This window comes from Pseudomonas sp. GW821-FHT07G06, assembly GCF_058986625.1.
In genome coordinates this window covers 134667-192337 of the sequence record NZ_JBYSVW010000001.1, presented here as the reverse complement: position 1 = coordinate 192337, position 57671 = coordinate 134667, and the positions used below count along the sequence as shown (strand labels likewise).

Here is a 57671-nt window from a genome sequence, read left to right as displayed (position 1 = left end):
AGCGCCTGGCGCCGCGGTTTGTCGCCAAGCCGGGTGCTTCGAGCGCGCAATTGCTGGAAGTGCAAGGCATGAATCTTGAACACTACGCGTCCCTTGGGCGCTTGCTGGAGCCCTTTGGCGGGCGCGTGCAAAGCGTCGACGGCGACCGGATCGTCTACCGGGTCAATGGCAGCGCCGAGCAGTTGCGTGCGCAACTGTCGCTGGCACGGTTGCAGGAAGCGCCGGCGGCTCCGGCACCGACTCCGGCAGTGCCGGTTCAGCCGACCGCCGGTGGTGCGGTGCCAGCCCCGGCGCCTGCCCCGACACCCCAACTGCGGTTTCGCTGGTAGTTTTTCTCTCTTTATATAGAAGCAATGGAGTGGTTCATGGCCGATACGCGGCGTTGGTTCTGGCTCGGCGGGGTGGTCCTGCTTTGTGTTTTTGTCTGGTTGTTGCATCCGATCCTGACGCCGTTCCTGGTGGCCCTGCTGTTGGCCTATCTGTTCGACCCGCTGGTGGATCGACTGGAGAAGGCGGGGCTGTCTCGTACCTGGGGTGTAGTGGCGGTGTTTGCCCTGTTTACATTGATCCTCACCGCGCTGCTGTTGGTCCTGGTGCCGTTGCTCGCCCGGCAGCTGTTTCGTTTGTATGAACTGGCCCCGCAGATGCTCGACTGGCTGCAGCACACGGCGTTGCCCTGGGCGCAATCGAAGTTCGGCCTGTCGGAGGGCTTCTGGAAGTTCGACCGGCTCAAGGCAGCCATCGGCGAGCACATGAGCCAGACCTCCGATGTTGTCGGCGTGGTACTGAGTCATGCGACGGCCTCGGGGCTGGCGTTGATTGGCTGGTTGGCGAATCTGGTGTTGATCCCGGTGGTGAGCTTCTATCTGTTGCGCGATTGGGACCTGATGATGGCCAAGGTCCGCAGCCTGCTGCCCCGTGATCGTGAGGAGCGCGCGGTGTCGCTGGCGGGTGAATGCCATGAAGTGCTCGGAGCGTTCGTTCGCGGTCAGTTGCTGGTCATGGTAGCCCTGGGGGTGATCTACGCAGCAGGCCTGATGCTGGTCGGGCTGGAGCTGGGCTTGCTGATTGGCCTGATTGCCGGTCTGGCAGCGATCGTGCCGTACATGGGATTTATCATCGGCATCGGTGCGGCGCTGATTGCAGGGCTGTTCCAGTTCGGTGGCGATCTTTACCCGATGCTCGGCATTGTCGCGGTGTTCATGGTCGGCCAGGCCTTGGAGGGTATGGTGCTGACGCCGTTGCTGGTCGGTGACCGGATTGGTCTGCACCCGGTGGCGGTGATTTTCTCGATTCTGGCCGGGGGTGAGCTGTTCGGCTTTACCGGTGTGCTGCTGGCATTGCCGGTCGCCGCGGTGATCATGGTGCTGGTGCGCCATGTGCAAGATTTGTATAAGGATTCCGATATCTACGGGGGCGTCGACGAACCGCAGGGGTAAAAGGTGTCGATGGGCGATGGCGGGCTGTCCGGGTTCGTGCCGGGTCAGCCTGATTACACAGCGCGACTGTCACATGCACCGCCAAAGAAACTGTCATAAAACCGGTGCGTTAACGCAAACCTTTGATTTTGCTTGTGGTCTATCGCATTGTGCGGCCCGCTTCACGGGTATAAACTTCGCAAACTTTACACAGAGGCCACTAACGGTTCCTTTGGAACTGTTCAGTCAGCATGAAACCGATTCAGCTGCCCCTAGGTGTGCGTCTGCGTGACGACGCCACCTTTATCAACTACTACCCAGGCGCCAATGCCGCTGCACTCGGCTATGTCGAGCGGCTTTGCGAAGCCGACGCCGGCTGGACCGAAAGCCTGATCTACCTTTGGGGCAAGGATGGGGTAGGGCGTACGCACCTGTTGCAGGCTGCCTGCCTGCGCTTCGAGCAATTGGGAGAGCCTGCGGTGTACCTGCCGCTGGCCGAGCTGCTCGATCGCGGTATCGAGATTCTCGATAACCTTGAGCAGTACGAACTGGTCTGTCTCGATGACCTGCAGGCGGTTGCCGGCAAGGCGGACTGGGAAGAGGCACTGTTCCATCTGTTCAATCGCCTGCGCGACAGCGGCCGGCGCCTGCTGATTGCCGCATCGACATCCCCGCGCGAGTTGCCGGTGAAGCTGGCGGATCTCAAGTCGCGCCTGACCCTGGCCTTGATCTTCCAGATGCGCCCACTGTCCGACGAGGACAAATTGCGTGCCCTGCAATTGCGCGCATCCCGTCGCGGACTGCATCTGACCGATGAGGTCGGGCATTTCATCCTGACTCGCGGTACCCGCAGCATGAGCGCGTTGTTCGAGCTGCTTGAGCGCCTCGATCAGGCCTCCCTCCAGGCTCAGCGCAAGCTGACAATCCCGTTTTTGAAAGAAACCCTCGGCTGGTAGACCCGCTGAAACCGGGGCTTACAGCCGTTTCGGCATATTTCAGGCGCCAGAAATTCCGCTTTCCTGCAAGGCTGCAGGCCGCGTGCATGTTTAAAATGGGCTTAAGCGCTTAGATGTAAACGAGAAACCAATAAGTCACAAAAAGATTGATTGAATTTGCAAATGAGGTCGATAGCGGGCATAGTCTCGACTTCTTTACAACTTCAGCCACGGTCGTGCCCATGCTAAATCGCTTCGCACCCCTCGTGCCTCTCGCACTCGTCACCCTGCTGTTCGGTTGCGCTGCCCACACTCCAGTGGCCCAGCAAGCGCCGCAACAGCAGGTTCAAAACTCGGCCACTGCCCAGTCTTCCGCTCTCTTTCAGGAAGAGCTGGCTACCGAAAAAGAACTCGCAGACTTCGCTGGCGGCAAGTCCTACCAGCTTCCGGTCCTGGCCGACAGCATCCTCGAACGCGGCATGTCCCTGATCGGTACCCGTTACCGTTTCGGTGGCACTTCTGAAGCCGGCTTCGATTGCAGTGGTTTCATCGGTTACCTGTTCCGCGAAGAAGCGGGCATGAACCTGCCACGCTCCACCCGCGAAATGATCAACGTGGACGCTCCGCTGGTCTCGCGCAGCAAGCTTGAGCCGGGCGATCTGCTGTTCTTCGCAACCAACGGTCGTCGTGGTCGCGTCAGTCACGCCGGGATCTACCTGGGTGACAACCAGTTCATCCACTCCAGCAGCCGCCGCAGCGGTGGTGTGCGCATCGATAGCCTGGGCGACAGCTACTGGAGCAAGACCTTCATCGAGGCCAAGCGCGCCCTGGCGATGGCACCTAACGCGTCGCCAATCGTCACTGCCCGCAAATAAGTGCACAGTTTGTAGGGTGAACTTAAAGTCTTACTTGAAGTTTGCCGCATAACAGCTAAAATCCTGATGTATGAATGATGGCAAACCGCCTGCGTCCCGCGCAGGCGGTTTTCTTTTCTGCACTCCCGGCAGAAAAAAGCCGCAGCCAGATCAGGATGCTCTGCTTATGACGACGTCGGCCCGCCTCGCAATCATGTTCTTCGCCGCGCTGCTCAGTGCCTGCGCCAGCCGCACACCGCCTCCTGCGCCGGTGGTTCGCGCGCCCATCGTATTTGGTTCCCCACAAGCTTTTTCGCCCGAAGCGGAAGACGTGCTGTTTCGCGCGCTCGGCCTGGTGGGTACGCCTTATCGCTGGGGTGGCAACACGCCGGATTCCGGATTTGATTGCAGCGGCCTGATCGCGTACGTGTACCGCGATGTCGCCGGTATTGCCTTGCCGCGCACCACGCGCGAGATGATCTCCATGCAAGCGGCGAATGTCGGCAAGGAAGGCCTGCAAACCGGCGATCTGCTTTTCTTCGCTACCAATGGTGGTTCCCAGGTCAGTCATGCCGGCATCTACGTGGGAGAAGGGCGTTTCGTCCATGCACCGGCCACCGGCGGCACGGTAAAGCTCGACAGCCTGTCCAAGGCCTATTGGCAAAAGGCCTACCTGAGCGCCAAGCGTGTTCTGCAGCCTGAACATCTGGCGCGCAACCCGTAACGTCCGGAGCTGCTGCTCATGACTGCTCGCACGCTGAATCTCGACGACGCCCTGTACCAATACCTGCTCGATGTTTCCCTGCGCGAAACGCCACTGCTCAAGCGCTTGCGCGATGAGACCCAGGCGCTGCCGATGGCGCGCTGGCAGGTGGCGCCGGAGCAGGGACAGTTTCTCGCCTTGCTGGTGAAGTTGACAGGCGCCAGACGCTTGCTCGAAGTCGGTACGTTCACCGGATACAGCGCGCTGTGCATGGCGGCGGCATTGCCGGCTGACGGTTCGCTGATTTGCTGTGATATCCCCGGCGACTACAACGCCATCGCACGGCGCTACTGGCAGGAAGCGGGGCTCGCCGGGCGGATCGACCTGCGCCTGGCACCCGCACTGGAGACCCTCGCCGAGCTTGAACGACAAGGTCAGGGCGAGCAGTTCGACCTGGTGTTCATCGATGCCGACAAGGCCAACTACCCCAGTTATCTGGAGCATGCCCTGCATTTGCTGCGGGTCGGTGGGCTGGCGGTGTTCGACAACACCCTGTGGAGCGGGCGCGTGCTTGAGGACAGTCCCGAGAGCGCGGACACCCGGGCGATCCAGGCGCTCAACCTGGCGTTGAAGGATGATGTGCGGGTGGATCTGTCGTTGTTGCCGTTGGGTGACGGGCTCACACTCTGTCGCAAGCGCTAGAACCCTGTGGGAGCGAGCCTGCTCGCGAAAGCGGTGTATCAGTCACAAAATTTGTCGACTGACCGTGCGCATTCGCGAGCAGGCTCGCTCCCACAGGTGAGGCGAATTACTTGATCGCCGACACCCGCCACACCTTGTTCCCCACATCATCAGCCACCAGCAGATCGCCCTGCCGGTCGATCACCACGCCCACCGGGCGGCCCATGGCTTCTTCCTTCTCGTTGAGAAAACCGCTGAGCACTTCAATCGGTTGTCCCGCAGGTTTGCCTGCGCTGAACGGCACGAAAATCACTTTGTAGCCACTGTGGGGGTTACGGTTCCAGGAGCCGTGCTGTCCGATGAAGGCCCCCTGGGTGAACGGCGCCGGCAGCTTGCTGTTTTCAGCGAAGGCCAGGCCCAGTGATGCCGTGTGCGGGCCGACGGCATAGTCCGGAGCAATGGCCTTGGCCACCAGGTCGGGGTTTTGCGGCTCGACGCGAATATCGACATGCTGTCCGTAGTAGCTGTACGGCCAGCCATAGAATGCGCCGTCCTTCACCGAGGTGATGTAGTCCGGGACCAGGTCGCTGCCGATTTCATCCCGCTCGTTGACCGCGGTCCACAGCGCGCCACTGCGCGGCTCCCAGGCCATGCCGTTGGGGTTGCGCAGGCCGGCGGCAAAGATCCGGTGCTGGCCGGTGGCACGGTCCACTTCCCAGATCGCTGCGCGACCTTCTTCCTTGTCCATGCCGTTTTCCGCGACGTTGCTGTTGGAGCCCACGGTGACGTAAAGCTTGCGGCCGTCCTTGCTGGCGATGACGTTTTTGGTCCAGTGGTGGTTCAGCGGGCCGCCCGGCAAGTCGACCACTTTCACCGGCGGCGACTTGATCTGCGTATCGCCACTTTCATAGTGAAAGCGCAGCAGGCGATCAGTGTCGGCCACATACAGGTCCTTGCCGACCAGGGTCATGCCGAAGGGCGAGTTGAGGTTTTGCAGAAACACCGTGCGGGTTTCCGCGACGCCATCGTGGTCCTTGTCGCGCAGCAAGGTGATGCGGTTCGCGCTGGGCACGCGAGCTCCGGCGCGCCCCATGACTTTCTTCATGACCCAGCCGCGAATGCCTTTGCCGTCTTCGGGTTTGGGTGGCGCATTGGTTTCCGCCACCAGTACGTCGCCGTTGGGCAGCACATAAAGCCAGCGGGGGTGATCCAGACCTTCGGCAAAAGCGGCCACTTGAGTGCCCGCGGCGGCGACGGGTTTCGCGCCCTGTGGCCAGCCGATGGCGGGGGCGATGTTCACAGTCGGGATCAGGGTTCTGTTGGGGGGCGGCAGTTGAGGAGAGGGGCCGGTGCCGTCGGAGACTTGCAGGCCGGCGGTCTCACTACAACCGGCGAGCCCTCCGCAGATCACGATAACGAGAACGAGCGGGGGCGTGCGCATACGGGTGTTCCCTATGAATGCCTTGTTCTAATCATAGAGACGCGTTGTCGTCCAATGGTTCAACCCCTAGCCACGTGCTTCCTTGAACAGCACCGCAATGCCGGGGTGATAGTTGCCGGCTTCATTGCGCAACTTGCGGTAGGCATACGGGAAATACCAGGCAACCGCGCAGGTGTGTTCCTTTTGCAGGTCGTCGACCATGTCCTGGAGTTCTTCCGGTGTCGCGCCTTGCTGGGCTTTTTGCGGAGCGACGAACAGGCAGCCGAGTTTCAGGTCGCTGGCGTGGCTCAGGCGCTTCGCATCGCTGGCGATGTCGAGCAGGGCCTGGCTCAGATTGAGGCTGTTGACCCGTGGCCAGCGCTGGCTGGTCTGGATGTAGGCGCGGGTTTCGGGCGAGGCGAGGAACAGGTCGGCGCGGCTGTTGCGTTCGCCTTCTTCGGTCTGCTTGCGGGTGGGCGTCTGTTGCAGTGTGACCATCTCGGCCATCCAGGCGGCGGCCGACAGCAGTCCGAGATTGGCTTTTTCGTCGTGCCAGTAGGGCGTGTCGCCATCACCGCGGACGGCGTTATAGCGGTCGATGCACTCGAACCAGCGCTCGAGCACAGGGCGCAGGAATTCCAGCTTTGGATTGCTGATGATCATGCCTTGCATGGGCTCACCCTTGTTATTGTGTTGTGAGGTTGTGGCTCTTTGATATCACTGCTGAGAGCGAGGCACAAGATTGACGTCAGTTTTTTGCTTGACGACCGTTATTCGGCGGATGGCCTCCCGGCTTTAATTGACGCTCCACCCCCAACCCTCTAACCTTCGCGGCTTGTTTCAGGTGCTCTGTGACTTGGGTCGACAGAGTGAAACAGGGAAGCCGGTGAGCGAGTTCTTCTGTTGGTCGAAGACCCGCAATTCCGGCGCTGCCCCCGCAACGGTAAATGAGTGAAAACTGTGTCTGATGCCACTGTGTCGATTCGATGCGGGAAGGCGCGCAGTCTGGCTACGCGCCACTCATGAGCCCGGAGACCGGCCTGATACATCCAGCGGCATCACGGTGGGCGATGCCAGGCTTGTTGCCTTCTATTGCTGTGCCTGCCCGCCGTTATTCCTGCCTCAACGGAGAGCTCCCCCATGACTGATACCCCCGATCGTGACGAACGCCACCTGGCGCGCATGCAGCGCAAAAAAGCCGTGATCGACGAGCGCATCGCCAATTCCCCGAACGAGTGTGGTCTGTTGCTGGTGCTGACCGGCAACGGCAAGGGCAAGAGCAGTTCGGCCTTCGGCATGCTCGCCCGCGCCATGGGGCACGGCATGCAATGCGGCGTGGTGCAGTTCATCAAGGGCCGCAACAGTACCGGCGAAGAGCTGTTCTTCCGGCGCTTTCCCGAGCAGGTGCGTTTTCATGTGATGGGCGAAGGGTTTACCTGGGAAACCCAGGACCGTCAGCGCGACATCGCTGCCGCCGAAGCGGCGTGGGCGGTGTCCCGGGAATTGCTGCGCGATCCGTCCATCGGCCTGGTGGTGCTGGATGAGCTGAACATCGCCCTCAAGCACGGCTACCTCGATCTCGATCAGGTGCTCAGCGACTTGCAGGCCCGGCCGCCGATGCAACACGTGGTGGTCACCGGGCGTGCCGCCAAGCCGGAAATGATCGAGATGGCCGACACGGTCACCGAAATGGGCATGATCAAGCACGCTTTCCAGTCCGGGATCAAAGCGCAGAAAGGCGTCGAGCTGTGAACCAGCCTCGTCATTGCCCGGCGGTTCTGATTGCTGCGCCGGCCTCCGGCCAGGGCAAGACCACCGTCACCGCGGCGCTGGCCCGATTGCATCGCAATCAGGGGCGCAAGGTTCGCGTGTTCAAGTGCGGCCCCGACTTTCTCGATCCGATGATCCTCGAACGTGCCAGCGGTGCGCCGGTGTATCAACTGGACATGTGGATGGTCGGCGAGCAGGAGAGTCGCCGGTTGCTGTGGGAGGCCGCCGCTGAAGCCGACCTGATCCTGATCGAAGGCGTCATGGGGCTGTTCGACGGTACGCCGTCGAGCGCGGATCTGGCGCGGCATTTCGGTGTGCCGGTGCTGGGTGTGATCGACGGCACCGCCATGGCCCAGACCTTCGGCGCACTGGCCCTGGGGCTGGCGCGTTATCAGCCGGACCTGCCGTTCGCCGGCGTGCTGGCCAACCGCGTCGGCACGCTGCGCCACGCGCAACTGCTCGAAGGCAGCCTGACTGAAGGGTTGCGCTGGTACGGCGCGCTGTCCCGGGAAACCGGGATTGAACTGCCGAGCCGACACCTGGGGCTGGTTCAAGCCAGTGAACTGAACGATCTCGACCTGCGCCTCGATGCGGCAGCCGACGCCCTGGCCAGCAGTTGCGAGGTCGCGCTGCCACCGGCCGTCGAGTTCGCCGCCCCCGATGTCATCGTCGCCGAACCGCTGCTGGCCGGTGTGCGCATTGCTGTGGCCCGTGATGAAGCCTTTGCGTTCACCTACGGTGCGAGCCTGGATTTGCTGCGGGCGATGGGGGCCGAGCTGTCGTTCTTCTCGCCGATCCGCGACCGCCAATTGCCGGAGGCGGACAGCCTGTATCTGCCGGGCGGTTACCCGGAGCTGCACCATGTCGCGCTGGCGCAAAACACGGCGATGCTCGAGGCGATCCGCGCCCACCACCGGGCGGGCAAACCCTTGCTCGCCGAGTGTGGTGGCATGCTGTATCTGCTCGACTCCCTGACCGATGTCGAGGGCACTCGCGCCGAACTGGCGGGCTTGCTGGCCGGTGATGCGGTCATGCAAAAGCGTCTGGCCGCGCTGGCGTTGCAAGCGGTGGAACTGCCGGAAGGTTCGCTGCGCGGGCACACCTATCACCATTCGCTGACCACTACTGAGCTGGCGCCGATTGCCCGGGGCGTGAGCCCTAACGGCGGGCGCGGCGCGGAGGCGGTTTATCGTGAGGGGCGGATGACCGCTTCTTATGTGCATTTTTATTTTCCGTCCAATCCTTCGGCGATTGCCGCGCTGTTTGCGCCGGACTGTGGGACCGCCTTCGCGAGCAGGCTCGCTCCCACATTTGATGGTGAGTTGCCTGAAGAAACGCAATCCTCTGTGGGAGCGAGCCTGCTCGCGAAGAGGCCATGACCGACAACGCATTCACCGAAGCCGAACGCGCAGCGGTCTACCGCGCCATCGGCGAGCGCCGCGACATGCGCCACTTCAGTGGTGGCAGCGTCGAGCCCGAGTTGCTCCAGCGTCTGCTCGAGGCTGCGCATCAGGCACCCAGTGTCGGCCTGATGCAGCCCTGGCGCTTCATCCGCATCAGTGATCGCGCCTTGCGCGGGCAAATCCAGGGGCTCGTGGAGGAGGAACGCATCCGCACCGCCGAAGCCCTCGGCGAGCGCAGCGACGAGTTCATGAAGCTCAAGGTGGAAGGCATCAACGATTGCGCCGAGGTACTGGTCGCCGCGCTGATGGACGACCGCGAGCAGCATATCTTCGGTCGCCGCACCTTGCCGGAAATGGACATGGCCTCGCTGTCCTGTGCCATCCAGAACCTGTGGCTCGCGTCCCGCGCCGAAGGCCTGGGCATGGGCTGGGTGTCGCTGTTCGAACCCCAGGCACTGGCGGACCTGCTGAGGCTGCCGCCGGGAGCCAAACCGCTGGCGGTACTGTGCCTGGGACCGGTGAAGGCGTTCTACCCGGCGCCGATGCTGGTGCTCGAAGGCTGGGCGCAGGCGCGTCCGCTGCATGAATTGCTGTATGAGAACTATTGGGGAGTGAGTCAATGAGTGTGGCGTTGTTGAGTGTCGCCGCGGTTGCGCTGGATGCGCTGCTGGGCGAACCCAAGCGCTGGCATCCGCTGGTGGCGTTCGGCCGTTTTGCCGATCGCATCGAGCAACGTTTCAACGGCGGCGGTCGGGGCTGGCGCAGCCATGGTGTCACCGCGTGGGTGATCGCCGTGTTGCCGCTGGTGCTGTTGGTCACGGCATTCTCCTGGGCGCCTTACGTTGGCTGGATCGTCGAGATTCTCGCGCTCTATTGCGCCCTCGGCATGCGCAGCCTCGGTGAGCACGTCACGCCGGTGGCCAAGGCCTTGCGCGGCGATGATCTGGATGAAGCACGCAAGCGTGTGAGTTATCTGGTCAGCCGTAAAACCAGTGACCTGGATAAAACCGAAGTCGCCCGTGCCGCCACCGAGTCGGTGCTGGAAAACGGCAGCGACGCGGTGTTCGCCGCGTTGTTCTGGTTTGCCGTGGCCGGTGCACCGGGCGTGGTGCTCTATCGCCTGAGCAATACGCTGGATGCGATGTGGGGCTATCGCAATGAGCGCTTCGAACGGTTCGGCTGGGCGGCGGCGAAGATCGACGACGTGCTCAATTTCATTCCAGCGCGTCTGGTGGCACTGACTTATGCGCTGCTGGGCAAAACCCGGCTGGCGTTGAAATGCTGGCGCTCCCAGGGCCCGACCTGGGACAGTCCGAACGCCGGCCCGGTGATGGCGGCAGGGGCGGGGGCCCTTGGCGTCGAATTGGGCGGTGCGGCGATTTATCACGGCGAATTGCACCAGCGTCCGCAACTGGGTGAGGGCGTGCCGGCGGACGCCGACTCCATCGACCAGGGCTGGCAACTGGTCCAGCGCGGGGTATGGTTATGGCTGCTGATTCTCTGCCTGGGGGCCGAATTTTATGCTTGAGCACGGTGGACGATTGCGCAAGGCGGCGCTCGAATACGGCATAGATGAAGCCGACTGGCTGGACCTGTCGACGGGCCTTGCGCCCTGGCCGTTCCCGGTGCCGGATATTCCGCTTCGGGCCTGGGCCCGTTTGCCGGAGGCGGACGATGGTCTGGAACAGGCCGCCTGTGATTACTACGGCACCTTGCAGGCATTGCCGGTGGCCGGCTCGCAAATGGCGATCCAGCTGCTGCCGCGATTGCGGCGCGCGGGCAAAGTCGGTGTGTTGTCGCCGTGCTATGCCGAGCACGCCGAAGCGTGGCGTCGCAACGGCTATATCGTGCGGGAAGTGCTGGAGCAGGAAGTCGACTTCTTTCTCGACAGTTTCGACGTGCTGGTGGTGGTCAATCCGAATAACCCCACGGGCCTGAGCCTCACCCCCAGTCGTCTGCTCGACTGGCACACGCGACTGGCCCAGCGCGGCGGCTGGCTGGTGGTGGACGAAGCGTTCATGGATAACACGCCGCAACTGAGCCTGGCGCCGTTTGCCCATCAGGTCGGGCTGATCGTCTTGCGCTCCTTCGGCAAGTTTTTCGGCCTGGCCGGTGTGCGCCTTGGGTTTGTGCTGGCCGAGCGCAAGTTGCTCAAGTTGCTGGCAGAACAAGTGGGGCCCTGGGCCGTGAGCGGCGCAACCCGGGTAGTGGGGCAGGCCTGTCTGCGCGATACCGAGGGACAAACGCGGCAACGGCTGCGCACCGAAGAGGCCAGCGAGCGCCTGGCGTCGTTGCTGCAGCAACACGGTTTCGAGCCCCAGGGCGGTTGTGCGCTGTTCCAGTGGCTGATCACCGAGCGCGCCGAAGCACTGCATGAATTCATGGCCCGGCGCGGCATTCTCCTGCGGTTGTTCACACACAACAGCAGCCTGCGATTCGGCCTGCCCGGTGACGAAGCCGCCTGGGTGCGACTGGCGCAGGCATTCGAAGATTTCGCCAAGGAAAAGCAATGACCACGCTGATGGTGCAGGGCACCACGTCGGATGCCGGTAAAAGCACGCTGGTGACTGCGTTGTGCCGTTGGGCCACGCGTCAGGGCGTCAGGGTCGTGCCGTTCAAGCCGCAGAACATGGCACTCAACAGTGCGGTGACCGCCGACGGCGGCGAGATTGGCCGTGCCCAGGCGGTTCAGGCCCAGGCCGCGCACCTTGAGCCGCACACCGACATGAATCCGGTCTTGCTCAAGCCCAACAGTGACACCGGTGCTCAGGTGATCATCCATGGCCGCGCCGTCACGACCATGAACGCCGTCGCCTATCACGACTACAAAAGCATCGCCATGCAGGCGGTGCTGGCCTCCCACGAGCGCTTGAGCGCAGCGTATCCGCTGGTGATGGTCGAAGGTGCAGGCTCGCCGGCGGAAATCAATTTGCGCGCCGGCGACATTGCCAACATGGGCTTCGCCGAAGCGGTGGATTGTCCAGTGTTGCTGATTGCCGATATCAATCGCGGCGGGGTTTTCGCCCATCTGGTGGGTACCCTCGAACTGCTGTCGCCGAGCGAACAGGCGCGGGTCAAAGGCTTCATCATCAATCGTTTTCGCGGTGACATCGCATTGCTGCAACCCGGTCTCGACTGGCTCGAAGAACGCACCGGCAAACCGGTGGTCGGCGTGCTGCCGTACGTGATGGATCTGCACCTGGAGGCCGAGGACGGCATCGATCAACGCCAGACCGACAAAGCCGAACAGGTGCTGAAGGTGGTGGTGCCGGTGCTGCCGCGCATCAGCAATCACACCGATTTCGATCCGCTGCGTCTGCATCCGCAAGTGGACCTGCAATTCATCGGGCCCGGCCAGGCGATTCCTCCCGCCGACCTGATCATTCTTCCTGGTTCGAAAAGTGTCCGCAGCGACCTCGCGTACCTGCGGGCCAACGGCTGGGAAACCGCGATTGCCCGGCATCTGCGTTACGGCGGAAAACTGCTGGGGATCTGTGGTGGCCTGCAGATGCTCGGTGAGCAAGTGCATGACCCGCTGGGCCTCGAGGGCGCGCCGGGTTCCAGTGCCGGTTTGGGTCTGCTGGCGTTCCAGACCCGGCTCGAACAAGAGAAACAACTGCGCAATGTCTGCGGTCGCCTGGCGCTGGAAGATGCGCCGGTATCAGGCTATGAAATTCATGCCGGCGTAACCACCGGACCGGCCCTGGAAAACGCCGCCGTGCAATTGGATGACGGCCGCTGCGACGGTGCGCAAAGTGCGGACGGGCAGATTTTTGGCACCTATCTGCACGGGCTGTTCGAATCGCCGGCGGCGTGCAGCGCGCTGCTCCGCTGGGCCGGGTTGCAGGAGGTGCAGGACGTGGATTATCACGGCTTGCGCGAGCGCGATATCGAGCGGCTGGCGGATCTGGTGGAGAAGCATCTGGATACTTCTCTGCTGCGTCGGCTCTGTGGGTTCTGAGGTGGCTGTTGCGGCCCCATCGCGAGCAAGCTCGCTCCCACAGGTTACGAGGTGTACTCAAAATTTATGTTCAGCCTGGATCAATTGTGGGAGCGAGCTTGCTCGCGATGAGGGCCGTCGCCTCCCCGAAGATTTTAAGGAATAAGCAATGCTCCAACTGATCCTCGGCGGCGCCCGCTCCGGCAAGAGTCGCCTCGCTGAAAAACTCGCCATCGACAGTGCCCTGACCGTGACCTACATCGCCACCAGCCAGCCATTGGATGGCGAAATGAGCGAGCGGGTCGCCCATCACCGTGCCCGTCGTCCTGCCGAATGGGCACTGATTGAAGAACCGCTGGAACTGGCCCGGGTACTGCGTGAAAGCGCCCGTGCCGACCATTGCCTGCTGGTGGATTGCCTGACCTTGTGGCTGACCAATCTGCTGATGCTCGACGATGCCGGGCGCCTGGCTGCCGAGCGTGATGCCCTGTTGGACTGCCTGGCATCGTTGCCGGGTGAAATCATTTTTGTCAGCAACGAGACCGGAATGGGTGTCGTGCCGCTGGGCGAATTGACTCGCCGCTATGTCGATGAAGCCGGTTGGCTGCATCAAGCTCTGGCTGAGCGCTGTCAGCGTGTCGTCCTGACCGTCGCCGGCCTGCCCCTGACTCTGAAAGGAACTGCGTTATGACTCAATCCTGGTGGCTGAACCCGTGCTGGCCGGTCGACACCCGAGCGCTCGAACAGGCCCGGGCGCGGCAACAGCAACTGACCAAACCGGCCGGCTCCCTTGGTCAGCTGGAATCGGTGGCGGTGCAACTGGCGGGATTGCAGGGGCGGGTCAAGCCGAGTCTGGAACAGGTGTGGATCGCGATATTTGCCGGCGACCATGGCGTCGTCGCCGAGGGCGTGTCGGCGTTTCCCCAGGAAGTGACCGGGCAGATGCTGCTCAACTTCGTCAGCGGTGGTGCGGCGATCAGCGTATTGGCGCGGCAACTGGGCGCTTCCCTTGAGGTGGTGGACCTTGGCACGGTGACGCCGTCGCTGAACCTGCCGGGAGTGCGTCATCTGAACGTCGGCCCGGGCACGGCGAATTTCGTACAGGGGCCGGCCATGACCGAAGCCCAGGGACAACTCGCTTTGCAGGCCGGCCGTGACAGCGTGCAGCGGGCGATTGCCAGCGGTGCGCAGTTGTTCATCGGTGGCGAAATGGGCATTGGCAACACCACCGCTGCCAGCGCACTGGCCTGTGCCTTGCTCGATTGCCCGGTGGGCCATTTGACCGGGCCTGGCACCGGGCTCAACGCCGAAGGTGTCAGCCACAAAGCCCAGGTGATTGAGCGCGCCCTGGCATTGCATGGCGCACAGCGTGGCGATGCCTTGCAGACCCTGTTCAACCTTGGTGGCTTCGAGATTGCCGCGCTGGTCGGAGCCTATCTCGCCTGTGCTCAAGAAGGTGTCGCGGTGCTGGTGGACGGCTTCATCTGCAGTGTCGCTGCGCTGGTCGCGGTGCGCTTGAATCCTGAATGCCGTCAGTGGCTGTTGTTCGGTCATCGCGGCGCCGAGCCGGGGCACCGTCATGTGCTGGAAACCCTGGATGCGCAACCCTTGCTCGAGCTTGGTCTGCGGCTCGGTGAAGGCAGTGGCGCGGCATTGGCTGTGCCGCTGTTGCGTCTGGCGTGCGACCTGCACGGGCAAATGGCAACCTTCGCCGAAGCCGCCGTGGCAGATCGTCCGACATGACCCTGCGCGTGGATCTGTTGCGTCACGGTGAAACCGAATTCGGCGGTGGCCTGCGTGGCAGCATCGATGATGCCTTGACCGACACGGGCTGGGCACAGATGCGCGCCGCCGTGGTCGGGCAAGGGCCATGGGATCGGTTGGTCAGTTCGCCGCTGCAGCGTTGTGCGCGGTTTGCCGAGGAGCTCGGTGCGCAATTGGGTGTGCCGGTGCAATTGGATAAAGACCTGCAAGAGTTGCATTTCGGTGCCTGGGAAGGGCAAAGCGCGGCGGCGCTGATGGAAACCGACGCGCAGGCGCTGGGCTTGTTCTGGGCCGATCCTTACTCGTTCACGCCACCTCAGGGCGAGCCGGTTGCAGACTTTTCGACACGAGTGCTGGCGGCACTGGAGCGTTTGCACGCGACCTGTGCCGGTGAGCGCATTCTGCTGATCAGCCACGGCGGGGTGATGCGCCTGTTGCTGGCACACGCTCGCGGGCTGCCGCGAGAGCAACTGCTCAACGTTGAGGTCGGGCATGGTGCATTGTTTTCGCTGACGATGGAGTCCGCTGGTTTGTTGAAGGAAGTGCTCTGACCATGTTGCCATTCTGGATCGCCCTGCAATTTCTCAGCAGCCTGCCGATTCGCCTGCCCGGCATGCCTGAGCCTGGGGAACTGGGGCGGTCACTGCTGTTTTATCCGCTGGTGGGATTGCTCTTTGGCGTGATTTTGTGGGCAGTGAACTGGCTGTTGCAGGGTACGCCGGCGTTGCTGCACGCGGCGTTATTGCTGAGCGTTTGGGTACTGCTCAGCGGCGGGTTGCATCTCGATGGCCTGGCGGACAGCGCCGACGCCTGGCTCGGCGGTTTTGGCGACCGTGAGCGTACGCTGACCATCATGAAAGACCCGCGCAGCGGGCCGATCGCCGTGGTGACGCTGGTGCTGGTGTTGCTGCTCAAGTTCACTGCGCTGCTGGCGTTGATCGGGCAACCGAATTCGCTGGCATTGATCATTGTGCCGTTGATCGGTCGCAGCGCCTTGCTCGGATTGTTCCTGACCACACCCTATGTGCGTGCCGGTGGCCTGGGGCAGGCATTGGCCGATCATCTTCCGCGTGCGGCGGGCAGGTGGGTGTTGGCTGGCAGTGCACTGGCTTGTGTGCTGATTGCCGGTTTGAGTGGTGTGGTGGCGGTGGTGGTGGCGGTTCTCGGGTTTGTCTGGTTGCGGCAGGTGATGCTGCGGCGGCTCGGTGGAACGACGGGCGATACGGCCGGGGCGATGCTGGAGTTGCTGGAAGTTGCAGTGCTGGTAGGCTTGGCGCTGTTCTGATGGGGTTGTATTGAATGTTCCGGCCTCTTCGCGAGCAGGCTCGCTCCCACAGTTGATCGCATTCCAATGTGGGAGCGAGCCTGCTCGCGATAGCGATCGTCGAGACACCGCCTGACCACTGAACAAACCCCATGCCACTTGATTTAACCGACTCGCGGGTATATACACGCACCATGCTCGATTCCCAATGTTTATGCATCAACCTGCGTCGCGCCGCCCGTGGCGTCAGCAGGCATTACGACGGCGCTCTCGACGGCTTCGGGATCAACGTTGCGCAGTATTCTTTGCTGTGCAATCTGCAGCGTCTGGATCAGCCGAGCATTTCAACCCTGGCCGAGGCCATGGGCCTGGATCGCAGCACCTTGGGGCGCAATTTGCGGGTGCTGGAGGGGGACGGCCTGGTGACGCTGGTCGAGGGCGAGGACATGCGTAATCGGATCGTCCTGCTGACCGAGGCCGGGGCGGAGCGTCTCAAGGCGGCCTTGCCGGCCTGGGAAGCCGCACAGCAGCGCTTGATCGATCGCCTGGGGGCCGAGAAGCGCGAAATCTTATTGAAGCTGCTGGACGAACTGGCGTGATGCCGGTTTTTCCGAACATAAGCGGGTATATACCCGCTACCGGAGAACAACAATGACATCGATGTGGCGTACGTGCGGTTGGGTTCTGTTGGGGAGTGCGCTGATCCTTGCGTTGTCTCTGGGGGTTCGACATGGCTTCGGGCTGTTTCTGGCACCGATGAGTGCCGAGTTCGGCTGGGGGCGTGAAGTCTTTGCCTTCGCCATCGCCTTGCAGAACCTGATCTGGGGACTCGCCCAGCCATTCACCGGCGCGCTGGCCGACCGCTTCGGCGCGGCGAAAGTGGTGCTGATCGGTGGCGTCCTGTACGCAGCGGGGCTGATTTGCATGGGGCTCTCGGACTCGGCAGTGACCCTGTCCCTGAGCGCCGGCCTGTTGATCGGCATCGGGCTGTCCGGCACGTCGTTCTCGGTGATTCTGGGGGTGGTCGGTCGCGCCGTACCGCCGGAAAAGCGCAGCATGGGCATGGGGATAGCCAGTGCTGCCGGCTCGTTCGGCCAGTTCGCGATGTTGCCCGGCACGCTCGGTTTGATCGGATGGCTTGGCTGGTCCGCGGCGTTGCTCGCGCTGGGCTTGCTGGTGGCGCTGATCGTACCGCTGGTGAGCATGCTCAAGGACAAGCCATTACCCGTCCTGGGCCACGAACAAACCCTTGGCGAAGCACTGCGCGAAGCCTGCTCGCATTCCGGATTCTGGCTGCTGGCGTTCGGCTTTTTTGTCTGCGGATTCCAGGTGGTGTTCATCGGTGTGCACTTGCCGGCCTATCTGGTGGACCAGCATTTACCGGCCACGGTCGGCACCACGGTGCTGGCGCTGATCGGCTTGTTCAACATTTTCGGCACCTATACCGCCGGGTGGCTCGGCGGGCGCATGTCCAAACCGCGTTTGCTCACCGGTTTGTATTTGCTGCGGGCGGTGGTCATTGCGTTGTTCCTGTGGGCTCCGGTGACGACCACCACGGCCTACCTGTTCGGCATGGCCATGGGCTTCCTGTGGCTGTCGACGGTGCCATTGACCAACGGTACGGTGGCGACCTTGTTCGGCGTACGAAACCTGTCCATGCTCGGTGGGATTGTTTTCCTGTTTCACCAGCTCGGTTCGTTCCTGGGCGGCTGGCTGGGCGGGGTGGTGTATGACCGAACCGGGAGTTATGACTTGATCTGGCAAGTGGCAATTCTCTTGAGCCTGTTGGCCGCCGCCCTCAACTGGCCGGTGCGTGAACGGCCGGTGGCGCGCCTGCAAACACAAATGAGTGCGACATGAACAGCCTTTGGCCACGGATCGCTGTAGCCGCCGTCTGCGCCTTTTTGCTGGCGTTGTCGTGGTGGGGCTGGCATCAGGGCGGGCTGGCGCTGATGCAGTTGGGCATGGGTGCTTGCTAGTGAGCGGCGAGGGCGAGTAACGTCACTTTTGACGAATTATCAAGGATGCATCGAGATGCTCAAGCGCTGGTGTGCTGTTCCCGCGTTGTTGATGACGTTGTCCGGGCTGGCTTGGGCCGCTGACTGTCCGGAGGTGCTGCAGGGCTCGCTGCCGAAGTTGCGGGCCAAGGAGTCCATCGACCTGTGCCAGCGTTACGCCGACAAACCGCTGGTAGTGGTCAACACCGCCAGTTTCTGCGGTTTCGCACCGCAGTTCGAGGGCCTTGAGGCACTCAATCAGCGCTACAAGGGGCAAGGGCTGGAAATACTCGGCGTACCGTCAAACGACTTCAAGCAGGAGTCCAAAGACAGCGCCGAGACTGCGAAAGTCTGCTATGCCAACTACGGCGTGACCTTCACCATGACTGAACCGCAGAAGGTTCGTGGCGACGATGCGACTCACTTGTTCAAGGTCCTCGCCCGTCAAACCGGTGCGCCGAAGTGGAATTTCTACAAGTATGTGGTGGATCGCCAGGGCAAGGTGATCGCCAATTTCTCCAGCCTGACCAAGCCGGATGATCCCGAGTTCATCGCCGCGGTAGAAAAGGCCCTGGCTTCGCCACCGCTTGCTTCTGCCCCCTGACGTTCGGCCTCGTTGTTTGGTGGTGCACGCGTTCCCTTGTAGGAGCTGCCGAAGGCTGCGATCTTTTGATCTTGCTTTTGCGTTGCTGAAGATCAAAAGATCGCAGCCTTCGGCAGCTCCTACAGATATTTCGAAATCTGTGTTCCGCGGGATTCCGTGAAGAACCAAAAAAAGCCCCGCCTCTGTGAAGAGAGCGGGGCTTTTTTGATTCCGATGGCGAGCGGTTCAGGCTCGCCGGGAATCATCAGAAGCGGTAGGTTGCACCGAGACCGAAACCGTTCGCGTAGTTTTCATACTTGGCGTTGTAACTCTGGCCACGGTCGTTGCTGTTGTTGACCTTGACCGATTCTTCGCGCAGGTACGAATACGCCAGGTCGATGGTCAGGTCGTCGGTCGGACTCCAGCCGGCGCCCACGCTGAAAATCTTGCGATCGCCCGTCGGGATGCGCGGAGAGCGGTCGACGTTGTTGGTCGGTGCCTGGTCAACGGACAGACCGGTACGCAGTACCCATTGCTTGTTCAACTGGTAGGACGCGCCAATGGCGTGAGCCCAGGTGTCGTGCCAGTTCTGTTCTTCGGTGATGGTACCGAACTGGCCATTCAGAACGGCTGGAACACCTGTGTTTTCAACAGTGATTTCTTTCAGGCGGCTCCAGCGGGTCCAGGTGCTGCCTGCGTACAGAGTCCACTTGTCGTCAAGCTGGTGGGTGACCGAGAAGTCCACCGATTCAGGTGTGGTCAGGTCCAGCGAAGCGTCGTATTTCTGGTTCGGGTTCTGGCCGATCAAGCCCAGCACGTTGTAGTTGACCTTGGTGTTGCCCTCAAGCTTGTACTTCACTTTCGAGTGGTAGGTCAGGCCGACGCGCGTGCTGTCGGTGGCTTGAACCAGCACGCCGATGTTGTAGCCCAGCGCAGTGTCGTCACCTTCGATCTTGACCTTGCCGTCTGGTGCGGCCTGGGTGATCGACAGGTTCGATTCCAGGGTGCCGTCGATGCGGTTGATGGTCGGGCCGAAACCGATGGAGACCTTGTCGTTGAAGGCGTAGCTGACAGTCGGTTGCAGGGTGACGATTCTAACTTCGCTCTTGCTGCCGAAGTAGCGGCCGGCAAAGTTGTTTTCGTAGTCGGTGACCAGACCGAATGGTGCGTACACGCCGATACCGAATGCCCAGTGGTCGTCGATTGGTTTGACGTAGTAACCCATCGGCACGCCCATGAAAGGGACCATGTCACCTTTGTTGGTACCGCCGTTCGGACGGGAGCTGGCGTCACTGATGTCAGTGTGCGCGTCGATGAATGCAACACCGCCGGTCACTTGTTCGCGCTTGATGCGGGACATGCCGGCAGGGTTGCCAGCAATGGTGGATGCGTCGTCGGCAGAGGAAGATCGCCCGGCAAAACCTGTCCCCATCCCGCTGATGCTTTGTTCGTTGAGGGCAAAGCCACTTGCAAAGAGCTGGGTGGATGCCAGGGTAACGGCGAGACTAAGGGTGGTTTTGAGCATTACTTTTTTCATTATTAGAACTCCTGGTGATCACCGGGGCGAAAATTACCAACATTTTCGTCCCGGCGCCATAGGCTGTATGCCTTGATTTAGAGCGGTTTTGTAGGACAATCAGACCAAAATCACGACTTGTTGCGCGATGTTTGGATCCAGAAGTGTCAGCAGGCTACCTGATTCAGGGGTGAAACACAGGTTTGCCAGGCGCTGGTGAAATCACGCAGACGCCCCTGGGGCTGAAATGTCTGGCGCCAGATCCTGGCCATGCCCAACAGATCATCAGGGGAGGGGAGGGGGGTATTCTGTTCTTCCACCAGCAGCCAGGCGATGGCTGTGGCGTAACGCAGGTTGACGGTCAACTCGAGGTGCGGTCCGCTCAGAAACGCATGCTGGCTGGCCAGGCCGCGGACCAGGCTTGCACGCTCAGGATCAAGGGCCAGGTAATGGTCCCAAAGTGCCTGGTGGCGGGGCTCGGCGATACGGTACAGGCCGTGCCCACGGCGGTCATGCAGGGCGGAACCAAGGGCGGACTGGCTGGCGGCAATGCCCAGCAGCAGGGATTCGGCAGTAGCGCTATGGCGTCCGAGGTAGATCAAGGTCGGACGAATCACATAACGGCACAGTTCGCTGGCAGCGATACCCATAAAACCCTCGAAACCTGAAATGGACGGCGATGCCTGAAGGGGGCTTGGCAGCTGTGAATCGGCTCAGGCTCGCCGCAAGCGGGTCAAACCGCTTGAGTTGAAGTGTAGTGTCATATTCGCGCTGTAAAGGACTGTTTTTAAAATATTTCCAGCGACCAGTTATAACCCTTATATCGGATCGTGCTTAGTCGTGGTCCGAGGGCAGGGAAACATCGGGCAATAAAAAGCCCCGCTTTTCGGGCAGGGCTTTCGGGTTTTTCAGCCTTTCTGGCGTTTCAGGCAACCAGGGCCTGACGGGTACGCTCGATCACGGCCTGCAGCGGTTCGGCGCTGGAGTATTGATCGGGGTACAGGCGTTCGCTGTGACGAGCGATGCCGTGTTCGTTGACCAGGGTGAAGCTGAAGCAGCCTTTGCGAGCGGCCATGATCAGGCAGTTCATTGGTGCAAAAGCGTTGGTTAGGGTGCGAATGGCATCCTGAGTGTGGATTTGAGTAGACATTATTGGTGTTCCTACAAATGACACGGATAAGAACCGTGCAACGTTAAAACGTTCCAGTAACGTCGATCACCATTGATCGAACGAAGAACCCGACTGGAACAAAGCAGCCAGTTTGAAGCGCTGATAAGTTGGCGCGCTTGGGCTGGCAGGTAGGTACTTAGGAGGGCAGGCAACACATCGAGGGCAAAGGTTCTGGGCCCGGGGTGAAGATCCTGATCAATTTGCAGGTTGGTTCGAGCAGAGTAGGCAGGCGGAGCAACACCCTTTGTTTTCGATTCAAAGGTCGTGTCGGCGCAAGATTTACCTGGAAACCATCGAGGTGGTCGATCCCGCTTGTTCGGTGGAGGCTTCCGTCGGGAAGGCTGACCGGGGGGATTTGTTCGACCAGAATTGACTTTCAGCTTGGTACTAACGCCGCGGATACTAACGGATTGAACTGGACAAGGGAAGTGTGTTAGCAAAAAAACTTCCCGGCAGGTGCTCGATCGGGCTGTTTTGCCTTGTAGATAAGCGTATGCAGCGGCGGTGCCTCCGATGGATACGCCCAGTAGCAGAACAAAATCCGACCATCGGTCATCGACGTTGGTAGCAACGCAGCCGTCTAAACACTGGGTTTGCCAGGGCTTATCCCCAGCCATGACCAAAAAACGCGCCGAAAAAGTGCATTGATATAACCGTCGCAAAGGCACTTGTGCACATTAGTTGCAGAGTCTGTCACCTCGCTGTCATCTCACGTTCAAGCGTAATGGCTGCCTGTAACCAAAATTTAAGTCAATGAAAAACATCGCTTTTTTTTACTGGTGAAAAAATCGTCAGTTTGACTGCGAACCCCATTCCACAGGGCTTTGAGCGGGTTCAAGGACGGTTGTCCACTGAGTTATCCACAGCTTCTGTGGATTGTCCCGAGCGCTTGCTCTAGGACGGGCGTGCCGGGACATTTTCAGCTTTACCTGTAAGAAAAAGAGAGTAAAGTTGCGCGCCTTCCGATCTGCCCCACAGTGCTTTATGAAGTTTCGCTCAGCCCCTGTTTCCTCTACCTCCACACCACCCTCTGTTGCCCCTACCAAGCGCTTTTCCATGCGCGTGGCAGAGTGGCTGTTGGACAGTCCGCACCTGGGCGAAAATCCTAACGTCAAACACATCGCCGGACGTCTGCTCAAGCAACCGGCCCGTGAGGGCGTGGTGGCTGCGCAAAGTCGCCTTGGCCAGTTGATGTGCCGCGAATGCGGGAATGCCCGGGACCGCCGAATCGGTCAGGACCTGCTGCGTCAGGCCGCTCGGGCGGGCGATCGCCGCGCTCAACAGGAACTGGGGCTGATCGAAGACTGAGCTGTCCAAGACCGGACGCCTTGGTTAACCTTCAGGCTTTACCCGAATGGCAGGAGTGGCTATGGCAATGGACTTGACCAGCGTATTGCTGGGTCTGGCAGCGGCAGGGTTGCCGTTGCTGGTATTGGCCTGGCAACTTCAGCGCCGGGCCAGCACCACCCAGGCAGACGTTGCACTGCTGCAGGAACGCCTGGCCATGGCGCAACTGGCGCAGGACGGCTTGAATGCACAACTCGAGTCCAGCCGCGATGAAATCGCTGATCTGACCCAGGCCAATTCCGCCAAACAGGCTGATCTGGCTGCACTGCGCCGTGAAGTCGAACTGCTGCAGATCGAGCGCGACGACGCCCGGGACGCCGCCCATGCGTGGAATATCGAGCGCGCCGGCAAAGACGCCGAACTGCGCCGTCTGGATGCCCAGGCCGCGTCGCTCAACGCTGAATTGCGCGAGCAACAGGACAGCCATCAGCAACGCCTTGACGACCTGCAAGGTTCGCGGGACGAATTGCGCGCGCAGTTTGCCGAGCTGGCGGGGAAGATTTTCGATGAGCGCGAGCAGCGTTTTGCCGAAACCAGCCAGCAGCGCCTGGGGCAGTTGCTCGATCCGCTAAAGGAGCGCATCCAGTCCTTCGAAAAGCGTGTCGAGGAAAGCTATCAGAACGAGGCTCGTGAGCGTTTCTCCCTGGCCAAGGAGCTGGAGCGCCTGCAACAGCTGAATTTGCGCTTGAGCGACGAAGCCACCAACCTGACCCGCGCCTTGAAAGGGCAGAAGACTCAAGGCAATTGGGGCGAACTGATCCTTGAGCGCGTGCTTGAGCATGCAGGGCTGGAGAAGGGCCGCGAGTACCAGACTCAGGTCAATCTCAAGGGACCGGACGGCGAACGCTTCCAGCCGGACGTAATCATCTATCTGCCGGGCGACAAGCAGGTGGTGGTCGACTCCAAGGTCAGCCTGACCGCCTATCAGCAATACGTTGCGGCTGAGGACGAGGCCATCGGCCAGATCGCCATCAAGCAGCACGTGCTTTCATTGCGCAATCACGTCAAAGGCCTGGCCGGCAAGGATTACAAGCGCCTCGATGGCTTGCACAGCCTGGACTTCGTGTTGCTCTTCGTGCCGATTGAGGCGGCGTTTTCTGCCGCGTTGCAGGCTGAGCCGACGCTGTTTCAGGAGGCATTCGACCGCAACATCGTAATCGTCAGCCCCACCACGTTGCTGGCGACCCTGCGTGTCATCGACAGCCTGTGGAAACAGGAGCGCCAGAGCCAGAACGCCCGGGAAATCGCCGAGCGGGCCGGGTGGCTGTACGACAAGTTCGTGCTGTTCATTCAGGATCTGGACGAGGTCGGCAATCGCCTGCAGCAACTGGACAAGGCCTACAGTTCGGCACGCAACAAGCTGACAGAGGGGCGGGGCAACCTGGTCAGCCGCAGTGAACAACTCAAGCTGCTGGGCGCACGGGCGAGCAAGAGCCTGCCGGCGGACTTGCTGGAGCGGGCGATGACCGATGTCGATGGGTTGGTCGAGTTGCCGGAGTAGCTGAAAAGCATCGTCGGAACGCCGCCCGGAGCAAGCTCGCTTCCACAGTTGACCGCGTACCCCTGTGGGAGCGAGCTTGCTCGCGATGACGGCAGTCGCGCCACCGCAAAGGTCAATTCTTGAGCGTTACAACGGCAAATACCGACTCAACAACGCCCGCAACGCCGCCGGTTTCACCGGTTTGGCCAGGTAATCCAGCCCTGCTGCATGGACCTTGTCGACCGTCTCCGGCCGGCCATCGGCGCTGATCACCACACCTGGAACCGGCTCGCCCATCTGCGTGCGCAGCCAGGCCATCAGATCGGTTCCGGTTTCGCCATGATCGAGGTGGTAATCCACCAGCGCCAATTGCGGGCGCATGCCTTCGCCCAGCAGCGTTGCGCATTCCTCGCGATTGCGTGCAGTCCAGACCTGGCAACCCCAGCGGCTGAGCAAGCTGTTCATGCCGATCAGGATGCTGTCCTCGTTATCGATGCACAGCACCTGTGCGCCATTGAGCAATTTGCCATTGAGCTCGGCGACTTTGACCGGCGCTGCGGTTTGCGCCCGGGCCAGCGGTACGCTGACGCTGAACACGCTGCCACGTCCCGGCCAGGAGCGCACGCGCAAGGTATGACCGAGCACGCGACATAGCCCGTCGGCAATCGCCAGTCCCAGGCCGAGGCCTTTTTCGGCCCGTGTCTGGTGGCTGTCGAGGCGCTTGAATTCTTCGAAAATCACCTGTCGTTTATCTTCCGGAATACCCGGCCCGCGATCCCATACTTCCAGGCTCAATGCTTCCTTATGTCGGCGAACGCCCAGTAGTACCGGCCCTTTGCCGTAGCGAAACGCATTGGTCAGGAAGTTCTGCAAAATTCGCCGCAGCAGCTTGATGTCGCTGTCGACCCGCAGCGTGCTGCCGCGAACGCGGAACTCCAGGCCTTGTTCCTGCGCCAGCACCTTGAACTCTGTACCGAGGGTGTCGAACAGTTCGTTGAGCGCGAACGGTTGGCGATTCGGGTTGATCTTGCCGTTCTCCAGGCGGGAGATGTCCAGCAGGTCGCTGATCAGGTCTTCGGCCGAGCGCAGCGAGCTGTCCAGGTGCCCGACCAGTTTCTGCGCTTCGCCGGAGAGTCCGTCGTTCTGATGGGAGAGGGCGGCGGAGAACAGGCGTGCCGCATTCAACGGTTGCATCAAGTCATGGCTGACGGCCGCGAGGAAGCGGGTCTTGGACTGGTTGGCCGCCTCGGCGGTGCCCTTGGCTTCGGTCAGGGCGACGTTGAGCTGCGACAATTCGTGGGTCCGTTCGGTGACCCGTTGCTCCAGGCCTTCGTTGGCTTCGGTCAACGCCTGCTCGGCTTCGCGGAACGCGGTGATGTCGGTGAAACTCATGACGAAGCCGCCGCCCGGCATCGGGTTGCCGATCAGCTCGATGACCCGGCCGTTGGGGAACAGGCGCTCGGAGGTATGCGCGCGGCCCTGGCGCATCCAGTGCAGGCGACGTGCGACGTGAACTTCGGCTTCGCCGGGGCCGCACAGGCCACGCTCGGCATTGTGGCGAATGATGTCGGCGATCGGCCGACCGACACTGATCAAGCCGTCCGGGTAGTTGAACAATTCCAGGTAGCGACGGTTCCAGGCCACCAGTTTCAGCGACTGGTCGACCACGCTGATGCCTTGGGTGATGTTCTCGATGGCGCCTTGCAGCAAGGCACGGTTGAATTGCAACACCTCCGAGGCTTCGTCGGCGATGCGCACGACGTCTTCCAGTTGCATCTCCCGGCCTTCAATGGCGGCTTTGACCACCGCGCGGGTCGACGAGGCGCCCAGCACACCGGCCAGCAGGCGTTCGGTGTGGGCGATCCATTCACCGTCGGCGTTCTGGTTCGGGTTGAAGCCTTTGCCCTGGCGATAGGCAAAGCGGATGAAGCTCTGACGGGCGCGTTCTTCGCCGACGAAGCGCGCCGCCAGTTGCAGCAGGTCGTCGATCTGCACCGCCAGCATCGAGCGTGCGCTGGGGCGGGCACTGATTTCCTGGCCGATGAAGCGGCCCGCCTGCCAGTGCTCGGAAACCCGGGTGCGCGACAGCACCGAGACCCAGGCGAACAGCGTGAAGTTGCCAGCCAGCGACAGCACCACGCCCTGGGTCAGCGGGGTGATCGGCAGGTTCAGTGGATTGCTGTGCAACCAGGCCAGCCCCGGGAATGTGCTCAAGGATAGGCCGAGGCTGAGGGCGGCAATCGGCAGGATCAGGGTGTAGAACCACAGGAAGGTGCCGGCGGCGAGGCCGGCGAAAACGCCGCGGCGGTTGGCCTGTTTCCAGTACAGCGCACCGAGCATGGCGGGGGCCAGTTGGGTCACGGCGGCGAAGGCGATCTGGCCGATGGTCGCCAGGCTGGCGGTCGAGCCCAGCAGGCGGTAACTGACGTAGGCCAGCAGCAGAATGACCACGATGCTGACGCGGCGCACCGACAACATCCACTGGCGGAACACTTCGAACGGGCGCTCGGCGTTGTTGCGACGCAGCAGCCAGGGCAACAGCATGTCATTGGACACCATGGTCGACAGCGCCACGCTGGCCACGATCACCATGCCGGTGGCCGCCGATGCGCCACCGATAAACGCCAGCAGGGCCAGCGCCGGATGCGACTGCGCCAGGGGCAGGCTGATGACGAACGAGTCCGGCAACACCGAGCTGGGCAGCAGCATCTGGCCGGCCAGGGCGATCGGCACGACAAACAATGCAGCAAGGGCGAGGTAGGCCGGGAATACCCACTTGGCCAGGCGCAGATCCTGGGGATCGATGTTCTCGACAACGGTCACGTGGAACTGCCGTGGCAAGCAAATGATCGCCATCATTGCCACACCGGTCTGCACCACCATCGACGGCCAGTTGATGGTTTCCTTCCAGTACTGTTCGAGACGCGGCGCCAGCATGGCCTGGTCGAACAGGTCGTCGAAACCGTCGTACAGGCCGTAGGTCACGAACGCGCCGACCGCGAGAAACGCGAACAGCTTGACCAGTGATTCGAAGGCAATGGCCAGCACCATGCCGCGGTGGTGCTCCGTGGCGTCGAGGTTGCGGGTACCGAAGACGATGGTGAACAGCGCCAGCACCAGCGACACGATCAGCGCCGTGTCCTGGGCCCGGGTGCCCATGGCGTCGGCGCCAGCACCGATCAGCAGGTTCACGCCGAGCACAATGCCTTTGAGCTGCAACGCGATATAGGGCAGCACGCCGACCAGGCAAATCAGCGCCACCACCACCGCCAACGACTGGGATTTGCCATAGCGCGCGGCGATGAAGTCGGCGATCGAGGTGATGTTCTCCTGTTTGCTGATCATCACCATTTTCTGCAGGACCCACGGCGCGCCGACCAGCAACAGGATCGGCCCGAGGTAGATCGGCAGGAACGACCAGAGCTGTTCGGCGGCCTGGCCCACGGCGCCGAAGAATGTCCAGCTGGTGCAATAGACCGCCAGCGACAGGCTGTACACCCAGGCGCGCACACGCGGCGGCAAGGGCGCGCTGCGACGGTCGCCATAGAAGGCGATGGCGAACATGATGGCCATATAGGCCAGGGCGACGACGGCAATCAGCCCGGTGGACAGCGACATGGGGGACTCCAGACAAAAGACACCCGGGCCTCCCGCCCGGACAGACAGTCTCGCACGACCGCCAGCGTTAGTCAGTGTCGACCAAGGTCGTGGCGTGGCGGGGTGTCGCAGGGGGACGGCACCGAATGGCGGTGACGAGTGGCATGGTGAAGACAGTTGCTCCCACATTGGACGGCGTACACAAATCAACTGTGGGAGCGAGCTTGCCCCGGGCGGCGTTCCGACGAAGGGGCCTTCACATTCAACCAACAATTCCACGCTTCCCCCGCAATCAGCCGTTATGGCACCGTGCAGTCCCCTGATGAGACCTGACCCATGGCAAACCCCTATCGCGAGTTGTTCAAAGCCCCCGGCAGCGGCGCATTCGTGCTGGCCGGCATGCTCGCGCGCATGCCGATTTCCATGACCGGCATCGGCCTGATCACCATGCTCTCGCAGTTGCAGGGCGGCTACGGTCTGGCGGGCGCGGTGGCGGCGACGTTCGCCCTGGCCACGGCCTTTTGTGCGCCGCAGGTCTCGCGGCTGGTGGATCGGTATGGCCAGGGGCGGATTCTGCCGGTGGCGGCGCTGCTCGGCGGCGGAGCGCTGTTGCTGTTGTTGCTGTGCACGCGGTTGCAGGCACCGCACTGGACGCTGTTTGTCTTCGCCGCGCTGGCCGGTTGCATGCCGAGCATGTCGGCGATGGTGCGGGCCCGCTGGACCGAGGTGTATCGCGGCCGCCCCGAGCTGCAGACTGCCTACGCCCTGGAGTCGGTACTGGATGAAGTCTGCTTCATCGTCGGGCCGCCGCTTTCCGTTGGCCTGTGTGTGGTGGCGTTTCCCGAGGCCGGGCCATTGGCGGCCTTGCTGGCGCTGGCCGTCGGCGTCACCGCGTTCGTGTTGCAGCGCAGCACTGAGCCGCCGGTACATCCCCACGAAGACCACCATCAAGGCTCGATCATCCGCTCGCGCGACATTCAATTGCTGATGCTGTTGATGGTTGCCATGGGCACCATCGTCGGTGTGGTGGACGTGGTCAGCGTGGCCTTCGCCCAGCAGCAGGGTCAACCGGCGGCGGCGAGCATCGTACTGTCGGTCTACGCCATCGGCTCGTGCCTGGCCGGGCTGGCCTTCGGCGCACTGCGTTCGAAAGTACCGCTGGCGCGCCTGTTCCTGTACGGCGGCGTGGCAACGGCGGTGACCACCTTGCCGTTGTTGCTGGCGACGAACATTCTCGGCTTGTCGCTGGCGGTGTTTGTCGCGGGGCTGTTTTTTGCCCCGACGCTGATCGTCGCCATGGCCCTGGTTGAGCAGATCGTGCCACCGGCCAAACTCACCGAAGGCCTGACCTGGCTGGTCACCGGGCTGAGTATCGGCGTAGCGATCGGCGCCGCCGGCTCCGGCTGGCTGGTGGACGCCTTCGGCGCGCGCAGCGGGTTCTGGCTGGCGATTGCGGCGGGGGCGGTGGTGCTCGGCTCCGCGATCCCGAGCTATCGCCATCTGAAATGAAGATCTGACTGCGGGGCATTTCCTTGTGGGAGCGAGCTTGCTCGCGATGGCGCAGTATCAGTCGGCATCATTGGTGTCTGACACGCCCCCATCGCGAGCAAGCTCGCTCCCACAGGGTTATTCATATGGCTAATTCTTTGGGCACCTCATCCGTTCTCCAAGCAAACAACCTTCGAGGAAATCCCGGTGACCCCGCTGACATTGCTGTGCCTGCCCTATTCGGGCGCGAGTGCCATGGTCTATTGCCGCTGGCGGCGCAAACTGCCGGAATGGCTCAAGCTGCAACCGGTGGAATTGCCGGGGCGGGGCGCGCGCTATGGCGAGCCCCTGCACACCGACATACGCCGCCTGGCGCTGCAACTGGCCCACGAACAGAAGGCCACGCTCAAGGCGCCGTATGCGTTGTTCGGCCATAGCATGGGCGCGCTGCTGGCCTGCGAGATGGCCCACGCGTTCCGCTCGCTGGGTTGCCCTGAACCGGTCGCGCTGTTCGCCTCGGGCACCGCCGCGCCGACCCTGCGCGCCGACTACGACCGCGGCTTTGCCCAGCCGAAAACCGATGCCGAGCTGATCGAGCAATTGCGTACCCTCAACGGCACCAGCGAAGAGATCCTGGCCAATGAAGAGTTGATGAGCCTGACCCTGCCGGTGCTGCGCGCGGACTTCCTGCTGTGCGGGCGTTTCGAACCAGTGCAGCGCCCGTTGCTCAAGTGCCCGGTGCACGTGCTCGGCGGCAAGGCCGACCGCGCCACCACCGAGCAGTTGATCGGCTGGAGCCAGGAAACCCGTGGCAGTTTCTCGGTGGACATGCTGGCCGGCGGGCATTTCTTCATCCATGAGCAGGAGGCCAAGGTGCTGCGGGTGATCAAGGACCAGCTTGAGGGGCATCATCGGCGGCATGGGTTGATGGCTGTGAGCTAACCCTATTCTGAATTCACCACAAAACCTGTGGGAGCGAGCCTGCTCGCGAAAGCGATGTGTCAGACACCATTGATGTCGACTGACACGCCGTCTTCGCGAGCAGGCTCGCTCCCACAGTGGTTTTCATTGCGCTGTTTTCCGCGCTTCGCCTTTCGCCTGATCCGCTAATTTTTCCCGTCTGCATTCGTTTTATAGGGACGACGCGCCCTTGCGCCTGCTGCCTACTGATGCGGATGCCGATAGATGAATGCTGAAGACTCCTTGAAACTTGCTCGCCGGTTTATCGGGTTGCCCCTGGAAAAGCGCCAGATGTTCCTTGCGGCCTTGCACAAGGAGGGCGTGGATTTCGTCCGTTTCCCGATCCCGGCCGGCATCGAGGCCGAGGATCGCCAGGCGTTGTCGTACGCCCAGCAACGCATGTGGTTCCTCTGGCAGTTGGACCCGCACAGCGGCGCCTACAACCTGCCGGGCGCGGTGCGGCTGACCGGGCACTTGAACCTGTCGGCGCTGGAGCAGGCGTTCGCCAGCCTGGTGGCGCGGCATGAAACCCTGCGCACGGTGTTCCAGCGTCAGGCCGACGACAGCTTGCAGCAAGTTCCGGCCACGGCACCGCTGCTGATCGAACGGGTGGATTTCAGCGCACTGCCCGCCGAGGAACGCGAACGGGCCGTGGCGCACACCGCCGAGCAGCAATCGATGCTGCCGTTCGATCTGGCGACCGGTCCGCTGCTGCGGGTCGCCTTGCTCAGGCTCGCCGAACAAGAGCACGTGCTGTTGCTGACCCTGCACCACATCGTCTCCGACGGCTGGTCGATGAACGTGCTGATCGACGAATTCATCCGCTGCTACGACGCTTTCGATGCGGGCATGCAACCGCAGCTGACAGCGTTGCCGATCCAATACAGCGACTACGCCCTGTGGCAGCGCCGCTGGCTGGAGGCGGGAGAGCAGGCGCGGCAACTGGCGTACTGGCAGGCGCAACTGGGCGATGAACATCCGGTGCTGGAATTGCCCCTGGATCATTCGCGCCCGGCCATGCCGAGCTATCGCGGCACCCGCTACGAATTCGCGGTCCAAGCGCAACTGGCCGAACAACTGCGCAGCACCGCGCAGAAGCACAACATCACCCTGTTCATGCTGTTGCTCGGTGCCTTCAACGCGTTGCTGCATCGCTACACCGGGCAGACCGACATCCGCGTCGGCGTGCCCATCGCCAACCGCAACCGTGCGGAAATCGAAGGCCTGATCGGTTTCTTCGTCAACACCCAGGTGCTGCGTACCCAGCTGGACGGCCAGACCCGGGTCGACGACCTGCTGCGCGCCGTCAAGGAAACCGCCCTCGGCGCCCAGGCCCATCAGGACCTGCCGTTCGAGCGCCTGGTTGAAGCGTTGAAACTGGAGCGCAGCCTCAGTCACACGCCGTTGTTCCAGGTGATGTACAACCACCAGCCGCACGTGGCCGACATGGCCTCGGTCAGCACCGCCTCCGGCCTGGTCCTGGGCAGCATCGACTGGCAAAGCCGCACCACTCAGTTCGACCTCACCCTCGACACCTGGGAGAAGGGCGGCAAGCTGCACGCCGCGCTGACCTACGCCAACGACCTGTTCGAAGCCGACACCATCGCGCGCATGGCCCGGCACTGGACGCGCCTGTTGCAGGCGTTAGTCGATGACTCGACGCAAAAAATCGGCGAGTTGCCGATGCTGAACGCCGATGAGCAACAGGTGCTGGTGCAGGACTGGAACCGCACCGCCGAGGTCTATCCCGTCGAGCAGTGCATGCATCAGCTGATCCAGGCCCAGGCCCGACGCACGCCCGAGGCAACTGCGCTGGTGTTTGGCGAGCGCCGGTTGAGCTACGCGCAACTCGATGCCCGCACCAACCAACTGGCCAATTACCTGCGCGGGCAGGGCGTTGGCCCGGATGTACTGGTGGGGATCTGCGTCGAGCGTTCGCTGGACATGGTCATTGGCCTGTTGGCCATTCACAAGGCCGGGGGTGCCTACGTACCGCTGGACCCGGAGTACCCGGCCGAACGTCTGGCCTACATGATCGACGACAGCGCGATTGGCCTGCTGCTCACGCAAAGCAATCTGCTCGGTGCGCTGCCCACCGACGGCGTCAAGGTCATCACCCTGGACCGGCAGCACGACTGCCTCGACGGCTACAGCGACGCCTGCCCGCAGGTCGAGGTGCATCCGTTGAACCTGGCCTATGTGATCTACACCTCCGGCTCCACCGGTAAGCCCAAAGGCGCCGGCAACAGTCACGTGGCGCTGGTCAACCGCTTGTGCTGGATGCAGCAGGCCTACGGGCTCGATGGCAGCGATTCGGTACTGCAGAAAACCCCGTTCAGTTTCGACGTGTCGGTCTGGGAGTTCTTCTGGCCGCTGATGACCGGCGCGCGTCTGGTGGTGGCGCCACCGGGCGCACATCGGGAACCGGCGCAGTTGATCCGCCTCATCGCTGACCACGGCATCAGCACGCTGCACTTTGTGCCGTCGATGCTCCAGGCGTTCATCCACGAACCGGGCGTCGAGGCGTGCACCGGCCTCAAACGCATTGTCTGCAGCGGAGAAGCCCTGCCGCTGGATGCGCAATTGCAGGTGTTCAAAAAGCTGCCGGGTGCCGGGTTGTACAACCTGTACGGCCCGACCGAGGCGGCCATCGACGTGACCCACTGGACCTGCGTCGACGAAGGCGCCGACAGCGTGCCCATCGGCCGGCCCATTGCCAACCTGCGCACCCATGTGCTGGATGCGCAATTGCTTCCGGTTCCGGCCGGCGTGGCGGGGGAGCTGTACCTCGGCGGCGCCGGGCTGGCGCGCAGTTATCACCGGCGTCCGGCGCTCACCGCCGAGCGCTTCGTGCCGTGTCCGTTCCACGACGGCGCGCGCTTGTACCGCACCGGTGACCGTGTGCGGCAGCGTGCCGATGGCGTGATCGAATACCTCGGTCGTCTCGACCATCAAGTCAAATTGCGCGGCCTGCGCATCGAACTGGGGGAGATCGAAACCCGCCTGATGCAGCACGACCTGGTACGCGAGGCCGTGGTGCTTGTGCAGAGCGGCAAGCATCTGGTGGCGTATCTGGTGCTGGAAAATACCGATGCCGATGCGCAGTGGCCGCAAACCCTCAAGGCCTGGCTGCTCGGCAGCCTGCCGGAATACATGGTGCCCACGTACCTGATGCCGCTGGATGCCTTGCCGGTGACCGCCAACGGCAAGCTCGACCGCAAGGCCTTACCGCCACCGGACGCCGCGCCGCAACAGGCGTTCGTCGCACCGCAGGATGCCATGCAAACCACGCTGGCGCAGATCTGGCAGGACGTATTGGGCACGCAACCTGTGGGCCTCGAAGACAACTTCTTCGAACTCGGCGGCGACTCGATCATTTCCATCCAGGTGGTCAGCCGCGCCCGTCAGGCCGGCATTCGCCTCAGTCCGCGGGATCTGTTCCAGTACCAGACCGTGCGCAGCCTGGCATTGGTCGCGACGCTGGACAGCCGCAGCAACATCGATCAAGGCCCGGTCAGCGGCGAGGTGATCCTGACCCCGGCGCAGCATTACTTCTTCGACCAGGCCATCGCCCAGCGTCAGCACTGGAACCAGTCGCTGCTGCTGACGCCCCGGGAAGCGCTGGATCCGCAAGCATTGGAAAGGGCGCTGGTCGCCGTGATCAACCACCACGACGCCTTGCGCCTGCGTTTCATCGATGGTGCCCAAGGCTGGCAGCAACGCCATGGGCCGCAGGTCGAATCCGCTGGCTTGTGGCTGCGGCGGGCGTCTTCGGCCGAAGCCCTGACTGCACTGTGCGATGAAGCGCAACGCAGCCTCGATCTGGCCAACGGGCCGCTGCTGCGCGCCTTGCTGGTCAACCTCGACGATGGCAGCCAGCGCCTGCTGCTGGTGGTCCATCACCTGGCGGTGGACGGCGTGTCGTGGCGGGTGTTGCTCGACGACTTGCAACAGGCTTACCGGCAAGTGGCGCTGCCCGAGAAAACCAGCGCCTATCAAGCCTGGGCCGCGCACCTGCAACAGCAGGCCGGCACCTTGTCTGGGCAAATGCCGTACTGGCAGGCGCAGCTGGCGGATGCCCGGGACCTGCCGTGTGAGCAGCCGCAGGGCAGCTTGCAGCAGCGCCACGGGCACAAGATCGAATCGACACTGGATGCCGAGCTGACCCGTCAATTGCTGCAACAGGCACCGGCGGCCTATCGCACCCAGGTCAATGACCTGTTGCTCACGGCGTTGGCGCGGGTCATCTGCCGCTGGAGCGGGCAGGGCTCGACGCTGATCCAGCTCGAAGGCCACGGCCGCGAGGACCTGGGCGACGACTTCGACCTGAGCCGCACCGTCGGCTGGTTCACCAGCCTGTTTCCCGTGCGCCTGCAACCCGAGGCCGGGGCGGCGAATTCGATCAAGTCGATCAAGGAACAACTGCGCGCCATTCCCGGCAAAGGCCTGGGCTATGGGTTGCTGCGCTATCTTGGCGATCCGGCGCAGCGCCAGGTTCTGCAAGACCTGCCGGCGCCTCGCATCACCTTCAACTACCTGGGGCAGTTCGACCGTCAGTTCGATGAGGCTGCGCTGTTCATCCCGGCCGCGGAAAGCGCTGGCCAGGCCCAGGGTGACGATGCGCCGCTGGCCAACTGGCTGACCGTGGAAGGCCAGGTGTATGGCGGGCAGCTCTCGCTGCAATGGGGTTTCAGTCGTGACATGTACGCCGAATCCACGGTGCAGCAACTGGCCGATGCCTACACCGAAGAGCTCAAGGCACTGATCGAACATTGCTGCGCGACAACGCCAGGCCAGGCCACACCATCGGACTTCCCGCTGTCGCGCATCACCCGGGCACAACTCGATGCCTTGCCTGTCCCGGCGCCGGCCATCGAGGACGTTTACCCGCTGACGCCGATGCAGCAGGGCATGCTGTTCCACACCCTGTACGAACCCCAGGCCGAGGCTTACATCAATCAATTGCGCCTGGACATCCAGGGGCTGGAGCTGGCGGCATTCGGCCGGGCCTGGCAGGCGGCGATCAACCGTCACGACATCCTGCGCAGCAGCTTCCACTGGCTGGGGCTTGAGTGCGCGCACCAGGTCATTCATCGCCAGATCGACCTGCAACTGCAAGTGATCGAAGCGGCCGACCTCGACCTCGATGCGCTGGCCGCCGAAGAGCGCAGTCGCGGCTTCGAACTCAGCGCCGCGCCGTTGTTCCGCCTGGTGCTGGTGCGCCGAAGCCCTGAAGACTGGCACCTGATCTACACCAGCCATCACATCCTCATGGATGGCTGGAGCAACGCGCAATTGCTCGGCGAAGTGATTCAGCATTACGCCGGCCAGACGCTGGCCAGGCCGTTGGGGCAATACCGCGATTATCTGGGCTGGATTCAACAGCAGCCGCTGCTGGCCGCCGAGCAGTTTTGGAAGCAAGCGCTGGCGCCACTGGAAACGCCGACGCTGCTGGCGCAAGCCTTGCCGACACCGGGCGAAGGGCACGGCATGGGCGAACATCAATTGACCCTTGAGAGCGCCGCGCTACAGCGCCTGAGCGATTTCGCCCGCCAGCAGAAAATCACCCTCAACACCTTGCTGCAAGGCGCCTGGGGTCTGCTGTTGCAGCGCTATACCGGCCAATCCTGCGTGGCGTTCGGCGCCACCATGGCCGGACGCTCCGCGCCGCTGCCGGGCATCGAGCAGCAATTGGGACTGTTCATCAACACCTTGCCGATCATTGTCGCACCGCCGACAGGGCAGTCGGTGGCCCAGTGGCTCAACCACCTGCAAGCACTGAACCTGAGCTTGCGCGAGTTCGAACATGTGCCGCTGTACGACATTCAGGGCTGGGCCGGGCAACAGGGGGCGCTGTTCGACAGCCTGCTGGTGTTCGAGAACTTCCCGGTGGCCGAAGCCCTCAAGCAAGGGGCGCCGGCGGGCCTGACCTTCGGCGCGCTGCGCAATCACGAAATCACCAGCTACCCGCTGACCCTCGGCATCGAAGTAGGCACCACCCTGCGTCTGGATTTCAGCTTCGACCGCAGCCGGTTCAGCGCGGCGCAGATCAGCCAGTTGGGCGCCAGCCTGTTGCAGGTGCTGGAGCAGTTCGTCGCACAACCACAGCAGGCACTGGGCGCGGTCAGCTTGCTCGATGCACAGGCTCAAGCAAAGGTGTTGGCTGGTTCGCGTCCGCCCGCGCCACCACTCGACAGCCCGTTGCTGGCCCATCAGCGTTTCGAGCAACAGGCGGCACGCACGCCCGATGCACTGGCGGTGATGGTCGGCGACGAGCGCCTGACCTACGCCCAACTCAATGCGCAAGCCAACCAGCTCGCCCATCGCCTGCGCGCCCAGGGTGTGGCACCGGGGCAGCGGGTCGGCCTGTCGGTGCGGCGCAATGCGCAGATGATCGTCAGCCTGATGGCCATCCTCAAGTCCGGCGCCGGTTATGTGCCGCTCGATCCGGATTACCCGGCCGAGCGCCTGGCCTACATGATCGAAGACAGCGGCATGGATCTGCTGCTGGCGCAACCGGGGTTACTCACCGATGTAGCGCTGCCGCAAGGTTTGCCGCGCCTGGCACTGGAGGCGAGCGTTGACGGTTACTCCACCGAAAACCCGGAAAACCTCGCCAGCGCCGAAGACCTCGCCTACCTGATCTACACCTCCGGCTCCACCGGACGCCCGAAAGGCGTGTGCCTGGCCCACGCCGCGCTGCGCGAGTTTTGCGTGATCGCGGCGGACTATTCACAACTCACAGCGCAAGACCGTGTGCTGCAATTCGCCACCTTCAGCTTCGACGGCTTTGTCGAGCAGTGCTACCCGCCGCTGTGCGTGGGTGCGGCGCTGGTGATGCGCGGGGATGAGTTGTGGGACACCGACACGCTTTATCGGCAGATCATCGCGCACGGCGTGACCCTGGCCGACCTGCCGGCCGCCTACTGGTTCTTGCTGTCTCAAGAGTGGGCTGCGCAACCGCAGCGTGAGAAAGGGCGCTTGCGTCAGGTCCACGTCGGTGGCGAGGCCATGTCGCTGGAAGGCCTGAAGTTGTGGCATGCCGCCGGTCTGGGCGATGTGCGCCTGCTCAATACCTATGGGCCGACCGAAGCCACGGTCGTTTCCAGTACCCACGAATGCACCCTGGCCGATACCCGCAACCCCATCGGCGTGCCGATTGGCCGCGCACTGCCGGGGCGTGCGTTGTATGTGCTGGACAGCGAAGGCCACCTGCTGCCGACCGGTTGTGTCGGCGAGTTGTGCATCGGCGGTGATGCCGGCCTCGCCCAGCGTTATCACCAGCGTCCGGGTTTGAGCGCCGAGCGTTTCATTGCCGATCCGTTCTCTGCCACACCGGGGGCACGGCTGTACCGCAGCGGCGACCTGGCGCGCTATCGCGAGGACGGTGCACTGGAATACCTGGGGCGTATCGATCACCAGGTGAAAATTCGCGGATTCCGCGTCGAACTGGGTGAGCTGGAGGCACACCTGCAAGGCCTGCCGATGATCAGCGAAGCCGCAGTGCTGGTGCACGAAGGTGTCGGCGGCAAGCAGTTGATCGGCTACGTGGTGCCCGCCTCGGATGAACAGCTGGACGCCGATGCGCGGCAACTCACCGACACCGTGCGCCGCGCCTTGGGCGAACGCCTGCCGGACTACATGCTGCCGACGCAACTGGTGGTGCTGGCCACGTTGCCCCTCAACCGCAACGGCAAACTCGACCGCGCCGCGTTGCCGGCCCCGCCAGTCTGGGAGGCGGCAACCGGTAGCGCACCGCAGGGGGCACTGGAAATCCAGCTGGCGCAGATCTGGCAGCAGGTGTTGCAGGTCAATCGCGTCGACCGCGAGAACAGCTTCTTCGAATTGGGCGGGCACTCGTTGCTGGCGACGCAAATCGTCTCGCAGATCCGCCAGCGCATGGGCCTGTCGGTGAGCCTGCGCAGCCTGTTCGAACACCCGCGCCTTGAGGATTTCGCCGCACAGGTGCAGGCGCTGCGACACCGCTGTGAACGCCCGGCGCTGGTGGCGGACACCTCTGGCGAATGCCAGCCGCTGTCCTTTGCCCAGCAGCGCTTGTGGTTCCTGTGGAACCTGGAACCGGATAGCTCGATGTACAACATGCCCGGTGCCTTGCGCCTGCGTGGCGAGCTGAACCTCGACGCCCTGCGTCAGACCTTCGAAACCCTGGTGCAGCGCCACGCGGTGTTGCGCACCACCTTCTACGAGGAAGACGGCCAGACCTGGCAGCGGGTACACCGGCAATTGCCGTTGAGCTTCGAGGCCGGCGACCTGCGGCATCTGCCGGCGCCGGACGTCGAGGCGCAACACCTCGCCCGCGAGGAGGTCGCGCGGCCATTCGACCTGCGCCACGGCCCGTTGCTGCGGGTGCGGGTGCTGCAGGTAGCGGATGACCAGCATGTGCTGTTGCTGACGGTGCATCACATCGTCGCCGATGACTGGTCGTTCCGCGTGCTGATCAATGAATTCGTCACGCTGTATCCAATCCTCAACCGTGGCCAGACCCCGCAATTGCCGGCGCACAGCGTGCAGTACGCCGACTTCGCCAAATGGCAGCGCCAGTGGCTGGAGCAGGGCGGCGAGTTGCAACGCCAGCTCGACTACTGGCAGCAGCGCCTTGCCGAGCCGCAAGCCATGCTGGAGCTACCCGCCGATGGCGACCGGCGCACCGCGCAAGAAGGTGCCAGCGCGCATTTCACCTTCAGTGCCGAACTCAGCCAGCAGTTGCGCGACTTTGCCCAGCAGCGCGACCTGTCGCTGTTCATGCTGCTGCTGGCCGGTTTCACCCTGGTGTTGCGCCAGCGTACCGAGGTCGCTCGGGTGCGCATCGGCACCGATATCGCCAACCGAAATCAAGCCGAGCTTGAAGAAATGGTCGGCTTCTTCGTTAACCAATTAGTACTGCAAGTGGAAGTCGATGGCGGGCAGCCGGCCGCGCAATTGCTGGAGGCCTGTCGCCGGGCGGTGCTGGAGGCTTCGGACCATCAGGACCTGCCGTTCGAGCGTCTGGTGGAGGCCTTGCGCTTGCCGCGCCGGGCCGGCCGTTCGCCGCTGTTCGACATCAAGCTGATTTACCAGGAAGGCGTCGGTCGCTTGCCCTCGATGGACGGGTTGCACGTGGAGGATTTCCCGTCCGGGCGTCAGGCCGCCGAGATCGGCATGGTCGCTGCGTTCTACAACGACGCGCAGCACATCCACCTGAGCTTCGAGACACCGGCCGGCCAGTACCTGCCGAGCACGCTGGAATGTCTGTTCGAACAGATCCGGGCGGTGCTCGAGGCCTTGGTAGGCGCTGAGCCATTGCAGGTCGGTGAGTTGCTGAACCTGGCCAGCGATGTCCAGCGCCGTGCCGACGCGCGCTTGAACGAGCAACGCAAGGCCCTGCTTGGTGGTGCCATGGCGATCAAGCGCCGCTCGGCGAACCGGGACGCGCCGACCGCGCAAACCGCAGCGGACTGATACAGGCGACGGCGTCCTTTAGCGCCGCCGTCAACATTTTCTGGAGGGGTTTATGACCGTTTCAACGACCAAGTCCATTCCCAAGATGGGTCGTGGTGCCCGCAAAAGCCTGTCCACCGATCCGACGCGGCTGGTGAGTTTTGCGCCGATGTTCGAAGGCCACAGCATGCCGCTGGTGTGCCGTCCGGCCGTGTCCGGCGTGAACCTGGTGGAATGGGCGAGCCAGAATCGCGCGCTGATCGAAAGCAAGCTGCTGGAACACGCGGTGATCCTGTTCCGTGGCTTCCAGGTGGCCGATATCGGCGAGTTCAACCGCTGCGTCGATGCGATTTCCGGCGGCGCGCTGGAGTACCTGTTCCGCGCCTCGCCACGCACCCAGATCACCGGTCAGTTCAAGATCTACAGCTCCACCGATTACCCGGCGCCGGAGAAAATCTTCCCGCACAACGAGCACTCGTATTCGCCGGTGTTCCCGCGTCACCTGTATTTCTACTGCGACACCCCGTCGGCCACCGGCGGCGAAACACCGTTCGGTGATACCCGGCAGATCCTCGCGCGGATCGACCCGGCGGTGCGCGAAGAATTTGCCCGTAAACGCATCATGTACGTGCGCAACTACGGCGACGGCATGGGCCTGCCGTGGCAGACCGTGTTCCAGAGCGAGGACCGCGCGGAGGTCGAAGCCTACTGCGCCAAGATCGGCATCCAGGCCGAGTGGAAGTCCGGCAACCGCCTGCGCACCCGGCAGAACGGTCCGGCCATCGTGCGCCATCCGCTGACCGGTGAGCGCATCTGGTTCAACCACGGCACCTTCTTCAACGCGCTGACCCTGCCGGACAGCATCCGCGACAACCTGCTGCGTGAATTCGGCCCGCAAGACCTGCCGCAGAACACCTTCTTCGGCGATGGCTCACCGATTCCCGACGAGGTGATTCGCCACCTGCAAGGCATCTACCGCGAGGTGATGGTCGAGTTCGCCTGGGAGAAGGGCGACGTGGTCCTGCTCGACAACATCCTCAGCGTGCATGCGCGCAACGAATTCACCGGCTACAGAAAAATCCTCACGGCCATGGCCATCGCGCAGAAAAGCGCCGACCTGGATCAGGAATAAGGACCCCCGACATGAACACCACCGCCCTCGAACCTTCGGTAGACGTCTTCCAGACTTCGGCCCAGCAGGCCTTTTATTTGCGCGCCCAGGAGCTGGGTGCCCGGCCGCTGTTCGCCGCCCTGACATTGCCGGTCGCCAGGCCGGTGGATGCCCGGGAGTTACGGGCGGCGCTGGAGACACTGGGCCGGCGTCACGAAACCCTGCGCACGGTGTACCGCCGCCTGCCGGGCATGAAGTGGCCGGTGCAGAGCCTGTGCGAGGCGCTGCCACTGACAGTGCTGGGCGACCAGTCTTCGATGGCCGAGGCCTTGAGCCGCAGCCGTGAAGTCTTGGCTGAAGATTCGAATCAAGTGCTGGTGGTGGCACAGGTCGAGGGCGAAGCAGGGCAATCCATCGTCACTCTGCTGACCCCGGCGTGCAGCTTCGACGAGGCCTCGCTGCGGGTGCTGTCGGCTGAACTCGCCAGTCTGTTGCGCGGCGAAACCCTGGTCGAAGACGAGGAGGCGCTGCAATACCTGGACTACAGCGCCTGGCAGCAAGAGCTGCGCGAAGAAGACATCGGCCACCAGGGCGCCGCGTTCTGGCGCAACCTGCAACAGCAGTTCGCCGTAGCCCATCGCTTGCCCTTCGAAAAAGCGCTCGATGTCACCTTGGTGCGTCGTCAGGCCACCTTGATTGACGCCCCTTGGTTGGCTGGCGTGCAACGGGCCGCTGTTGAAGCGGGCGTCGAGTCGGAGCAATTGGCGCTGTTGCTGTGGACCGCGTTCGTTGCACGCATCGGCCAACAGGAGAAACTGCTGATGGGCTGGCAGGTGGACGGTCGCAACGAGCAGACCGCCGCCACCCTCGGCCGTTTCGCCCGGCGTCTGCCGGTGGCCTTCGAGCACCGTAGCCAGCAGACACTGACGCAAGCCTTGGCCACCTTTGCGGCCAGCATTGAGCAGTCGCTGTCCTGGCTCGACTGCCTCAACGAGTTCGAACTGAGCGCCGAAGGCACCGCGCCGCTGCGTTACGGCTTTGTCTATCAAGCCGCCATTGATGCCGACATTGAGGTGGATGACGCCAACCCCGAAGTCCTGCGCCTGCATGTTCAGGGCGAGCAGTTGCAGCTGACGTGTCTCGACGGTGCGCTGCCAGAGTCGATGCTGGCCGAATGGCTGGAGCAGTTTGTCGAGTTCAGCCTTCAATTGCTGGCATCGCCCGAGCTGACCCTGGCTCAGGCGAGTCTGGTCAATGCGGCACAACTGACCCGCCTGATCGAGGGCTTCAACCCGAACGCCACCGGGCAGGCCTTGCCGTGCCGCTTCCTGCAGGAGTTGTTCAGCGAGCAGGCACGCCTGCATCCGCAACGCATCGCCCTGAGTATCAACGGTCAGCGCCTGACCTATGCCGAGCTGGATGCGCGCGCCAACCAGGTGGCCAATACCTTGCGTGCCCAAGGCGTGGCGGCGGATGAAATCGTCGCGGTCTACGGCCAGCGCTCGCTGGAAATCGTCATTGCCTTGTTGGGTACGCTCAAGGCCGGCGCTGCGTACTTGCCGCTGGACCCGAACTACCCGATCGAGCGACTGGCGTTCATGCTCGCCGATACCGGTGCGCGCCAGGTGCTGGCCTGCCAGCCGCTGCCGGACGCATTGCGTCATGAGCGGATAATTTCCCTGATGCCGGAGGCCGACGTCTGGGCCGCCGCGCAAACCGAACCTGCGCCTCAGGGCGACAGCGCGAACCTGGCCTACGTCATCTACACCTCCGGTTCCACCGGCAAACCCAAGGGCGTGATGATCAGCCATGCCAACGCCGTGGCCTCGACCCTGGCGCGCACTGGGTTTTATCGCCAGCCGCTGCGCGCGTTCCTGATGCTCTCATCGTTCTCCTTTGACAGCTCGGTGGCCGGGGTGTTCTGGGCGCTGGGGCAGGGCGCGACCCTGTGCTTGCCGGACGAGGACAGCTACAAGGATCCGGCGCAACTGGCGGCGCTGATCCAGCGCGAAGAGATTTCCCACTACCTGACCTTGCCGTCGTACCACGCACAGATTCTCGAACACCTCGATCAGCAGCCCCTGGCCTGTGTCATCGTTGCCGGTGAAGCCTGCAGCAACGCACTGGTGCAGCGACATCGCGAGGCATTGCCGGGGGTGGCACTGGTCAACGAATACGGCCCGACCGAAGGCACCGTGTGGTGCTCGGCCTGGGAATTGCCGCTCGGCCAGGACGCCGACAGCATTCCGATCGGCCAGCCGATAGCCGGCATGCACATTCACGTGCTCGGCCCGGACCTGCAGCCGGTGGCCGTGGGCGTCGAGGGGGAACTCTACGTCGGTGGTGCCGGCATTGCCCGGGGTTACTTGCAGCGTGCCACGCTGACGGCCGAGCGTTTTGTCCCCGACCTGTTCGCGAACGCGGCGGGCCAACGCCTGTACCGCACCGGTGACCTGGCGCGCTATCGCGCCGATGGCGTGCTGGAGTATCTGGGCCGGGTCGATCATCAGGTGAAAATCCGCGGTTTCCGCATCGAGCTGGGTGAAATCGAAGCGGCCATGCGCAGCGCGCCGGGCATCGAGGACGCCGCCGTCATCGCCCGGGAAACCCCGACCGGCCCGCAACTGCTGGGCTTCGTGGTGTCCCCGGCGGACACCGCCGACATCCGCCTCAACGAATTGCGCAGCCATCTGGCCGAGGCGCTGCCCGAGCACATGCAGCCGGCGCGCTTGCAGGTGCTGGAAGGTTTCCCGCTGATGCCCAACGGCAAGCTCAATCGCCAGGCCCTGCTCGATCTCGATGTGCGCCGCAGTGCCTTCGTCGCGCCGCGCAACGACCTGGAAAAAACCCTGGCGGCGATCTGGGCCGAAGCGCTGCATGTCGAGCGCGTCGGCGTGCACGACAGCTTCTTCGAACTGGGCGGACACTCGCTGCTGGCCACGCGCATCCGCGCGCGGATTCAGGACGAACTGAACCTGGCGATCCCGCTCAAGCTGTTTTTCGACGGCGATACCCTGGAACGCCTGGCGGCGCAGATCGAACAGTTCCGCGAGCAAAGTGAACACCAGGAAAACGATGTAGACGCCCTCGAAGCGTTGTTCGACGAAGTGGATGAGGAACACGCGCAATGAGTGCTGCACCGGACAGAATGATGACCCTGGCCCAGCGTTTCTGCGGCTTGAGCGCGGACGCCCGGCGTGCGTTGCAACAAAAGATGCACGCTCAGGGGCTGACCCTGGAATTGCTGCCGATCCCGCCACGGGACCGAACCATCGACACGCTGCCGGCGTCCTACGCGCAGCAGCGCTTGTGGTTCCTCTGGCAGATGCAGCCCCAGGCCACGGCCTACAACCTGACCGGTGCCTTCCGCCTCAATGGCGAGCTGAACCGCGATGCATTGGCGCAGACCCTGGCGACACTGGTGCAACGTCATGAGGTGTTGCGCACCACGTTCGTTTTCGACGAACAACAAGTGCTGCAGCACATCCACCCGCAGATGGACACCCCGCTGGTCGAGGTCAGTGCCGCCGACGACATCGAACTGCAACGCCAGATCGCCCTCAACGCCGAGCAGCCGTTCGACCTGCAGCACGGCCCGTTGATGCGCTGCCGCTTGATCCGCCTCGATGCCCGGCAACATGTGCTGGTGCTGACCTTGCACCACATCGTCACCGATGGCGGCTCGCTGCCGATCCTGTTGCAGGAATTCACCCAACTCTATGGACAACTCAGTGCAGGGCAGGCCGCGCAGCTAGCGGAGCCTGGCATTCAATACGCCGACTTCGCCCGCTGGCAGCGCCTGTGGCTGGAGGCCGGCGAGGCCGAGCGCCAGCTCGATTACTGGCGCGAACAGCTGGGCAATGAACACCCGCCACTGAACCTGCCGACCGACCGTCGTCGCCCGGCGATCCCGAGCCAGCAGGGCGCCAGCGTCGAGCTGAAAATTCCCGCTGCGTTGACCGCTCAACTGCGCGAGCTGGCCCGCCGCGAAGGCTGCACCCTGTTCATGCTGCTGATGGCTGCGTTGCAGACGCTGTTGCATCGCTACAGCGGCGAGCAGGACATTCGCGTCGGTGTGCCAATTGCCAACCGTACCCGCCAGGACGTGGAAAACCTGCTGGGCTTTTTCGTCAACACCCAGGTGCTGCGCAGCCAGCCCCGGGCCGACCAGCCGTTCGTGCAATTGCTGGCCGAGGTCAAGGCCGCAGCGCTCGGCGCACAGGCCCATCAGGACCTGCCGTTCGAGCAACTGGTCGATGGCCTGGGCGTGGAGCGCAGCCTGAGCCACACGCCGCTGTTCCAGGTGATGTTCAACCACCAGCGCGACAGTGGCGACCCGCAACGCTGGGACTTGCCGGGCCTGAGTGTCGAACCGCTGATCTGGGACGAGAAGACCACCAAGTTCGACCTGATGCTCGACACCGTCGAAAGCGACGAGGGCATCCACGCGTCGTTCGTCTACGCCACCGAACTGTTCGACGCCGCGACCATCAAGCGTCTCGGCCGCCACTGGCTGAACCTGTTGCAGGCCATCTGCAGCGACCCAGGTGTGGCCTTGGCCGACCTGAGCATGCTCGACGCTGCCGAACAGCAGGCCACCTTGCTGGACTGGAATCGCAGCGCTGAAATCAACGCGCCAGAAGCCGCGAATGCCCTGTGTGCCCATCAACTGATCGAGGCCCGGGCCGCCGCGCATCCGCACAACATTGCCGTGACCTGCGAGGGCATCACCCTCACTTACGCCGAACTGAACAGCCGCGCCAACCGCATCGCCCATCGTCTGCGCGAACGCGGGGTCGGCCCGGACGTGTTGGTGGGCATCGCCCTGGAGCGCTCGCTGGAGATGATCGTCAGCCTGCTGGCGATCCTCAAGGCCGGTGGCGCCTATGTGCCGCTGGACCCGGATTACCCGCAGGATCGCCTGGCCTACATGCTCGCCGACAGCGGCACACGCCTGTTGCTGACTGACTCGGCCCTGATGCCGCGCCTGCCGTTGAACGAAGGCATTGAAGTGATCTGCCTCGATCACGCCAGCGACTGGCTCGATGAGGCCAGCGCCGACAACCTGCCGAACCTGACCAGCCCGCAGAACCTGGCCTACGTCATCTACACCTCCGGCTCCACCGGAAAACCCAAAGGCACGCTGCTGCCCCACAGCAACCTGACCCGCCTGTTCAGCGCCACCGGGCACTGGTTCGGTTTCAATGCGGACGACGTCTGGAGCCTGTTCCATTCCTATGCCTTCGACTTTTCCGTGTGGGAAATCTTTGGCGCGCTGTTCTACGGCGGCAAGCTGGTGGTGGTGCCGCACGCGGTCAGCCGCTCCCCGGAAGATTTCGCCCGCTTGCTCAGTGATGAAGGTGTCACGGTACTCAACCAGACCCCCTCGGCCTTCCGCCAGTTGATGCCGTTCGCCTGCGCCAACGCGCCAGGCATGGCCCTGCGTTACGTGGTGTTCGGTGGCGAGGCGCTGGACGTGGCCAGCCTGCGGCCCTGGTACGACGCCTTCGACGACCGGCAGCCATTGCTGATCAACATGTACGGCATCACCGAAACCACGGTGCACGTGACCTACCGCCCGCTGTCCCGCGCCGACCTCGATGGCGCCAACAGCTCGCCGCTGGGCGAGCCGATCGCCGACCTGCGCTGGTACGTGCTCGACCCGCGCCTGAACCCGGTGGCCAAGGGCTGCGTCGGTGAGCTGTACGTCGGCGGTGCCGGTCTGGCCCGGGGTTATCACCAGCGTGCCGACCTGACCGCCACGCGCTTTGTGCCGGACCTGTTCGCCGCTGAGCCGGGCGCACGCCTGTATCGCACCGGCGACCTGGCGCGCTACTGCGCCGATGGCAGCATCGAGTACGCCGGGCGTATCGACCATCAAGTCAAGATCCGTGGCTTTCGCATCGAACTGGGGGAAATCCAGGACCGCCTGCAAAGCCACCCGGCCATCGAGCAGGCGCTGGTCCTGGCGCCGCAGGTCAACGGCAGCCAGCAACTGGTGGCGTGGTTCACCGCGACCAGCGACGACAAGGATTTGCGCCAGTCCCTGCGCGAGCATTTGCAGGGCGGTCTGCCGGACTACATGGTGCCGGTGCACCTGATCAGACTCGAGCACTGGCCGCTGACCAGCAACGGCAAGCTGGATCGCAACGCACTGCCCAAGCCTGATGCGGCGCTGGCGCAGCACGCTTACACGGCGCCGATGGATGAGCTGCAGACCGAGCTGGCGGCGATCTGGCAAGACGTGCTCAAGCTCGAGCGTGTAGGCATCGATGACAACTTCTTCGAGCTGGGCGGCGACTCGATCATCTCGATCCAGGTGGTCAGCCGCGCGCGTCAGGCCGGGATTCGCATCACCCCGCGCGACCTGTTCCAGCACCAGACCGTGCAGAGCCTGGCGAAGGTCGCCGTGCGCAGCGCCGGGCTGGTCATCGATCAGGGGCCGGTGCGCGGTGACCTGTTGCTGACACCGATCCAGCACTGGTTCTTCGAACAAACCATCGAGTCCCGTCATCACTGGAACCAGTCGGTATTGCTGGAACTGCGCGAGCCGCTGGACAGCGGCTGCCTGCAACAGGCGCTGGCGGCATTGCTGGAGCATCACGACGCATTGCGCCTGCGTTTGCATCAGGTCGATGGTGTCTGGCAACAGGCGCAAGCCGAGCAATGGAGCAGCGCCGATGTGCTGTGGCAGCGCCAAGCCGCCGACGCCGAGGAACTGCTTGAACTGTGCAACGCCGCACAGGCGAGCCTGAATTTGCAGGACGGCCCGCTGCTGCGTGCCTTGCTGGTGGACATGGGCACGGCAGGCCAGCGTCTGTTGCTGGTGGTGCATCACTTGGCGGTGGACGGCGTTTCCTGGCGTCTGCTGCTCGAAGACCTGCAAGCCGCTTACGCTCAGGCACGTCAGGCCGAGCCGCTGCGCCTGCCGGCCAAGACCAGCGCCTATCAGGCCTGGGCCGCACGTTTGCAACGCCATGCGCAAAGCCCGGCGCTGGCGCAGCAAGCCGCTTACTGGCAAGCCCAATACCACGACGTCGCGGTGCAACTGCCGGCGGACAACCCGCAAGGCAGCCTCGCCAGCCGGCACGCCGTCAGCGTGGAAACCGTGCTCGACAGCACCTTGACCCGCCAACTGCTGCAAGACGCCCCCGCGGCTTACCGCACCCAGGTCAACGACCTGTTGCTGACGGCACTGGCGCGGGTACTGGGGCAATGGACCGGTCAATCGTCGACCCTGGTCAAGCTGGAAGGCCACGGCCGTGAAGACCTGTTCGACGACATCGACCTGACCCGCACCCTGGGCTGGTTCACCTCGATTTTCCCGGTCAAGCTCACCCCGGCCGACGACCTGGCCGCGAGCATCAAGGCGGTCAAGGAACAGCTGCGCGCCGTGCCCGACAAAGGCATCGGCTTCGGCATCCTGCGCTATCTGGCCGACGTTGGCCTTGAGGATCTGCCGTCACCCCAGGTCACCTTCAACTACATGGGCCAGTTCGACGCCAGCTTCGACGAGCAGGCGCCGTGGCGTCCGGCGAAGGAAAGCGGTGGCGCCGAGCAGGGCGCCTCGGCCGAGCTGGACCGGGGCCTGAGCATCAATGGCCAAGTCTACGCTGGCCAACTGCGCTTGAGCTGGACCTTCAGTAGCGACCTGTTCAATGCGCAAACCGTACAGCACCTGGCCGATGCCTATGCCATGGAGTTGCAACGGCTGATCGAACATTGCCTGAGTGGCGCCGGTGGCTTGACCCCGAGCGACGTACCGCTGGTGCGCGTCGATCAGGCGCAACTCGATGCCTTGCCGCTGGCGGCCAGCCGCATCGAAGACATCCTGCCGCTGTCGCCGCTGCAGCAAGGCATGCTGTTCCACAGCCTGTTCGCCCCGGATGCCGGTGCCTACGTGCCGCAGATGCGCGTGGATGTGCAGGGGCTGGACGTCGAGGCGTTCCGCAACGCCTGGCAGCAGACGCTGGCGCGCCATGAAGTGCTGCGCGCGGCATTCTTCAGCGAAAGCAATGGCTCGCGACCGCTGCAAGTGATCCTGGCCGACGCCACGCTGCCGATGAGCCTGCTCGACTGGCGCGACCGGCCTGATCTGCTGCAAGCGCTGGAGCGACTGGCCGAGGACGATCGCCTGCGCGGTTTCGACCTGACGGTTGCACCGCTGCTGCGCCTGACCCTGGTGCAGACCGCCCATGACAGCCATCACCTGATCTTCACCAACCACCACATCCTGCTGGACGGCTGGAGCACCTCGCAGTTGTTCGGCGAAGTGCTGCAACGCTACTGCGGCGTCATGCCGGCGCCGGGTGTTGGCCGTTATCGCGACTACATGAGCTGGCTGGGTACTCGCGACCGTGCCGCGTGCGAGGCGTTCTGGCTGGAGCAATTGCAGGCGTTCACCGAGCCAACGCGACTGGCCGGTGCCTTGCCGGGTCCGGTTGCAGGGCCGAGCAGCGGTCATCGCACCCTGCACCTGAGCCTGGACCGCGCGGCCACCGAGCGCCTGAGCGGTTTCGCCCGCCAGGCCCGCGTCACGCCCAACACCCTGCTGCAAGCCGCATGGCTGTTGATATTGCAGCGCTACACCGGCCAGTCGACGGTCGCGTTCGGCGCCACGGTGTCGGGGCGTCCGAGTGAACTGCAGGGCATCGAGCAGCAGATCGGGTTGTTCATCAACACCTTGCCGGTGATCGCCACGCCGCACCCGGAGCGCACGGTCAGCCAATGGATCGATGAAGTCCAGGCGCTCAACCTCAGGTTGCGCGAAGTCGAGTACACGCCGCTGGCGGACGTGCAGCGCTGGGCCGGTCACTCCGGCGAGGCGCTGTTCGACACCCTGCTGGTGTTCGAAAACTACCCGGTGGCGCAAGCGTTGGAGGAGGGCAACAGCAGCGCGCTGAAGTTCTCCGACATCAGCAACCACGACCAGACCAGTTTCCCGCTGGCCATTGCCGCCGAGCTGGGCGAATGCCTGGACCTGCGTTTCAATTACGACACGGCGCTGTTCAGTGCCGAAGCCATCGAAGGTTTGAGTTCGCGGCTGGTGGCGTTGCTTGATGCCATGGTCTGCGCGCCGCAGCAGCCCTTGGGGCGCTTGAGCCTGCTCGATGCCGTGCAAACCGCTCGGCAGGTCGAAGGCTTCAACCGCACCGCACTGACCTGGGCGGATGTGCGCCCGGTCTACCAGTGCTTCGAAGCCCAGGTGCTGCAAACCCCGGAGGCCCCGGCCCTGGTGTTTGCCGGCCAGACCCTCAGCTATCGCGAACTCAATCAACAGGCCAACCAACTGGCGCACCACCTGCGCAGCCAGGGCGTCGGCGCCGAAGTGTTGGTGGGCATTGCTGCCGAGCGCTCGCTGGAACTGGTGATCGGCTTGCTGGCGATCATGAAGGCCGGTGGTGCCTACGTGCCGCTGGACCCGGACTACCCGCGTGAACGCCTGGAACACATGTTCGACGACAGTGGCGTGCACCTGCTGCTGACCCAGCGGCATTTGCTTGAGCAGTTGCCGATTCCGGCCGCCACCACGGCGATCTGCCTGGACGACATGGCGCCGCTGCTCGAAGGACTGAGCGAGGAAAACCTGCCCTGCGTGGTCGAGCTGCAATCGCTGGCCTACATGATCTACACCTCCGGCTCCACCGGCAAACCCAAGGGCGCGGCCAACCGTCACGATGCCTTGTACAACCGCCTGGCGTGGATGCAGGGCGCCTATCCGCTGGACGGGCGCGACACCGTCTTGCAGAAAACCCCGTTCAGTTTCGACGTGTCGGTCTGGGAGTTCTTCTGGCCGCTGATGACCGGCGCGCGGCTGGCCGTGGCCGAACCGGGTGCTCATCGTGATCCGGCGCAACTGGTCAGCCTGATCGAGCAGTACCGGGTCAGCACCCTGCATTTCGTGCCGTCGATGTTGCAGGCGTTTGTCCAGGGTGAAGGCTTCGAGCGTTGCGCCAGCCTGCGGCAGATCATGTGCAGCGGCGAAGCCTTGTCGGCAGACTTGCAGCACAGCCTGTTCCGCGTCCTGCCGGACGTCGGCCTGTACAACCTGTACGGCCCCACCGAAGCGGCGATCGACGTGACCCACTGGACCTGTGTCGATGACGGTGGATTCAGCGTGCCGATCGGTTCTCCGATTGCCAATCTGGTGACCTACATCCTCGACGACAGCCTGCAACCGCAGGTGCAGGGTTGTGTGGGCGAGCTGTACCTGGGCGGCATCGGCCTGGCCCGTGGTTACCACAACCGTGCGGACCTGACCGCCGAGCGCTTCGTCGCCAGCCCGTTCGGTGAGCAGGGCGAGCGCCTGTACCGCACCGGCGATCTGGCGCGTTATCGCGAGGACGGCGTGATCGAATACGTCGGCCGCATCGACCATCAAGTGAAGATCCGCGGCTTGCGCATCGAGCTGGGGGAAATCGAAGCCTGCCTGCTGGAGCATCCACAGGTGCGCGAAGCCGTGGTGATCGCCCTCGATGTCGGCAAGTCCAAGCAATTGGTGGCTTACGTCGTCGGTGATGCCGACCTTGAGCCACTCAAGCAACACCTGCGCAAGGCGCTGCCCGAGCATATGCAGCCGAGCCACGTGTTGTTGCTCGATCAGTTGCCGGTGACACCCAACGGTAAGCTCGACCGCCGCGCATTGCCGCAGCCAGACCAGCAAGTGCGCGAATACGTTGCGCCGCGCAGTACCGTGGAAGTGACGCTGCAAGCCGTGTGGCAGGCGTTGTTCGAAGTGCCGCAGATTGGCATGCACGACAACTTCTTCGAGCTGGGCGGCGATTCCATCGTCTCGATCCAGGCCGTCAGCCGCGCACGCAAGGCCGGCTTGAGCATTTCGCCCAAGGATGTGTTCAGCCATCCGACCCTCGCCGAACTAGCCACGGTCGCCCAACCGGTCGCGGCGGATCAAGCCGTGCCGACTGTGGTTGCCGCCGCGAAAATCGAACTGAGTGAAGCGCAGTATCAGGCGCTGGAACTGACAGCGGACGAAGTCGAAGACGTTTATCCGCTGTCGCCGATGCAGCAAGGCATGCTGTTCCACTCGGTGCAGGACGGCGATTCGGGGCTGTACGTCAACCAGATCGAAGTGGGCGTGCGCGGTGTTGACGGTGCGCGTTTCCGCGAAGCCTGGGCCGATGCCGCCCAACGTCACGGAATTCTGCGCACTGCATTCCTCTGGGAAGGCGACAAGGAGCCGCTGCAAGTGGTGCGGCGCGATGCGCCTGCGCTGCTGACCGAGCTGGACTGGCGCGGGCTGGATGATCAGCCTGAACGCGTCCGCCAACTGGCCCTGGAGGAGCGCGAGCGCGGATTCTCGCTCAACCGCGCCCCCTTGTTGCGCCTGTTGCTGGTGCGTCTGGAAGACGACCGCTATCGCCTGATCTGGACGTACCACCACATCCTCATGGACGGCTGGAGCGTGTCGCGACTGATCGGTGAAGTGCTGCGCCATTACAGCGGCGATGAGCACGAGCCGGTGGCCGCCTATCGCGACTACATCGACTGGCTCGGCCAGCAAGTCGCCGAGGCCAGCGAGGCCTTCTGGAAGGGCAAACTTGCCAACCTCGAAGGCGCCACGCACCTGGCCCGCGCCTTGCCGGTCAAGGCGCCGCAAGCGGGTTACCACGCGATCTATACGCACCTGAGTGCCGGGCAGACTGCGCGTTTGCAGGCCTTTGCCCAGCAACAGCAGGTGACGCTCAACACCCTGGTGCAAGCCGCGTGGTTGCTGCTGTTGCAGCGCTACACCGGCCAGCGCACGGTGACGTTCGGCGCCACCGTGTCCGGGCGTCCGGAAACCCTCAACGGCTCCGAGAACATGCTCGGGCTGTTCATCAACACCTTGCCGGTGGTCAACAGCGTGCCGACCGAGGCCCGCGTCGGTGACTGGCTGCGCGAGATCCAGGCCTACAACCTCGACATCCGCGACTTCCAGCAAACCCCGCTGAGCGATATCCAGCGCTGGGCCGGGCAGGGCGGGCAGTCGTTGTTCGACAGCATCATCGTCTTCGAAAACCAGCCGGTGGACCGCACCCTGCGCGAATGGAACGGCGACTCGCTGCGCTTCGAAGACGTGTCCGACTTCGGCCTGACCAGCTTCGCCATGGACCTGATGGTCAGCCTCGACGAGGGGCTGCGCATCGAGTACATGCACCAGCGCGACCAGTTCGATCTGGCGACCGTCGAAGTCCTGCGCGGCCACATGGAAAGCCTGATGCAGCGCCTGTGCGACGACGCCGGGCGTGCCGTCGGCGAGCTGGGCCTGCTGACCCTGGACGAAGGCCGGGCGCTGGACGGCGAACGGCCGGTGGTGGCGGACGGTGACGAGACACCGGTGCACGAGCTGATCCGTCAGCGTGCGCGACTGCAGCCGGATCACACGGCGCTGGTGCTCAGCTATGCCGAGCGTGACGCCGAGCACCTGAGCTACGCCGAACTGGACCGGCGCTCCGATGCCTTGGCGGTGCATCTGCTGGAACAAGGCGTGCAGGCCGAAGACGTGATCGGCGTGTTCATGGAGCGTTCGCTGGAACTGGTGGTGTCGCTGCTGGCGGTGATGAAGTGTGGCGCCGCCTACGTGCCGCTGGACCCGCAATACCCCCAGGAACGCCTGCGCTACATGATGGCCGACAGCGACATGCGCCTGCTGCTGACCCAGGAACGGCTGCGCGACACTGCGCAGTTGAATCCGGGCACGGCGATGGTCGCGGTGGACCGATTGAGCCTCGACGTCGAGGTGCCGGCACCGCAACCTGCTGTGCACGCCGAGCAACTGGCCTACCTGATCTACACCTCCGGTTCGACCGGCAAACCGAAGAGCGTCGCCGTCGCCCACGGCCCCCTGAGCATGCACGTACAGGCCATCGCCGAGCTGTACGAAATGGATCCGGGCAATCTTGAACTGCACTTCATGTCGTTCGCCTTCGATGGCGCCCATGAACGCTGGATCACCGCGCTGGTCAGCGGCTCGACCCTGGTGATCCGCGACAACACTTTGTGGACCGCCGAGCAGACCCTGGCCGTGCTGCACCGCCAGCGCATCAGCGTCGCCTGCTTCCCCCCGGCGTACCTGCTGCAACTGGCCGAGCACGCCGAATTGCAGGGCGGTGATCCGCCGCCGGTGCGCATCTACTGCTTCGGTGGCGATGCGGTGCCGGACGCCACGTTCGAGCGGGTCAAGCACACACTCAAGCCGCAATACCTGGTCAACGGCTACGGCCCGACGGAAACCGTGGTCACGCCGCTGCTGTGGAAGATCGCCGCCGACGGCCATTGCCAGGCGATGTACGCGCCGATTGGCCAACGCGTCGGCAGCCGCAGCCTGCACGTGCTGGACATGGACCTCAACCCGCTGCCGATAGGCATGGTCGGTGAGCTGTACATCGGCGGACGGGGTGTCGCGCGCGGCTACCATCGTCATCCGTGGCAGAGCGCCGAGCGCTTCGTCGCCGATCCGTTCAGCCCTGAAGGCGGGCGTTTGTACCGCACCGGTGACCTGGTGCGCCGTCGCGAAGATGGCGTGTTCGACTACGTCGGGCGCATCGACCATCAGGTCAAGGTGCGCGGCTTCCGCATCGAACTGGGCGAAATCGAAGCCCGCTTGCGCGAGCAGGCCGGGGTCAACGATGCACTGGTGGTCGTGCGGGACAACGGCCAGGGGCCGCAATTGGTGGGCTATGTGGTGGCGGCACAAGACGATGGCCTCGGCCCGCGTTGCCAGGCGGCATTGCGCGAAAGCCTGCCCGACTACATGGTGCCGACGCAGGTCGTGGTGCTGCCGCGCTTCCCGCTGACGCCCAACGGCAAGCTCGACCGCAAGGCCCTGCCGGATCCGGCCTTCACCGGCCGCGACTACGTGGCCCCGCGCACGCCGCTGGAATGGGCGCTGGCGGACATCTGGCAACAGGTGCTGGGCATCGAGAAGGTCGGTATCACCGACAACTTCTTCGAACTGGGCGGCGATTCGCTGCGCACCCTCAAGGTGATCTCGAAAGTGCGTGCGCTGAACGAGCCGGATTTCCAGATCAAGCTGCGCGACATGATGGCCAAACCGACGATTGCCGGGTTGTCCGGTGTCGATGAGCAACCCGTGCGCCAGAGCCCGCAACCGCTGTTGCTGCTCAATCAGCTGGTGGCGGATCAGCCGGCATTGTTCTGCCTGCACGCCGGTTTCGGCACGGTGTTCGATTACGAGCCGTTGGCCCGGCGCCTGGACGGTGAGCGCACGGTGTACGGCGTGCAATGCCGGATGCTGCTCGACCGACAGTGGCAGGACATTTCGCTTTCACAGATGGCCGCCGACTACGTCGAGGCGATCCGCGCCAGACAACCCCTGGGGCCGTACCACGTGCTGGGCTGGTCGCTGGGCGGGGCGTTGGCGTTGCTGGTGAGTGAGCTGTTCGAACAACAGGGCCAGCGCGTGGCATTCGTCGGCCTGGTGGACAGCTTTGTTCCGACCCAGGCCAATGCCGTTGCCAGTGCGGATGAGTGGCGTGTGGATCTGGCCGAGTTCCTCGGTGCAACCTTGGGCATGGATGGCGAGGTGATCGCCCGGGCGTTGAGTACCGAGTCGGCGGGGGATCACGATGACGTGGCGCGGATCATTCGCGCGGTGATCGATAGCCAAAGCGATCAGGCCAGCGGTTATGCGCTGCTTGGTGTCGATGAACTGGCCCAGACGTTCACGGTCAGCACACGCTTGAAGGCGCTGTCGCGGCAGGTCGACACCCTGCCGATTCCGCAAGCCGGGCTGCATTGCTGGTGGGCCGACGGCAACCCGACGGCCGAACGCGCCACGCTCGAACGCCAGCAACCCCGGTTGCGCGAGGTGCAAACGGTGACGGCCGGGCACTTCGATATCCTGCAGCAGGATGAGTGCCTGGATGCGGTGGTGGCGCTGCTTGGCCGGGAGGTGGTGCCGCAGGTCTAAGCCGATAATTTGTGGCTAGGGGGCTTCCCTGTGGTAGGGGGACTTGCCTGTGGCGAGGGAGCTTGCTCCCGCTCGGCTGCGAAGCAGTCGCAAACCCGAACAACGCGGTATGTCTGGCTAACCGCGATCACAGGTTTTGGGGCCGCTTCGCGACCCCGCGGGAGCAAGCTCCCTCGCCACAGGTTTTTCGTTCGGCTTGGCAGGGTCTTCATTGAGCCCTAATGAACGACCCTCCCGGTTCGTTTACCAGGGCAAGCCTGTTTATTTTTTGGAGACTACCGCCCATGGCACTGCACCCGGACATCGAAGGTTTTCTGGAGCTGGCCGAGTTCGGCCGCCTCAGCGGCAAAAGCCAACCCATGCATGAGCTGACGCCTGGCGAAGCCCGACAACAATTCGAACAGACATCGCAGTTGCTCGATGCCACCCCGACGGACGCGTTGACGGTGACGACGGTCAGCCTTCCAGCGCGGGACGGGCATGTGCTCAATGCGCGGCTGTACGCCAAGCCGCAACCGCACAACGAGCCGCGCCCGGTGCTGTTGTACTTCCATGGCGGCGGCTACGTGGTGGGCAGCCTCGATTCCCACGATACCCTGTGCCGGCGTCTGGCGCTGGCAGGGGAATTTGCCGTGTTGTCGGCGGACTATCGGCTGGCGCCGGAACACCGTTTCCCCACCGCTTACAACGATGCCGAAGACGTGACGCGCTGGCTGGCTATTACCGGTGCTCAAGCCTTGGGACTGGACGCGAGGCGCATAGCGCTGGCAGGGGACAGCGTCGGCGGCAGCCTGGTGGCATCGTTGTGCATCGCCATGGCCCAGGATCCACAGGGATGGCCGCTCGTGCCGCGCCTGCAAGTGTTGCTCTACCCGGTGATCGACGCGGTAAAAAAACGCCCGTCCCTGGCGCGATTCGCCGAAGGCTATCTGCTCGAAGCCACCACGCTGGAATGGTTCTACCAGCAATACCAACGCAGCGAAGCGGATCGTGCCGACTGGCGTTTTTCACCGCTGTACGCGGAGCGCGTGGAAAGCCTGACGCCGACGGTGCTGTGGCTGGCCGAGTACGATCCATTGCTCGATGAAGGCCTGGCCTGGGCCGAGAAACTGCGGGCCGCAGGGCAACCCCTGGTGCTGGAGGTGAAGGCCGGCATGACCCACGACTTTGCGCGCATGGGCGAGATGGTCCAGGAAGTGCCGGGGATGCTGGTGCAACTGGCGGCGCAGATCAGCGAAAGTCTGGTCTGATTTGTGGGAATTGCCCTGAGGTCGATCAGTCAAGCACAACCCCTGTGGGAGCGAGCTTGCTCGCGATAGCGGTCGTACATTCAACATCAATGTGTCTGACCCAACGCCATCGCGAGCAAGCTCGCTCCCACAGGTCTATCGGTGATCTGGATATTGTGGTCAGGGCGGATCAAGCCGATCCAGCGCCCGATTCACCGCCAGTTCCCCCAGCATGATCACCTGCGCAATCCCCAACAGCGCATGGCGACTTGTCCCCTGCAAATGATCCACCAGATCGTTGGCCATGACATTGGCTGACGCCAGCGACTCACGCGCATGAGCGAGATGGTCCAGGAAGTGCCGGGGATGCTGGTGCAGCTGGCGGCGCAGATCAGCGAGAGCCTGGTCTGATTTGTGGGAATTGCCCTGAGGTCGATCAGTTAAGCACAACCCCTGTGGGAGCGAGCTCGCTCGCGATAGCGGTCGTACATTCAACATCTATGTGTCTGACCCAACGCCATCGCGAGCAAGCTCCCACAGGGCTATCGGTGATCTGGATATTGTGGTCAGGGCGGATCAAGCCGATCCAGTGCCCGATTCACCGCCAGTTCCCCCAGCATGATCACCTGCGCAATCCCCAACAGCGCATGGCGACTTGTCCCCTGCAAAT

The 57671-nt window shown here is 63.3% G+C and carries 36 protein-coding genes, 1 pseudogene and 1 riboswitch (1 of these 38 only partly in view); of the genes and pseudogenes, 29 read left to right on the top strand and 8 right to left on the bottom strand.

All coding sequences use genetic code 11. The features are described from left to right. From AC3WJW_RS00745 to AC3WJW_RS00720, 6 genes are all read left to right on the top strand, one after another. Positions 1-329, top strand: the final stretch of a protein-coding gene (locus tag AC3WJW_RS00745; RefSeq protein ID WP_493724801.1) for a DUF2066 domain-containing protein. 724 nt of this gene lie to the left of the window's left edge; 329 of the gene's 1053 nt are visible here — the last part of the coding sequence; the start codon falls outside the window, past its left edge; the stop codon is at positions 327-329. Positions 330-365: 36 nt separating this feature from the next. After that, entirely contained in the window at positions 366-1439 is a 1074-nt protein-coding gene (locus tag AC3WJW_RS00740) for an AI-2E family transporter (RefSeq protein WP_493724800.1), read from the top strand. 230 nt (positions 1440-1669) lie between these two features. After that, positions 1670-2374 (top strand): DnaA regulatory inactivator Hda, encoded by a 705-nt coding sequence (gene hda / locus AC3WJW_RS00735; protein WP_007898944.1) that lies wholly within the window; start codon positions 1670-1672, stop codon positions 2372-2374. Between the two features lie 221 nt (positions 2375-2595). Continuing rightward, positions 2596-3228, top strand: a complete 633-nt coding sequence (locus tag AC3WJW_RS00730; RefSeq protein WP_057715813.1) for a C40 family peptidase — start codon at positions 2596-2598, stop codon at positions 3226-3228. Positions 3229-3394: 166 nt separating this feature from the next. Beyond that, complete coding sequence (locus AC3WJW_RS00725; RefSeq protein ID WP_104449855.1) at positions 3395-3931, top strand: C40 family peptidase; 537 nt, start codon at positions 3395-3397, stop codon at positions 3929-3931. Between the two features lie 18 nt (positions 3932-3949). Beyond that, complete coding sequence (locus AC3WJW_RS00720) at positions 3950-4612, top strand: class I SAM-dependent methyltransferase (RefSeq protein WP_493724799.1); 663 nt, start codon at positions 3950-3952, stop codon at positions 4610-4612. A 106-nt stretch (positions 4613-4718) separates the two neighbouring features. On the opposite strand, the gene AC3WJW_RS00715 is transcribed toward AC3WJW_RS00720, so the two are convergent. Then, the gene (locus AC3WJW_RS00715) at positions 4719-6032 is read right to left on the bottom strand and encodes a PQQ-dependent sugar dehydrogenase (protein WP_493724798.1); all 1314 of its coding nucleotides are present in this window, start codon (positions 6030-6032) and stop codon (positions 4719-4721) included. A gap of 66 nt (positions 6033-6098) precedes the next feature. After that, the gene (locus AC3WJW_RS00710; RefSeq protein WP_015096166.1) at positions 6099-6683 is read right to left on the bottom strand and encodes a hypothetical protein; all 585 of its coding nucleotides are present in this window, start codon (positions 6681-6683) and stop codon (positions 6099-6101) included. Positions 6684-6836: 153 nt separating this feature from the next. Beyond that, positions 6837-7069, top strand: a riboswitch (cobalamin riboswitch). A gap of 82 nt (positions 7070-7151) precedes the next feature. Here AC3WJW_RS00710 and cobO point away from each other — a divergent pair. The 14 genes from cobO (at position 7152) to AC3WJW_RS00640 (ending at position 18753) form a co-directional block, all read left to right on the top strand. Next, complete coding sequence (gene cobO / locus AC3WJW_RS00705) at positions 7152-7763, top strand: cob(I)yrinic acid a,c-diamide adenosyltransferase (protein ID WP_493724797.1); 612 nt, start codon at positions 7152-7154, stop codon at positions 7761-7763. Further along, positions 7760-9160, top strand: a complete 1401-nt coding sequence (locus tag AC3WJW_RS00700; protein ID WP_493724796.1) for a cobyrinic acid a,c-diamide synthase CobB — start codon at positions 7760-7762, stop codon at positions 9158-9160. Before cobO ends, AC3WJW_RS00700 begins: the two co-directional genes overlap by 4 nt. After that, on the top strand, positions 9157-9807 hold the full coding sequence (gene bluB / locus AC3WJW_RS00695; RefSeq protein WP_218475251.1) for a 5,6-dimethylbenzimidazole synthase: 651 nt from the start codon (positions 9157-9159) through the stop codon (positions 9805-9807). The genes AC3WJW_RS00700 and bluB overlap by 4 nt, the downstream gene beginning before the upstream one ends. Continuing rightward, positions 9804-10712 carry an adenosylcobinamide-phosphate synthase CbiB gene (gene cbiB, locus AC3WJW_RS00690; protein ID WP_493724795.1) on the top strand — a complete coding sequence of 303 codons (909 nt, stop codon included), beginning with the start codon at positions 9804-9806 and terminating at the stop codon, positions 10710-10712. The genes bluB and cbiB overlap by 4 nt, the downstream gene beginning before the upstream one ends. Next, positions 10705-11697, top strand: coding sequence for a threonine-phosphate decarboxylase CobD (cobD, locus tag AC3WJW_RS00685; protein ID WP_493724794.1), 993 nt, complete (start codon positions 10705-10707; stop codon positions 11695-11697). Before cbiB ends, cobD begins: the two co-directional genes overlap by 8 nt. Continuing rightward, on the top strand, positions 11694-13145 hold the full coding sequence (locus AC3WJW_RS00680; protein ID WP_493724793.1) for a cobyric acid synthase: 1452 nt from the start codon (positions 11694-11696) through the stop codon (positions 13143-13145). The genes cobD and AC3WJW_RS00680 overlap by 4 nt, the downstream gene beginning before the upstream one ends. Positions 13146-13293: 148 nt before the next feature. Then, on the top strand, positions 13294-13815 hold the full coding sequence (gene cobU, locus AC3WJW_RS00675) for a bifunctional adenosylcobinamide kinase/adenosylcobinamide-phosphate guanylyltransferase (protein WP_218475245.1): 522 nt from the start codon (positions 13294-13296) through the stop codon (positions 13813-13815). Then, a complete protein-coding gene (cobT, locus tag AC3WJW_RS00670) occupies positions 13812-14867 on the top strand; it encodes a nicotinate-nucleotide--dimethylbenzimidazole phosphoribosyltransferase (protein ID WP_493724792.1) in 1056 nt (351 codons plus the stop codon). Before cobU ends, cobT begins: the two co-directional genes overlap by 4 nt. Next, positions 14864-15439, top strand: coding sequence for an alpha-ribazole phosphatase family protein (gene cobC, locus AC3WJW_RS00665; RefSeq protein ID WP_493724791.1), 576 nt, complete (start codon positions 14864-14866; stop codon positions 15437-15439). Before cobT ends, cobC begins: the two co-directional genes overlap by 4 nt. Positions 15440-15441: 2 nt before the next feature. Then, complete coding sequence (locus AC3WJW_RS00660) at positions 15442-16173, top strand: adenosylcobinamide-GDP ribazoletransferase (protein ID WP_493724790.1); 732 nt, start codon at positions 15442-15444, stop codon at positions 16171-16173. Between the two features lie 173 nt (positions 16174-16346). Continuing rightward, positions 16347-16751, top strand: coding sequence for a MarR family winged helix-turn-helix transcriptional regulator (locus AC3WJW_RS00655; protein WP_477788449.1), 405 nt, complete (start codon positions 16347-16349; stop codon positions 16749-16751). 52 nt (positions 16752-16803) lie between these two features. Further along, positions 16804-18012: an MFS transporter gene (locus AC3WJW_RS00650; RefSeq protein WP_015096156.1), complete on the top strand. Its 1209-nt coding sequence runs from the start codon at positions 16804-16806 to the stop codon at positions 18010-18012. Beyond that, the gene (locus AC3WJW_RS00645; protein ID WP_493724789.1) at positions 18009-18131 is read left to right on the top strand and encodes a hypothetical protein; all 123 of its coding nucleotides are present in this window, start codon (positions 18009-18011) and stop codon (positions 18129-18131) included. Before AC3WJW_RS00650 ends, AC3WJW_RS00645 begins: the two co-directional genes overlap by 4 nt. Positions 18132-18186: 55 nt before the next feature. Then, positions 18187-18753 (top strand): glutathione peroxidase, encoded by a 567-nt coding sequence (locus AC3WJW_RS00640; RefSeq protein WP_493724788.1) that lies wholly within the window; start codon positions 18187-18189, stop codon positions 18751-18753. A gap of 244 nt (positions 18754-18997) precedes the next feature. Here AC3WJW_RS00640 and AC3WJW_RS00635 read toward each other — a convergent pair whose 3' ends face one another. The 3 genes from AC3WJW_RS00635 to AC3WJW_RS00625 all read right to left on the bottom strand — a co-directional run bounded on the left by AC3WJW_RS00635 (position 18998) and on the right by AC3WJW_RS00625 (position 21398). After that, positions 18998-20269, bottom strand: a complete 1272-nt coding sequence (locus AC3WJW_RS00635; protein ID WP_493724787.1) for an OmpP1/FadL family transporter — start codon at positions 20267-20269, stop codon at positions 18998-19000. 146 nt (positions 20270-20415) lie between these two features. Further along, positions 20416-20898 (bottom strand): hypothetical protein, encoded by a 483-nt coding sequence (locus AC3WJW_RS00630; RefSeq protein WP_102701775.1) that lies wholly within the window; start codon positions 20896-20898, stop codon positions 20416-20418. 275 nt (positions 20899-21173) lie between these two features. Beyond that, positions 21174-21398: a hypothetical protein gene (locus AC3WJW_RS00625; protein ID WP_007898912.1), complete on the bottom strand. Its 225-nt coding sequence runs from the start codon at positions 21396-21398 to the stop codon at positions 21174-21176. A gap of 1005 nt (positions 21399-22403) precedes the next feature. Between AC3WJW_RS00625 and AC3WJW_RS00620 the strand changes: the two genes are divergently transcribed. After that, positions 22404-22727, top strand: coding sequence for an SEL1-like repeat protein (locus tag AC3WJW_RS00620; protein WP_015096151.1), 324 nt, complete (start codon positions 22404-22406; stop codon positions 22725-22727). Between the two features lie 175 nt (positions 22728-22902). Next, positions 22903-24267: a DNA recombination protein RmuC gene (locus AC3WJW_RS00615; RefSeq protein WP_167399541.1), complete on the top strand. Its 1365-nt coding sequence runs from the start codon at positions 22903-22905 to the stop codon at positions 24265-24267. A 126-nt stretch (positions 24268-24393) separates the two neighbouring features. Here the strand turns inward: AC3WJW_RS00615 and AC3WJW_RS00610 are convergent, their stop codons facing one another. Further along, entirely contained in the window at positions 24394-27864 is a 3471-nt protein-coding gene (locus AC3WJW_RS00610) for a hybrid sensor histidine kinase/response regulator (RefSeq protein ID WP_493724786.1), read from the bottom strand. 315 nt (positions 27865-28179) lie between these two features. Between AC3WJW_RS00610 and AC3WJW_RS00605 the strand changes: the two genes are divergently transcribed. From AC3WJW_RS00605 to AC3WJW_RS00575, 7 genes are all read left to right on the top strand, one after another. Next, the gene (locus AC3WJW_RS00605; protein WP_493724785.1) at positions 28180-29352 is read left to right on the top strand and encodes an MFS transporter; all 1173 of its coding nucleotides are present in this window, start codon (positions 28180-28182) and stop codon (positions 29350-29352) included. Positions 29353-29538: 186 nt separating this feature from the next. After that, a complete protein-coding gene (locus AC3WJW_RS00600; protein ID WP_493724784.1) occupies positions 29539-30273 on the top strand; it encodes a thioesterase II family protein in 735 nt (244 codons plus the stop codon). Positions 30274-30516: 243 nt separating this feature from the next. Further along, positions 30517-39750, top strand: coding sequence for an amino acid adenylation domain-containing protein (locus AC3WJW_RS00595; protein ID WP_493724783.1), 9234 nt, complete (start codon positions 30517-30519; stop codon positions 39748-39750). A gap of 52 nt (positions 39751-39802) precedes the next feature. Further along, entirely contained in the window at positions 39803-40861 is a 1059-nt protein-coding gene (locus AC3WJW_RS00590; protein ID WP_493724782.1) for a TauD/TfdA family dioxygenase, read from the top strand. 11 nt (positions 40862-40872) lie between these two features. Then, positions 40873-43971, top strand: a complete 3099-nt coding sequence (locus tag AC3WJW_RS00585) for a non-ribosomal peptide synthetase (protein WP_493724781.1) — start codon at positions 40873-40875, stop codon at positions 43969-43971. Next, complete coding sequence (locus AC3WJW_RS00580) at positions 43968-55772, top strand: amino acid adenylation domain-containing protein (protein WP_493724780.1); 11805 nt, start codon at positions 43968-43970, stop codon at positions 55770-55772. The genes AC3WJW_RS00585 and AC3WJW_RS00580 overlap by 4 nt, the downstream gene beginning before the upstream one ends. Before the next feature lie 284 nt (positions 55773-56056). Next, positions 56057-57022, top strand: coding sequence for an alpha/beta hydrolase (locus tag AC3WJW_RS00575; RefSeq protein ID WP_493724779.1), 966 nt, complete (start codon positions 56057-56059; stop codon positions 57020-57022). 159 nt (positions 57023-57181) lie between these two features. On the opposite strand, the pseudogene AC3WJW_RS00570 reads toward AC3WJW_RS00575, so the two are convergent. Together AC3WJW_RS00570 and AC3WJW_RS00565 are read right to left on the bottom strand one after the other, a co-directional pair. After that, positions 57182-57346 (bottom strand): annotated as a pseudogene (locus AC3WJW_RS00570) (DUF6124 family protein); the annotation flags it as partial. A 221-nt stretch (positions 57347-57567) separates the two neighbouring features. Next, the coding region (locus AC3WJW_RS00565) for a DUF6124 family protein (RefSeq protein ID WP_493725136.1) at positions 57568-57671 on the bottom strand (104 nt) is incomplete at its 5' end.

Excerpts from the sequence above, each read along its gene's own strand:
- AC3WJW_RS00740 (WP_493724800.1), top strand. The coding sequence starts at position 366 with ATGGCCGATACGCGGCGTTGGTTCTGGCTCGGCGGGGTGGTCCTGCTT.
- hda (WP_007898944.1), top strand. The coding sequence starts at position 1,670 with ATGAAACCGATTCAGCTGCCCCTAGGTGTGCGTCTGCGTGACGACGCC.
- AC3WJW_RS00730 (WP_057715813.1), top strand. The coding sequence starts at position 2,596 with ATGCTAAATCGCTTCGCACCCCTCGTGCCTCTCGCACTCGTCACCCTG.
- AC3WJW_RS00725 (WP_104449855.1), top strand. The coding sequence starts at position 3,395 with ATGACGACGTCGGCCCGCCTCGCAATCATGTTCTTCGCCGCGCTGCTC.
- AC3WJW_RS00720 (WP_493724799.1), top strand. The coding sequence starts at position 3,950 with ATGACTGCTCGCACGCTGAATCTCGACGACGCCCTGTACCAATACCTG.
- AC3WJW_RS00715 (WP_493724798.1), bottom strand. The coding sequence starts at position 6,032 with ATGCGCACGCCCCCGCTCGTTCTCGTTATCGTGATCTGCGGAGGGCTC.
- AC3WJW_RS00710 (WP_015096166.1), bottom strand. The coding sequence starts at position 6,683 with ATGCAAGGCATGATCATCAGCAATCCAAAGCTGGAATTCCTGCGCCCT.
- cobO (WP_493724797.1), top strand. The coding sequence starts at position 7,152 with ATGACTGATACCCCCGATCGTGACGAACGCCACCTGGCGCGCATGCAG.
- bluB (WP_218475251.1), top strand. The coding sequence starts at position 9,157 with ATGACCGACAACGCATTCACCGAAGCCGAACGCGCAGCGGTCTACCGC.
- cbiB (WP_493724795.1), top strand. The coding sequence starts at position 9,804 with ATGAGTGTGGCGTTGTTGAGTGTCGCCGCGGTTGCGCTGGATGCGCTG.
- cobD (WP_493724794.1), top strand. The coding sequence starts at position 10,705 with ATGCTTGAGCACGGTGGACGATTGCGCAAGGCGGCGCTCGAATACGGC.
- AC3WJW_RS00680 (WP_493724793.1), top strand. The coding sequence starts at position 11,694 with ATGACCACGCTGATGGTGCAGGGCACCACGTCGGATGCCGGTAAAAGC.
- cobU (WP_218475245.1), top strand. The coding sequence starts at position 13,294 with ATGCTCCAACTGATCCTCGGCGGCGCCCGCTCCGGCAAGAGTCGCCTC.
- cobT (WP_493724792.1), top strand. The coding sequence starts at position 13,812 with ATGACTCAATCCTGGTGGCTGAACCCGTGCTGGCCGGTCGACACCCGA.
- cobC (WP_493724791.1), top strand. The coding sequence starts at position 14,864 with ATGACCCTGCGCGTGGATCTGTTGCGTCACGGTGAAACCGAATTCGGC.
- AC3WJW_RS00660 (WP_493724790.1), top strand. The coding sequence starts at position 15,442 with ATGTTGCCATTCTGGATCGCCCTGCAATTTCTCAGCAGCCTGCCGATT.
- AC3WJW_RS00655 (WP_477788449.1), top strand. The coding sequence starts at position 16,347 with ATGCTCGATTCCCAATGTTTATGCATCAACCTGCGTCGCGCCGCCCGT.
- AC3WJW_RS00650 (WP_015096156.1), top strand. The coding sequence starts at position 16,804 with ATGACATCGATGTGGCGTACGTGCGGTTGGGTTCTGTTGGGGAGTGCG.
- AC3WJW_RS00645 (WP_493724789.1), top strand. The coding sequence starts at position 18,009 with ATGAACAGCCTTTGGCCACGGATCGCTGTAGCCGCCGTCTGCGCCTTT.
- AC3WJW_RS00640 (WP_493724788.1), top strand. The coding sequence starts at position 18,187 with ATGCTCAAGCGCTGGTGTGCTGTTCCCGCGTTGTTGATGACGTTGTCC.
- AC3WJW_RS00635 (WP_493724787.1), bottom strand. The coding sequence starts at position 20,269 with ATGAAAAAAGTAATGCTCAAAACCACCCTTAGTCTCGCCGTTACCCTG.
- AC3WJW_RS00630 (WP_102701775.1), bottom strand. The coding sequence starts at position 20,898 with ATGGGTATCGCTGCCAGCGAACTGTGCCGTTATGTGATTCGTCCGACC.
- AC3WJW_RS00625 (WP_007898912.1), bottom strand. The coding sequence starts at position 21,398 with ATGTCTACTCAAATCCACACTCAGGATGCCATTCGCACCCTAACCAAC.
- AC3WJW_RS00620 (WP_015096151.1), top strand. The coding sequence starts at position 22,404 with ATGAAGTTTCGCTCAGCCCCTGTTTCCTCTACCTCCACACCACCCTCT.
- AC3WJW_RS00610 (WP_493724786.1), bottom strand. The coding sequence starts at position 27,864 with ATGTCGCTGTCCACCGGGCTGATTGCCGTCGTCGCCCTGGCCTATATG.
- AC3WJW_RS00605 (WP_493724785.1), top strand. The coding sequence starts at position 28,180 with ATGGCAAACCCCTATCGCGAGTTGTTCAAAGCCCCCGGCAGCGGCGCA.
- AC3WJW_RS00595 (WP_493724783.1), top strand. The coding sequence starts at position 30,517 with ATGAATGCTGAAGACTCCTTGAAACTTGCTCGCCGGTTTATCGGGTTG.
- AC3WJW_RS00590 (WP_493724782.1), top strand. The coding sequence starts at position 39,803 with ATGACCGTTTCAACGACCAAGTCCATTCCCAAGATGGGTCGTGGTGCC.
- AC3WJW_RS00585 (WP_493724781.1), top strand. The coding sequence starts at position 40,873 with ATGAACACCACCGCCCTCGAACCTTCGGTAGACGTCTTCCAGACTTCG.
- AC3WJW_RS00580 (WP_493724780.1), top strand. The coding sequence starts at position 43,968 with ATGAGTGCTGCACCGGACAGAATGATGACCCTGGCCCAGCGTTTCTGC.
- AC3WJW_RS00575 (WP_493724779.1), top strand. The coding sequence starts at position 56,057 with ATGGCACTGCACCCGGACATCGAAGGTTTTCTGGAGCTGGCCGAGTTC.